Annotated in this window: 51 protein-coding genes, 1 tRNA gene and 1 pseudogene (2 of these 53 only partly in view); 34 read left to right on the top strand and 19 right to left on the bottom strand. The window is 67.8% G+C overall.

What is annotated here, in order from left to right; all coding sequences use genetic code 11:
* Both DBO33_RS35140 and DBO33_RS35145 read left to right on the top strand, forming a co-directional pair.
* Positions 1–516, top strand: partial view of a class I adenylate-forming enzyme family protein gene (locus tag DBO33_RS35140; RefSeq protein ID WP_107658885.1) — the 3' end only. It extends 1,134 nt beyond the left edge of the window; the window shows 516 of its 1,650 coding nt (coding positions 1,135–1,650); its start codon lies off the left edge, out of view; its stop codon occupies positions 514–516.
* Positions 517–620: 104 nt separating this feature from the next.
* Positions 621–1,478 (top strand): alpha/beta fold hydrolase, encoded by an 858-nt coding sequence (locus DBO33_RS35145; RefSeq protein ID WP_107658886.1) that lies wholly within the window; start codon positions 621–623, stop codon positions 1,476–1,478.
* An 8-nt stretch (positions 1,479–1,486) separates the two neighbouring features.
* On the opposite strand, the gene DBO33_RS35150 is transcribed toward DBO33_RS35145, so the two are convergent.
* Complete coding sequence (locus DBO33_RS35150) at positions 1,487–1,771, bottom strand: hypothetical protein (RefSeq protein WP_107658887.1); 285 nt, start codon at positions 1,769–1,771, stop codon at positions 1,487–1,489.
* A gap of 200 nt (positions 1,772–1,971) precedes the next feature.
* Here DBO33_RS35150 and DBO33_RS35155 point away from each other — a divergent pair, with 200 nt between their 5' ends.
* Positions 1,972–3,036: a DoxX family protein gene (locus DBO33_RS35155; protein WP_107658888.1), complete on the top strand. Its 1,065-nt coding sequence runs from the start codon at positions 1,972–1,974 to the stop codon at positions 3,034–3,036.
* Positions 3,037–3,072: 36 nt separating this feature from the next.
* Here DBO33_RS35155 and DBO33_RS35160 read toward each other — a convergent pair whose 3' ends face one another.
* Entirely contained in the window at positions 3,073–3,504 is a 432-nt protein-coding gene (locus DBO33_RS35160) for an STAS domain-containing protein (RefSeq protein WP_107658889.1), read from the bottom strand.
* Between the two features lie 95 nt (positions 3,505–3,599).
* On the opposite strand from DBO33_RS35160, the gene DBO33_RS35165 reads away from it, so the two are divergent.
* The 9 genes from DBO33_RS35165 to DBO33_RS35205 all read left to right on the top strand — a co-directional run bounded on the left by DBO33_RS35165 (position 3,600) and on the right by DBO33_RS35205 (position 14,816).
* The gene (locus DBO33_RS35165) at positions 3,600–4,187 is read left to right on the top strand and encodes a TetR/AcrR family transcriptional regulator (RefSeq protein ID WP_107658890.1); all 588 of its coding nucleotides are present in this window, start codon (positions 3,600–3,602) and stop codon (positions 4,185–4,187) included.
* A gap of 124 nt (positions 4,188–4,311) precedes the next feature.
* A complete protein-coding gene (scoE, locus tag DBO33_RS35170; protein WP_107658891.1) occupies positions 4,312–5,172 on the top strand; it encodes a (3R)-3-[(carboxymethyl)amino]fatty acid oxygenase/decarboxylase in 861 nt (286 codons plus the stop codon).
* Positions 5,169–5,771 carry an FcoT family thioesterase gene (locus DBO33_RS35175; protein ID WP_107658892.1) on the top strand — a complete coding sequence of 201 codons (603 nt, stop codon included), beginning with the start codon at positions 5,169–5,171 and terminating at the stop codon, positions 5,769–5,771. The genes scoE and DBO33_RS35175 overlap by 4 nt, the downstream gene beginning before the upstream one ends.
* Positions 5,768–7,306: a long-chain-fatty-acid--CoA ligase gene (locus DBO33_RS35180; RefSeq protein WP_107658893.1), complete on the top strand. Its 1,539-nt coding sequence runs from the start codon at positions 5,768–5,770 to the stop codon at positions 7,304–7,306. The genes DBO33_RS35175 and DBO33_RS35180 overlap by 4 nt, the downstream gene beginning before the upstream one ends.
* Positions 7,307–7,311: 5 nt before the next feature.
* Positions 7,312–7,548, top strand: a complete 237-nt coding sequence (locus DBO33_RS35185) for a phosphopantetheine-binding protein (RefSeq protein ID WP_107658894.1) — start codon at positions 7,312–7,314, stop codon at positions 7,546–7,548.
* A 62-nt stretch (positions 7,549–7,610) separates the two neighbouring features.
* On the top strand, positions 7,611–11,942 hold the full coding sequence (locus tag DBO33_RS35190) for a non-ribosomal peptide synthetase (protein WP_159080683.1): 4,332 nt from the start codon (positions 7,611–7,613) through the stop codon (positions 11,940–11,942).
* Entirely contained in the window at positions 11,936–12,988 is a 1,053-nt protein-coding gene (locus DBO33_RS35195) for an ABC transporter substrate-binding protein (protein WP_107658896.1), read from the top strand. The genes DBO33_RS35190 and DBO33_RS35195 overlap by 7 nt, the downstream gene beginning before the upstream one ends.
* Positions 12,985–14,031: a FecCD family ABC transporter permease gene (locus DBO33_RS35200; protein ID WP_107658897.1), complete on the top strand. Its 1,047-nt coding sequence runs from the start codon at positions 12,985–12,987 to the stop codon at positions 14,029–14,031. The genes DBO33_RS35195 and DBO33_RS35200 overlap by 4 nt, the downstream gene beginning before the upstream one ends.
* 29 nt (positions 14,032–14,060) lie before the next feature.
* Positions 14,061–14,816 (top strand): ABC transporter ATP-binding protein, encoded by a 756-nt coding sequence (locus tag DBO33_RS35205; protein WP_234391220.1) that lies wholly within the window; start codon positions 14,061–14,063, stop codon positions 14,814–14,816.
* Between the two features lie 5 nt (positions 14,817–14,821).
* On the opposite strand, the gene sigC is transcribed toward DBO33_RS35205, so the two are convergent.
* On the bottom strand, positions 14,822–15,388 hold the full coding sequence (gene sigC, locus DBO33_RS35210; RefSeq protein ID WP_107658899.1) for an RNA polymerase sigma factor SigC: 567 nt from the start codon (positions 15,386–15,388) through the stop codon (positions 14,822–14,824).
* 142 nt (positions 15,389–15,530) lie between these two features.
* Here sigC and DBO33_RS35215 point away from each other — a divergent pair, with 142 nt between their 5' ends.
* Together DBO33_RS35215 and DBO33_RS35220 are read left to right on the top strand one after the other, a co-directional pair.
* Positions 15,531–16,274, top strand: coding sequence for a zf-HC2 domain-containing protein (locus tag DBO33_RS35215; protein ID WP_159080684.1), 744 nt, complete (start codon positions 15,531–15,533; stop codon positions 16,272–16,274).
* A 13-nt stretch (positions 16,275–16,287) separates the two neighbouring features.
* Complete coding sequence (locus DBO33_RS35220) at positions 16,288–18,561, top strand: heavy metal translocating P-type ATPase (RefSeq protein ID WP_107658901.1); 2,274 nt, start codon at positions 16,288–16,290, stop codon at positions 18,559–18,561.
* A 7-nt stretch (positions 18,562–18,568) separates the two neighbouring features.
* Here the strand turns inward: DBO33_RS35220 and DBO33_RS35225 are convergent, their stop codons facing one another.
* Together DBO33_RS35225 and DBO33_RS35230 are read right to left on the bottom strand one after the other, a co-directional pair.
* Positions 18,569–20,521: a cytochrome c oxidase assembly protein gene (locus DBO33_RS35225; RefSeq protein ID WP_234391221.1), complete on the bottom strand. Its 1,953-nt coding sequence runs from the start codon at positions 20,519–20,521 to the stop codon at positions 18,569–18,571.
* A 144-nt stretch (positions 20,522–20,665) separates the two neighbouring features.
* Entirely contained in the window at positions 20,666–21,496 is an 831-nt protein-coding gene (locus DBO33_RS35230) for a mycofactocin-coupled SDR family oxidoreductase (RefSeq protein WP_107658903.1), read from the bottom strand.
* A gap of 231 nt (positions 21,497–21,727) precedes the next feature.
* On the opposite strand from DBO33_RS35230, the gene DBO33_RS35235 reads away from it, so the two are divergent.
* Positions 21,728–21,952, top strand: a complete 225-nt coding sequence (locus DBO33_RS35235) for a hypothetical protein (RefSeq protein ID WP_147129817.1) — start codon at positions 21,728–21,730, stop codon at positions 21,950–21,952.
* Positions 21,953–21,958: 6 nt separating this feature from the next.
* Here the strand turns inward: DBO33_RS35235 and DBO33_RS35240 are convergent, their stop codons facing one another.
* Positions 21,959–23,254 (bottom strand): cytochrome P450, encoded by a 1,296-nt coding sequence (locus DBO33_RS35240; protein WP_107658905.1) that lies wholly within the window; start codon positions 23,252–23,254, stop codon positions 21,959–21,961.
* A gap of 199 nt (positions 23,255–23,453) precedes the next feature.
* On the opposite strand from DBO33_RS35240, the gene ctaD reads away from it, so the two are divergent.
* Together ctaD and DBO33_RS35250 are read left to right on the top strand one after the other, a co-directional pair.
* The gene (ctaD, locus tag DBO33_RS35245; RefSeq protein WP_107658906.1) at positions 23,454–25,235 is read left to right on the top strand and encodes an aa3-type cytochrome oxidase subunit I; all 1,782 of its coding nucleotides are present in this window, start codon (positions 23,454–23,456) and stop codon (positions 25,233–25,235) included.
* A 93-nt stretch (positions 25,236–25,328) separates the two neighbouring features.
* The gene (locus DBO33_RS35250) at positions 25,329–25,961 is read left to right on the top strand and encodes a class I SAM-dependent methyltransferase (protein ID WP_325050807.1); all 633 of its coding nucleotides are present in this window, start codon (positions 25,329–25,331) and stop codon (positions 25,959–25,961) included.
* Between the two features lies 1 nt (position 25,962).
* Here DBO33_RS35250 and DBO33_RS35255 read toward each other — a convergent pair whose 3' ends face one another.
* Entirely contained in the window at positions 25,963–26,496 is a 534-nt protein-coding gene (locus DBO33_RS35255) for an AAA family ATPase (protein WP_107658908.1), read from the bottom strand.
* A 459-nt stretch (positions 26,497–26,955) separates the two neighbouring features.
* On the opposite strand from DBO33_RS35255, the gene DBO33_RS35260 reads away from it, so the two are divergent.
* Positions 26,956–28,470, top strand: coding sequence for a sensor histidine kinase (locus tag DBO33_RS35260; protein WP_107660861.1), 1,515 nt, complete (start codon positions 26,956–26,958; stop codon positions 28,468–28,470).
* An 8-nt stretch (positions 28,471–28,478) separates the two neighbouring features.
* Here the strand turns inward: DBO33_RS35260 and DBO33_RS35265 are convergent, their stop codons facing one another.
* Together DBO33_RS35265 and DBO33_RS35270 are read right to left on the bottom strand one after the other, a co-directional pair.
* The gene (locus tag DBO33_RS35265; protein ID WP_107658909.1) at positions 28,479–29,804 is read right to left on the bottom strand and encodes a cryptochrome/photolyase family protein; all 1,326 of its coding nucleotides are present in this window, start codon (positions 29,802–29,804) and stop codon (positions 28,479–28,481) included.
* A 126-nt stretch (positions 29,805–29,930) separates the two neighbouring features.
* Positions 29,931–30,467, bottom strand: a complete 537-nt coding sequence (locus DBO33_RS35270) for a lipocalin family protein (protein ID WP_234391442.1) — start codon at positions 30,465–30,467, stop codon at positions 29,931–29,933.
* A gap of 257 nt (positions 30,468–30,724) precedes the next feature.
* Here DBO33_RS35270 and DBO33_RS35275 point away from each other — a divergent pair, with 257 nt between their 5' ends.
* Together DBO33_RS35275 and DBO33_RS35280 are read left to right on the top strand one after the other, a co-directional pair.
* Positions 30,725–31,570, top strand: a complete 846-nt coding sequence (locus DBO33_RS35275) for a MerR family transcriptional regulator (protein WP_107660862.1) — start codon at positions 30,725–30,727, stop codon at positions 31,568–31,570.
* 407 nt (positions 31,571–31,977) lie between these two features.
* Complete coding sequence (locus DBO33_RS35280; RefSeq protein ID WP_107658911.1) at positions 31,978–33,246, top strand: SAM-dependent methyltransferase; 1,269 nt, start codon at positions 31,978–31,980, stop codon at positions 33,244–33,246.
* 9 nt (positions 33,247–33,255) lie between these two features.
* Here the strand turns inward: DBO33_RS35280 and DBO33_RS35285 are convergent, their stop codons facing one another.
* Entirely contained in the window at positions 33,256–34,602 is a 1,347-nt protein-coding gene (locus DBO33_RS35285) for a TIGR01777 family oxidoreductase (RefSeq protein ID WP_107658912.1), read from the bottom strand.
* Positions 34,603–34,755: 153 nt separating this feature from the next.
* On the opposite strand from DBO33_RS35285, the gene DBO33_RS35290 reads away from it, so the two are divergent.
* The gene (locus DBO33_RS35290) at positions 34,756–35,562 is read left to right on the top strand and encodes a nuclear transport factor 2 family protein (RefSeq protein ID WP_107658913.1); all 807 of its coding nucleotides are present in this window, start codon (positions 34,756–34,758) and stop codon (positions 35,560–35,562) included.
* Positions 35,563–35,579: 17 nt separating this feature from the next.
* On the opposite strand, the pseudogene DBO33_RS35295 reads toward DBO33_RS35290, so the two are convergent.
* Positions 35,580–36,380: pseudogene (locus DBO33_RS35295) on the bottom strand (sterol desaturase family protein); the annotation flags it as partial.
* A 265-nt stretch (positions 36,381–36,645) separates the two neighbouring features.
* Here DBO33_RS35295 and DBO33_RS35300 point away from each other — a divergent pair.
* Genes DBO33_RS35300 through DBO33_RS35310 form a run of 3 tightly spaced genes read left to right on the top strand, consistent with a single transcriptional unit; the run spans position 36,646 to position 38,968 of the window.
* Positions 36,646–37,809: a sensor histidine kinase gene (locus DBO33_RS35300; RefSeq protein ID WP_234391222.1), complete on the top strand. Its 1,164-nt coding sequence runs from the start codon at positions 36,646–36,648 to the stop codon at positions 37,807–37,809.
* Positions 37,806–38,477 carry a response regulator gene (locus tag DBO33_RS35305; protein ID WP_107658915.1) on the top strand — a complete coding sequence of 224 codons (672 nt, stop codon included), beginning with the start codon at positions 37,806–37,808 and terminating at the stop codon, positions 38,475–38,477. The genes DBO33_RS35300 and DBO33_RS35305 overlap by 4 nt, the downstream gene beginning before the upstream one ends.
* 29 nt (positions 38,478–38,506) lie before the next feature.
* A complete protein-coding gene (locus DBO33_RS35310) occupies positions 38,507–38,968 on the top strand; it encodes a CinA family protein (protein ID WP_107660863.1) in 462 nt (153 codons plus the stop codon).
* Here the strand turns inward: DBO33_RS35310 and DBO33_RS35315 are convergent, their stop codons facing one another.
* A complete protein-coding gene (locus DBO33_RS35315; protein WP_107658916.1) occupies positions 38,969–39,775 on the bottom strand; it encodes a VOC family protein in 807 nt (268 codons plus the stop codon).
* A 203-nt stretch (positions 39,776–39,978) separates the two neighbouring features.
* On the opposite strand from DBO33_RS35315, the gene DBO33_RS35320 reads away from it, so the two are divergent.
* From DBO33_RS35320 to DBO33_RS35330, 3 genes are all read left to right on the top strand, one after another.
* A complete protein-coding gene (locus DBO33_RS35320; RefSeq protein ID WP_107658917.1) occupies positions 39,979–41,241 on the top strand; it encodes an MFS transporter in 1,263 nt (420 codons plus the stop codon).
* An 80-nt stretch (positions 41,242–41,321) separates the two neighbouring features.
* Positions 41,322–43,001: an ABC-F family ATP-binding cassette domain-containing protein gene (locus DBO33_RS35325; protein ID WP_107658918.1), complete on the top strand. Its 1,680-nt coding sequence runs from the start codon at positions 41,322–41,324 to the stop codon at positions 42,999–43,001.
* Positions 43,002–43,058: 57 nt separating this feature from the next.
* A complete protein-coding gene (locus DBO33_RS35330) occupies positions 43,059–43,649 on the top strand; it encodes a TetR/AcrR family transcriptional regulator (protein WP_107658919.1) in 591 nt (196 codons plus the stop codon).
* 127 nt (positions 43,650–43,776) lie between these two features.
* On the opposite strand, the gene DBO33_RS35335 is transcribed toward DBO33_RS35330, so the two are convergent.
* Complete coding sequence (locus DBO33_RS35335; protein ID WP_159080685.1) at positions 43,777–44,136, bottom strand: hypothetical protein; 360 nt, start codon at positions 44,134–44,136, stop codon at positions 43,777–43,779.
* A 443-nt stretch (positions 44,137–44,579) separates the two neighbouring features.
* A tRNA-Met gene (locus DBO33_RS35340) sits at positions 44,580–44,653 on the bottom strand.
* A gap of 553 nt (positions 44,654–45,206) precedes the next feature.
* On the opposite strand from DBO33_RS35340, the gene DBO33_RS35345 reads away from it, so the two are divergent.
* A complete protein-coding gene (locus DBO33_RS35345; protein WP_107658921.1) occupies positions 45,207–45,764 on the top strand; it encodes a transglycosylase family protein in 558 nt (185 codons plus the stop codon).
* A 199-nt stretch (positions 45,765–45,963) separates the two neighbouring features.
* Here DBO33_RS35345 and DBO33_RS35350 read toward each other — a convergent pair whose 3' ends face one another.
* Positions 45,964–49,005, bottom strand: a complete 3,042-nt coding sequence (locus DBO33_RS35350; RefSeq protein ID WP_199856851.1) for a UPF0182 family protein — start codon at positions 49,003–49,005, stop codon at positions 45,964–45,966.
* Positions 49,006–49,236: 231 nt separating this feature from the next.
* On the opposite strand from DBO33_RS35350, the gene DBO33_RS35355 reads away from it, so the two are divergent.
* Positions 49,237–49,842, top strand: coding sequence for a PPA1309 family protein (locus tag DBO33_RS35355; RefSeq protein ID WP_107658922.1), 606 nt, complete (start codon positions 49,237–49,239; stop codon positions 49,840–49,842).
* A 5-nt stretch (positions 49,843–49,847) separates the two neighbouring features.
* Here the strand turns inward: DBO33_RS35355 and DBO33_RS35360 are convergent, their stop codons facing one another.
* Positions 49,848–50,873, bottom strand: coding sequence for a YlbL family protein (locus tag DBO33_RS35360; protein ID WP_199856852.1), 1,026 nt, complete (start codon positions 50,871–50,873; stop codon positions 49,848–49,850).
* 126 nt (positions 50,874–50,999) lie between these two features.
* On the opposite strand from DBO33_RS35360, the gene DBO33_RS35365 reads away from it, so the two are divergent.
* The 5 genes from DBO33_RS35365 (at position 51,000) to DBO33_RS35385 (ending at position 56,086) form a co-directional block, all read left to right on the top strand.
* Positions 51,000–52,418 carry a zinc-dependent metalloprotease gene (locus tag DBO33_RS35365; RefSeq protein ID WP_107658924.1) on the top strand — a complete coding sequence of 473 codons (1,419 nt, stop codon included), beginning with the start codon at positions 51,000–51,002 and terminating at the stop codon, positions 52,416–52,418.
* A gap of 86 nt (positions 52,419–52,504) precedes the next feature.
* Positions 52,505–53,410: a hypothetical protein gene (locus tag DBO33_RS35370; protein WP_107658925.1), complete on the top strand. Its 906-nt coding sequence runs from the start codon at positions 52,505–52,507 to the stop codon at positions 53,408–53,410.
* A gap of 78 nt (positions 53,411–53,488) precedes the next feature.
* Positions 53,489–54,832 (top strand): ABC1 kinase family protein, encoded by a 1,344-nt coding sequence (locus DBO33_RS35375; protein WP_107658926.1) that lies wholly within the window; start codon positions 53,489–53,491, stop codon positions 54,830–54,832.
* Positions 54,833–54,934: 102 nt separating this feature from the next.
* Positions 54,935–55,351: an SSI family serine proteinase inhibitor gene (locus DBO33_RS35380; protein ID WP_159080686.1), complete on the top strand. Its 417-nt coding sequence runs from the start codon at positions 54,935–54,937 to the stop codon at positions 55,349–55,351.
* A gap of 111 nt (positions 55,352–55,462) precedes the next feature.
* Positions 55,463–56,086: a helix-turn-helix domain-containing protein gene (locus tag DBO33_RS35385; RefSeq protein WP_234391224.1), complete on the top strand. Its 624-nt coding sequence runs from the start codon at positions 55,463–55,465 to the stop codon at positions 56,084–56,086.
* A 130-nt stretch (positions 56,087–56,216) separates the two neighbouring features.
* Here DBO33_RS35385 and DBO33_RS35390 read toward each other — a convergent pair whose 3' ends face one another.
* The 3 genes from DBO33_RS35390 to DBO33_RS35400 form a co-directional block, all read right to left on the bottom strand.
* Positions 56,217–56,486: a WhiB family transcriptional regulator gene (locus DBO33_RS35390; RefSeq protein WP_107658928.1), complete on the bottom strand. Its 270-nt coding sequence runs from the start codon at positions 56,484–56,486 to the stop codon at positions 56,217–56,219.
* A gap of 192 nt (positions 56,487–56,678) precedes the next feature.
* Positions 56,679–57,020: a hypothetical protein gene (locus DBO33_RS35395; protein WP_159080687.1), complete on the bottom strand. Its 342-nt coding sequence runs from the start codon at positions 57,018–57,020 to the stop codon at positions 56,679–56,681.
* 110 nt (positions 57,021–57,130) lie between these two features.
* A protein-coding gene (locus tag DBO33_RS35400) for an ATP-dependent DNA helicase UvrD2 (protein ID WP_234391443.1) crosses the window boundary here: on the bottom strand, positions 57,131–57,671 show its 3' portion. Its footprint extends 1,631 nt past the window's final position; only the last 541 of its 2,172 coding nucleotides appear in the window; its start codon lies off the right edge, out of view; the stop codon is at positions 57,131–57,133.

Genomic DNA, 57,671 nt, shown 5'->3' on the forward strand with positions numbered 1-57,671 from the left:
CCCGTCATCGGGGCCACCGTGCAGGTCCGCGACAGCGCGGGCAACCCCGTCCCGGACGGCACCGAAGGCGAGATCTGCCTGCGCAGCCCGTACGTGATGCTGGGCTACTGGGACGACGAGGCCGCGACCGCGGCCGCCATCACCGAGGACCGCTGGCTGCGCACCGGCGATATCGGCGTGCTCACCGAGGGCAGGCTGCGATTGTCCGGCCGGCGTTCGGATCTCATCCTGCGCGGCGGCGAGAACGTCTACCCCACCGAGATCGAGCAGTGCCTCGAGGAGCACCCGGCCGTGCGCGAATGCGCGGTCATCGGGGTGCCCGACGCCGATCTCGGCCAGACGGTCGCGGCCTTGATTGTTCTCGAAAGCCCCTCGGCGGCAACCGAAGAGGAGTTGCGCGCCTTCGCCGCGGAACGGATCGCCTACTACAAAGTGCCTGCCCGATGGCGGCTGACCACAACGGAACTACCGCGCAATGCGACGGGGAAGGTCGTTCGCACCGGCATCGAGGTATAACGCGACAGGCAACAACCACCGAAGCCCCAGCTGAGCTGTGCACGACAACGTAAAGTCGTCTACGGATCGGGCATTGATCGCCCGGCCGCTCGCGAGGAGTCGACGTGGACGTTTTCGAGCATCTGGGCAGGGCTGTCGCCTTCGATCGGGCCGGTACCGGCACGCCGGTGGTCTTCCTGCACAACGCGGGCACCCAGCGCCGTATCTGGGACGATCAGGTGACGGTGCTGCGGCGCGACCACCAGGTATTCGCGCTCGATCTCCCCGGCTACGGCGAGTCCGACCAGCCCGCGGACGGCTACCGCCTCGCCGACTACGTGCACATGCTCGGCGCCTTCCTCGACGCCCACCGCCTCACCGACGTGGCGCTCGTCGGCAACTGCCTCGGCAGCGCCACCGCGCTCAGCTACACGATGGGGCACCCGGAGCGGGTACGGGCGCTCGTTCTGATCAACCCGCTGACCTGGGACACGGTCAGCTCCGGGCAGTCGGCGGCGCTCGCCTGGGCGGATGCCCGGCTGCCGCTGGGACCGCTGGCCCGCAGGCTCGCGCTGCCCGGCCGCGCCGTGTCGATGATCGTGGCCAATCAGCTCGGCACCCGGGGCAAGCGGCAACGGCTGCAGGATTCGCCGCGACTGCGCGCGCACTGGTCCGATCGGGGCCGTTTGTTCGCCCTGCACGGCTTGGTCCAGGACTTTCCTGCCTATGCCGCCTTCGACCGGTTCGACCCGCCGGCGGACTTCCCGCCCATCTGCACGCTCTGGGGGAAGCAGAACCGCATCCTCTCGGCGCGCGCGGGCGCCCGCCTCAATCGCAGGCTGCACGTCCACACGGCGGTCGAGCTGCCCGACTGCGGGCACCTGCCGATGATGGAGGACCCGGAGCGGGTCACCGCGGTCATCACCGAGTTCCTGGCGTCGACCGGCCGGGCCACGGTCCCGAAGGCCGTCGGCGGGTCCTGAACGCTGCCCTACAGCGGCCCTGCGGTCGGATACAGCTCGGTGAAGCTGTCCGAGCGCACACCGCAACCGGCGCACTCGAATTCGACGCCGAGGGTGAGCAGCCAGTGGACGCGGGTGTGACATGTATCGCACATGAAGTCGACACCCTCGACGTGGCAGCAGCCGCGTTTGCGAATGAACCATTCGGCGCGATGTCGGCAGGGCACGGTATCGAAGCGGAAGGTGCAACCGGGCGCGGCGGGCAGCGGGGCCACGATGGCCTCGAAAGTCGTTGGGGCCGTGGCGGAGTTCATCGGCGGTACCTTCCGGCGGGCAGCTGAGCGACGACACGCGGATCTCTCGGATCCACACACTGCTGATCGTTAGCCAAATTATTGCTGTTACGCGGTGTAGATTCGACGTCCGATACGCCCGTTACTCCCCGTCCACCGGGTTTGATGCGACACCTTCCGGGAACCCGGTCGAATAGAGCCGTCGAGGAAAGGGATCCGTCATGTTGTTACGCCGACTTGCCCGCCCGCTTTTGGCCACTGTCTTTGTCGTGGAGGGTGTCGATACGTTGCGACGCCCGGAATCACGAGTCAAGGCGGCGACCGAGCTGGTGCAGCGAGGCCAGCGTCAGCTGCCCGAGCAATACGCCGCGAAGCTGCCGAGCGATCCGGGAACCGTCGTACGGATCAATGCGGGCGCACAGGTAGCCGGTGGTGTGCTGCTGGCCCTCGGCAAGGCGCCACGCCTGGCCGCGTTGGTACTGGCGGCCACCGTCGTCCCGGCCACGGTCACCGAGCAGGACTTCTGGAACGAGCCGGACCCGGCGCAGAAGGCGACCAAACGCAAGGCCTTCCTCAAGGATCTCGGGTTGCTCGGCGGGCTGATGATCGCGGCCGCCGATACCGAGGGCAAACCCTCGCTCGGCTGGCGTGGCAAGCGGGCCGCCCGTGATGCGGCGGCGACGGTCACCGCGGCCCTGCCGTTCACCGGATCCTCCGACGGCGCGACCAGCGAGCTGCTGAAGCGCCGTGCCCAGGAGGTCGCCGCCGCGGCAGGCAGTCTCGGCAGCGCCGCGGCCGCCAAGGGTTCCGAGCTCGCGGAGACCGTGCAGCAGCACGGCCCCGAATGGGCTTCCGCGGCAAAGGAACACGCGGCTCCGCTGGCCGAGACGGCCAAGGAGCGCGGTGCGGAACTGGCCGATGTCGCCAAGCACCGCGGCGCCGAACTCGCCGACGTGGCCAAGCATCGCGGCGCCGAATGGGCCGAACTCGCCAAGGAACGCGGACCGAAGTGGGCCGAGTTCGCTCGCGAACGCGGCGCCGAACTGGCCGAGCTCGCCAGGGAGCGCGGCGCGGAGCTGGCCGACGTGGCCAAGCATCGCGGTGCGGAATGGGCGGAGCTGGCCAGGGAGCGCGGGGTGGAGTACGCGGACGTCGCCAAGGAGCGCGCCGCCGAGCTCGCGGACACCGCGCGCGACCGTGGCCCGGAGCTTGCCGACACCGCTCGCAAGCGCGGCGGCCGGTTTGCCGAGACCGCTCGGCATCGGGTCGAGAAGAGGCTGAACTAGGCAGCATCAGGCGCTGAGGTAGCACCAGGCCGAAAGTTAGGCCGTCTCTTCGTATCCCACGGAGCTGTCGGCCAGCGCGGCGTCCAGCGACCGCACCCGATGGAAGCTGGGCGCCAGGCCGGTCACCTCCAGTGCGCGATCGACACAGCGCGCCTCGGTGATCAACACCATTCGGCGCCTGGTCTTTTCGGCCTGGGTCTGCGCGTCCACCAGCACCCGCAGGCCGGCCGCGCCGAGGAAGGTGACCGGCGAGAGGTCGAGCACGACCATGGCGGCTCCGTCACCGAACAGTCGACGGAGCTGATCACGAAAACTGGGCGCGGTGCCCAGATCGATCTCGCCGACCACCAGCATCACGGCGATGTCGCGGCGGGGACGGCACACCGAAAAACGAAGAACTTCAGTAACTTCCAGCACCGAACGGTCCGGGGGCGGGCCGGAGAACCGCTCGTGGTTATTGAGGGACATTTGCCGACTCCTCGGGCTGTCACCACACGGGACAGACCTGTCTTCCTAGTGAAGCATGGCCCGACAGGTCTGTACAGCGTTATGGTTATACCGTGATGGCAAGCGACGACGTGGTTGTCGGTGCCCGCGAACGGATCCTGTCCGCCGCCTACGAACTGTTCACTCGGCGTGGCATCCGAGACGTCGGCGTGGATGAGGTGATCGCCAGGGCCGGCATCGCGAAAGCGACGCTGTACCGGCATTTTCGGACCAAGGACGAGCTGGTCCTCGCGGTGCTGGCGCGGCGCGAACTGCTGTGGACCTTCGGTCTGATCGAGCAACGGTCTCGCGGACTCGGCAGCACCGCGGAGGAACGACTGCTCGCCATCTTCGATGTGCTCGACGACTGGTTCGGCACCGACGGCTTCGAGGCGTGCACGTTCATCAATGTGTTGCTCGAGATGGGTCCGCAGCACCCCGCCGGTCGGGCGAGCATCGACCACCTGGACAACATTCGCGGCGTCGTCCGGTCCCGTGCCGAAGAGGCCGGACTGCGCGACCCCGACGACTTCGCCAGGTCCTGGCACATCTTGATGAAGGGTTCGATCGTGTCCGCCACCGAGGGTGACCGGCACGCGGCCCGACGTGCCCAAGCCATGGCGCGGAACCTCATCGACAGCTACCGCGTCGAGCCTGCGGCCTGACCCACTGAGCTCGGCATCGGTCCGGCAACCGGTCACACCGGGTGTCGGCTAGCTCACAGCCGACGGGGTGGCCGGGAACTACCGGGCGTAGTTGGCCGACTACGTGGTTATGCAGCGAACAGCCATGCGGATCAGCCCGCAGGGAGATTTCGGTGTGGTGGTCGAGGACTTCGACCCCACTTCGCCCGACGATGTCCGTGCGGTCAAGCGCGCCGTGTACCGGGAGCGGATCGCGGTGCTCAAGGGCATCGAGCTCGACCCGCACCAATTCGTCGCGCTGGCACGGGGTTTCGGCGATCCGGTGCGCTACTACGAGCCGATCTACCACCACCCGGAAGTGCCCGAGGTGTTCGTATCGTCCAATGTCGACACCGGCCGGCCGCGGGTGGGCGTGCCCAAGACCGGGAAGTTCTGGCATTCGGACTATCAGTTCATGGCGCGTCCGTTCGACCTGACGTTCACCCATACCCAGGTGGTGCCCACGCACAGCCGGGGGACCTACTTCATCGATCTGGCCCGCGCCTACCGTGACCTCAGCGCCGACCTGCGGCGATCCGTCGCCGACACGGTCGCGACGCACAGCGTGCGCCGCTACTTCAAGATCCGGCCCAGCGATGTCTACCGGCCTATCTCGGAGTTGCTCGCCGAGATCGAGCGGAAGACGCCGCCGGTGACGCTGCCGACGGTGCACGCGCACCCGCACACCGGGGAGCCCGTCGTGTACGTCAGCGAGGGGCTCACCGAATCGATCACCGGGCCCGACGGCACCGACCGGCCCGACCTGCTGCACGAATTGCTCTCCGCCACCGGACAACTCGATGATACCTTCGAGCATCCGGCGATCCGGCTACAGACCTTCGAACGCGGCGACCTGCTCATCTGGGACAACCGCAGCCTGGTGCACCGGGCGCTGCACAACACCACCTGTGAGCCCGCGGTGTCGCATCGGGTCACCGCGTACGACGACGAAGGTATCCCGGCGTGACCGGGGAGGTGTTCGCGAACGATCCGTCGCTGCTGTCGGAGGTACTGCGCTGCTACCAGCCGCACTGCCGTTATCTGCGCGAGCTGACGGTCGAGGCGCGTGGCGAACAAGCAACGGCCACCGGCACTTTCGAGATCGCCGAGTCCTGCTACATCGACGCGACCGGTCACCTCAACTCGGTCGAGGTGAACATCTGTTACAACCAGATGCTCTACCAGACCATCGCGGTGCTGGTGCGTCATCGCGTCGGTCCGCTGTTCGGCGGCTGGACCATGGACGACTACTGGCGGCGCCAACTGCCCGGCATCCTGATCACCAGGCTCGACAGCGAGTACCGGCGGCCGATCGAGCCGCGGCGGTTCTACGGGGAGTTCGTCCTCGCCGGGAGCCAGGAACGCGTCAGCTCGATCGATGGTGCGCCGTTCACCTCGTTGGACACGTCGTTTCGATGCTGGGACGACGCCGGGGGGCGCTGCGCGGGCACGGTTCGGTTGGCCATCGTCGATGTGGAACAAACGCTCGACGCGGCGCAATCCGCAGTGGGCGCGGTGCAATCGTCGCCGGGAACGGCGCAACCGTCGGTGGGAGCGGTGCGATGAGCGCACCAACGGTGTCTTCGATCCTCGCCGAGCACGCGCGCGATCGCCCGGACACCCTTGCGATCGCCTGCGCTGGAGCAGGACTCGACTACGCACGGCTGCGTGCCGACAGCATCCGGCTGGCGCGTGCGCTGCGTGCCGCGGACATCGGTAAGGGCAGCCGGGTGGCATATCTCGGCAAGGAGTCCGTCTACTACTACGCCCTGTTCTTCGCCTGCGCGCGGCTCGGCGCGGTGCTGGTGCCGATCAACTTCCGGCTGACCGCGCCGGAGGTCGAACACATCATGCGGGACTCGGGCAGCGCGCTGGTGCTGGTCGACGCCGTTACCGACGACATCGCGAGATCCGCCGCGCCGCAGGTGCGCTCGGTCCGCATGGACGGCGACGAGTTCGCCGGATGGCTGGCCGATGTCGCCGACCCGGATCCCGGCGAACGTGCATCGGGTCGCGAGGACGCGGTGATCCAGCTGTACACCAGCGGCACCACGGGATTACCCAAAGGTGTTGTGCTGGCGCAACGTAGCTTCTTCGCCATCGCGGACGCGCTCGAGCAGGCCGGGCTGGACTGGATCGACTTCCAAGACGGAGACCGCAACCTCATCGGCATTCCGGGCTTCCACGTCGGTGGCATCTGGTGGGCCATGCAGGGTTTCGCGGCGGGTATCACCAATTTGGCGATGCCCCGGTTCGACAGCACCACCGCGGTAGCGATCATCGAGGAAGCCCGGATCACCACCATGTGTGTCGTCCCGTCCATGTTGCGGCTGATCCTCGGCGAACCGCGGGTGACGCCGGAGGCCGTCGGGTCGGTGCGCAAGGTCGTCTACGGCGGATCGCCGATTTCGGAGACGCTGCTGCGGGAAGCGTTGCAGTTGTTCGGCGCCGAGTTCGCGCAGATCTATGGGCTCACCGAAACCGGGAACACCGCGATCTGCCTGCCGCCCGCGGAGCATGTGGCAGGCAATCCGCGGTTGGCGGCCGCGGGCCGGCCGTATCCCGGTGTGTCCGTCAAGATCATCGACACGTCCGGTGCACAGCGGCCAGCCGGTGAGGTGGGGGAAATCTGCCTGCGTTCGCCCGCCGCCATGCTGGGCTACTGGAACCTGCCGGAGGCCACCGCGGAAACCCTGATCGACGGCTGGATCCATACCGGTGACGCTGGATACGTCGACGCCGACGGCTACCTGTACATCCGAGATCGCCTGAAGGACATGATCATTGTGGGCGGCGAGAACATCTATCCCGCCGAGATCGAGAACGCCCTGGCCCGGCATCCCGCCGTGGCCGACTCGGCGGTGATCGGTGTGCCGGACGACATCCTCGGTGAATCGGTGCACGCGTTCGTCGCGTGCCGGCCCGGTGCACAGGTTCGGGTGCGCGAGCTGATGACGTGCTGCCGGGAGCAGCTGGCGTGGTTCAAGATTCCGGTGCGCTTCGAGTTCGTCGACCGCATTCCGCGCAATCCCAGCGGCAAGATCCTGCGCTGGCAGCTGCGCGACCGGTTCTGGGCCGACCGGGACAGACAGGTCAACTGAGCGCGATGGAACCACTCACCTACGACAGCGTGCGCGCGGACATCGCCGATCTGCTCTATCTCGAACCGCACGAATTGGGCGACACCGACGATCTGTTCGCCGCCGGACTCGACTCGGTGCGGCTGATCGGCTTGATCGAGCGGTGGAAGTCCCGTGGCGCCGCACCAGCTTTCGTGGACCTGGCAGAGAACCCCACCCTCGCCGCCTGGTGGCAGCTGCTCGCCGCACGGTCCGCGCCGTGAGCCCGAGTGCCCGAGCGTTCGACGGAACCAGGCGCCGACGAGATTCGGTTACCGCACGACCGTTGACGGCGGCGCAGCTCGGCGTCTGGCTCGGTCAACAGCTCGATCCGGCGTCGGCGGTCTTCAATATCGCCGAGTACGTCGACATTTCGGGACCCGTGATGGTCGAGGAGCTGGTTGCCGCGATTCACGCGGCGGTCGACGAGGCTGCGGCGCTGCACATTCGGTTCGTCGAGGACGGCCCTCGGCAGATCGCGGCATCACCCGACTGGGCTGTTCAGGTGGTAGATGTTTCGGGCGAGCCGGATCCGCTACGCGCAGCACTCGCGCTGATGGATCGGGATGTCGCGCAGCCGGTGCACCTGACCGCCGATGTGCTCTTCGCGCACATCGTGTTCCGGCTCGATGCGCGGCGGACGCTCTGGTATCACCGGGTGCACCACATCCTGCTCGATGGCTACGGCATGGCGCTGATCGCGCGTCGGGTGGCCGAGTTGTACACCGCGTCGGTGACCGGAACACCGCCACCGCCTTACCCATTCGGGGATTGGGATGCGGTGCTGGCGGCCGATCTCGCGTACGCGGATTCTGCCGAGCTCGCCCGCGATCGCACATTCTGGCTCGACTATCTCCGCGATCGTCCGGCCCCGGTGACCTTGTCCGGTGCCGCACCGCGTACGACATCCGATGCGGGCCGGACACTTCGAGAGTTCACCACGCTCGATTCCGAGATCGTCGCGCTGCTGCGGAGCGTCGCGCAAGCCGCACGCGCCAATTGGACCGACGTGTTCACCGCCGCGGTCGCCGCTTACCTGCACCGGATGACCGGTGCCGCGCAGGTGTGTCTCGCGCTTCCGGTGATGCTGCGTACCGGAACGCCTGCATTACGGGTGCCGTGCATGACACTCAATGGTGTCGCGCTGTGGGCCGAGTTCGCGGGTGATCCGACGCTGACCGAGCTGACCGGCCGGGTCGCGCGCCAGCTGGTCCGTAGCCGCCGTCATCAGCGCTACCGCAGCGAGCAGGTGCGCCGCGACCTCGGCCTGGTCGGCAGCGACCGCAGCATGTACGGCCCGTCCGTCAACATCATGCTGTTCGACTACGACCTGCGCTTCGGTGCGTGCACCAGCACGGTCCGCAATGTCACTGCGGGCATGATCGACGACCTGGTCTTCAACCTCTACGACAGGATGGATGGCGCAAGGCCGACGCTATATCTGGACGGCCATCCGAGCTCGTATACGCCGGCGGAGCTGGCGACGCATCTGCAGCGCTTCACGAAGTTTCTCCGCCGAATCCTGACGGAGCCCGATCGACCCCTCGCTGCGGCCGATCCGTTCTTACCGGGGGAACGAGATTGGTTGCGTACCAACAGCAGCGGTCCCGAACGTGCTCTGCACGACAGCACCGTGCACGACTTGCTGACCGACCAGGTCGCCCGCACCCCGACGGCTACGGCGCTCGTCGCCACCGATGCCGATGGCGCACGGCAGACGCTCACCTATGCCGAACTCGACAGCCGGACCAGACTATTGAGCGCCGCGCTGGCCGCAGTGGGTACTCGCCCTGGCCATGCCGTGGCGGTGCTGCTTCCCCGCACCGGCGACGCGATTGCCGCGCTGTTCGCCGTACTCGCTTGCGGTGCAACCTATGTCCCGCTCGATCCCGGACAGCCCGTCGCACGACTAGCACTGCTGATGGAGGGCCTGGTCGAGGGAATCGAGCTCAGTGCAATCGTGACCACGACCGCGCTGGCCCCGAAGATCCCTGCCGCACTACGCGACCGAGCCGTCGTGCTGGATGACGGTGGCCTACCGGCAGTTCCGCACGCCCATCCCCCGATCCGCCTGCATCCCGAGCACCCGGCCTGGGTGATCCACACCTCGGGCACCACCGGAACTCCCAAGGCCGTGGTGATTTCACACGGCTCAGTGGTGAACCTGTACCACCACCATCGCGAGCACTTCGTCGAGCCCGTGGTGGCGGCGCGAGGTGGGCGACGGATGCGGGCGGCGCTCACCGCATCGATGACCTTCGACACCGCGTGGGAAGGGTTGCTCTGGCTGCTCGCGGGACACGAGCTGCATCTCATCGATGACGACCTACGCCGCGACCCCGGCCGCCTGGTGCACTACATCAGAATGCAGCGCATCGACTTCCTCGATGTCACCCCGACTTTCGCGCGCGAGCTGCTGGCTGCCGGGCTCTACGCCGGAGCGCATCGTCCGGAGGTGCTGGCGCTGGGTGGCGAAGCGGCCGATCCGGCCTTGTGGACGGCGCTACGCGCAGAGTTGGGCATCTCGGTCTACAACCTGTACGGCCCAACGGAATGCACTGTCGATGCCACCTGGACCACCCTCGCCGCACATGCCGCGCCATCGATCGGGTCTCCCGTCACCAACGGCCGCTGCCACGTCCTGGATGGACACCTGCGGCCGGTGCCGCCCGGGGTCGTCGGGGAGCTGTACGTCGGCGGAACACCGGTCGGGCAGCGGTATCTCGGCGCGCCTGGCGCTACCGCCACACGATTCGTAGCCGACCCGTTCGACGCGAACGGCAGCCGTCTCTACCGCACCGGCGATCTGGTGCGGTGGCACACCGACGGTCATCTGGAGTATCTGGGCCGCGGCGACACCCAGATGTCGTTGCGCGGCTACCGCATCGAGGTCGGCGAGGTGGAGGCCGCGCTCAACGCGCACCCGCAGGTCGGTGCGGCCGCGGTGCGTATCCACGGTGAAGTCCTTGTCGCTTATGTGGTCCCCGCGCCCGGTGCGGGTGCGCCCAACGCGCAGCACCTCCGTACACACCTGGCCGGCCGACTACCCGACTACATGGTGCCGTCGGTGTACGTCTCGCTGGATCGCCTGCCGCAGACCACGAACGGAAAGCTGGATCGAGCCGCGCTGCCCGCACCGCCGGACGCCGAACCGACCGGCCGAACCCCGCGCACGCCCACCGAACGCGCGCTGGCGCGATTGTTCGCCGAGGCACTCGAGGTCGAGTCGGTGGGCATCGATGACGATTTCTTCGCACGCGGCGGGCATTCGTTGCGGGCGGCCAGGGTGCTCAACGGTGTCCGGCAGGCCTTCGGCGTGCGGTGGGACCTGCGCGCCATGTTCGACACACCCACCGTGGCCGGGCTCGCCGAACGCCTCGAATCCGGCCAGGACCACGGGCCGACCTGGACGGCAGCGGATCTCGAAGCAGACACCCAGCTCGACGACGCGATCCGGGCGACCGCCGAACCACGGACCCAGCCACACAGGGTGTTGCTGACCGGCGCGACCGGATTTCTGGGCGCGTTCTTGCTCGCCGCCCTGCTCGAGCGGACCGACTTTCAGGTCTACTGCCTGGTTCGCGCAGACGACGATGCCGCGGCACTGCGCCGCATCGAATCGATTTGCCTGCGTTACGGTCTGGACGCCCCATCAGGAAGCCGGGTCACCACCATCGCGGGGGACCTCGCCCACCCCCGGCTCGGTCTGTCGCCGCCGCACTACCAACAGCTGGCCGACACCATCGATGTCATCGTCCACAATGGCGCCCGAGTCCACCACTTCGAGCCGTACTCCCGACTCCGACCGGCGAATGTCGAAGGCACCGAACGCATTCTGCGCCTCGCGACCACCGGCACTACCAAACCGGTCCACTTCGTGTCCTCGGTCGACACCGCGTTCGCCGTGGACGGCAACCCACCGATCCTCCGCGAAGACCGACGGGTGGCCGCAATGTCGTTGCCGCACAACGGTTACGTCGCCAGTAAGTGGGCAGCGGAGGGTCTGGTGTTCGCCGCCGCCGACCGGGGCGTACCGGCCACGGTGTACCGGCCCGGCCGCATCGGCGGCCACTCGGTAACCGGCGTTTCCGGCCAGGACGACGCGTTCTGGAGCCTGATCCGCGCGATGGTCGTGCTCGCGGCCGTCCCGGACGAGAGCTACGACGCAGGCACCGTCGACCTGGTACCGGTGGACTGGGTCGCCGCCGCCATCACCCACCTTGTCGCCCACGCGCCTACGACACAGACCTACCACCTGACCAGCCGTCGTCCGCTGACATTCGCCACTGTCGTCGACGCACTACGTGACCGCGGCTACCCGATCGCCACAATCCCCGGTCCGATCTGGCACGCCCGGTTGACCGCTATGGCGGATCAGGCGTCCGCGCAGGACGACCACGCGTTGACCATCGCCCGCGCGCACGCCACGCACCTGGCTTCCCCCGGCACCGCCGTCAGCTACGGGCATGACAACTCCGCCGCCGCACTCGATCCACTACTCCTGCAACCGGATCCGGCCGCCGCGCTGATAGCCGGGATCGACTACCTGATCGACACCCGTTTCCTTCCGCCGCCACCGGCTGTGGCGGCGCAACGATCGAAGAGGCACCCATGCTGATGAAACGCGCGCTGCTGCTGGCACTCGCGGCAAGCACCCTCACCGTCACCGGCTGCACGACCACGGTCACCGATGCGGCGGACCACCGGCCATCCGCGGCGGCCACCGAGGGCGTCACGAAATACCCGGTGTCCCTGGACAATTGCGGCAAGACCTACACCTACACCGAGGCACCGAAACGCGTCGTCGTGATGAACGGTGGTTCCGTCGGCGAGGTGGCCGCGCTGCTCGCGCTGGGTGTCGCCGACCGGGTGGTGGCCAACGCCCAGTCCTACGGCGCCTCCGACGTACCGGGCCGGGCCGCCGCGATCGAGGCGTTGCCGACCGGGCAGATCACGCCGAACAGCCTCCAGGACATACCGCGCGAGGCGATGCTGAACCAGCACCCCGACCTGGTGATCTCCACCGGCGGCGGTGGTTTCGCCGCCGACCAGGGTTTCGCGACCCGTGCCGAGCTGGCCGCCGCGGGCGCCAATACCTATGTGCCCCGCGCGAACTGCGGCGTTACCGGTGCCGTCACCGGCACACCGACGATCGAGGACAGCTACGCGCTGCTGCGCGATCTCGGCACCATCTTCGACGTGCCCGGCCGGGCCGAACGGCTGATCGCCGACTCGCAGCGTGCGATCGCCGAAACGGCGGGCCTGGTTGCCGGACAACCGAAGAAGAACGTGCTGCTCGTCTTCCCCGGCATGGGTATGGGCGATTCCTCGGACTTCTCCGCCATCGCGGAGGGCGGTATCTGGAACGACGTGATCGGCAAGGCAGGCGGGGTGAACCCGTTCGATCGTGACGACGGCACCACGTTCGTGACGATCAGCAAAGAGCAACTCGCGGTGACGCCGATCGACGGGCTCGTCGTGGTCAACTACCGCAGCCCCGATATCGACGCGGTCGCCGAACGCATACTCGCGCAGTTTCCGCAGTGGGCGGCCGCGCGGTCTAAAAACTATGCGGTGCTGTCGGACTCGATCTACCTCGGTCCGAGCAACGACGTCGCGGTGCGGCGCATTGCGGCACTGGTGCACCCCGAGCAGTTCCGATGACCCGCACCCCCACCCGTGCGCCGTTGGCGACGACGCCGCTGCCGATCGTGCTCGCGATCTCGGCCGCGGTGCTGCTCGCCGTGATGCTGCTGTCGATCGCCGCGGGGTCGGTCACCGTCTCGGTCGCCGACACCGGCCGGGTGATCCTGGCCCATTTGTCCGGGAAGACACCAGATGTCGGCTTCACCGTCGATCAGATCGTCTGGCAGTACCGACTGCCCCGGGTGATCCTGGCCGCGCTGTGCGGCTGTGGTCTCGCGGTGGCGGGCGTGATTCTGCAAGCGCTGGTGAACAATCCGCTGGCCGACCCGTATGTGCTCGGGTTGTCTTCGGGCGCTTCACTCGGCGCGGTGACCGTCATCGTCACGGCTGGTGGCGTACTCGGCGGGGTCGGGGTGAGCGCCGCGGCCTTCTGCGGCGCGGTCGCGACCATCGCGGTGGTATTCCTGCTCGGCCAGCAACGCGGCACCCTGGTGCCGACCCGGCTGGTGCTGGCCGGTGTCGCGGTCGGCTACCTCCTGCTCGCCGCCACCAACTACCTGCAATTACGCGCCACACCGAACGAGCTACGGGCGGTGATGTTCTGGACGATGGGCAGTGTCGCCGGAGCGAGCTGGGATCGGCTCGGACCGGTCACCGTGGTGGTGCTGGTGACCGTGGGCGTCGTGCTCGCCTTCGGCCGCAGGCTCAATGTGCTGGGCACCGGGGACGAGCAGGCCACCGCGCTCGGTGTCGATGTGCGCACGCTCCGGATCGTCCTGCTGGTGCTGGCCTCGCTGCTGACGGGCGTGCTGATCGCGGTGGCCGGCGGTATCGGCTTCGTCGGCTTGATGATTCCGCATCTGGTCCGGCTCGGCTTCGGTCTGGACCACCGACGGGTACTGCCGCTGTCCGCAGTGATCGGTGCCGCGTATCTGGTTGCGGTAGACCTACTTTCGCGCACCGTCGACGCGCCCAACGAGTTGCCGCTCGGTATCTTCACCGCCGCGTTCGGCGCACCGTTCTTCCTCTGGCTGCTGCGCCGCAACGGCGGACCGGCATGAGCGCCTCGGCCGAATTGTCGGTTGCCGGCGTGAGTGTCACGTTCGGCGACGCCGCGGTCCTCGACAAGGTGACCCTGCACGCCCCGCCCGGCACGGTCGTTGGCCTGGTCGGCCCCAATGGCAGTGGCAAGACCACGCTGCTGCGCACCGTCTATCGATCACTGCAACCAGCCACCGGCATCATCGCGATCGATGGTGCCGACATCACCGGTATGTCGATACGCACGGCGGCACAGACAACTGCGGCGGTACTCCAGAACGGTTCCGGCGCACCGGAATCGACCGTCGCCGAAGTGGTCGGCCTCGGCCGCAATCCACATCACGCCCTGTTCAGCCGGGACACCGCGGCCGACCAGCGGGCCGTCACCGATGCCATGGCGCGCACCGGCGTCACCGCCTACGCCGACCGCACCGTCGGCTCGCTGTCCGGCGGCGAACGTCAGCGTGTCCTGCTCGCCCGGGCCCTCGCGCAACAGCCACGCCTGCTGGTGCTCGACGAACTGACCAACCACCTCGACGTCCGGGCCCGCTTCGAGCTGCTCGACCTGATCCGGTCCACCGGCATCACCACCCTCGCAGTGCTGCACGAACTCGACCTCGCCGTGCGCTGTTGCGACCGGCTGGTCGTGCTCGACCACGGCGGCGTCGTCGCGGCGGGCGAGGTGCTCGAGGTGATGACGCCGGAACTACTGCGCACGGTGTTCGGCGTGCACGCCACGGCAACGAGGCACGCGGACGGAATCATCCGATTGCAGTACGCCGCACAACCTTTGGCAGAGCTATGACGGCCTCAGCCGTGCGCGCGTCGCCTGCCGCCGAATCGTGTTGCGGCGACCAGATCTTCGCGGCCCCGCGCCACCCGGGAGCGCACCGTGCCCACCGGGCAGCCGCACACCGCCGCCGCCTCGGCGTAGGACAGGCCGAGCACCTGGGTGAGCACCAGCGCCTCGCGCCGCTCCGGCGCCAGGTCGTCGAGCAGCAGATTGAGTTCGACGATCTCGGTCAGCCCGTCCCGGCGCGGCACCTGCCGGTCGGCCGCCGCGGCCCAGTCGACGCCGTGCGCGATCTTCGGTCGGGCCACCGCCATCCGCACCTGATCGACCACGACGCGGCGCGCGATGGACAGCAGCCAGGTGCGCGCGCTGGCGCGGCCCTCGAAGCGCTTGATGCTGCCGAGAGCCCGCAGGTAGGTCTCCTGGGTCAGGTCGTCGGCCCGTCCCACCTCGGTCAGATGGGCGAGCAGTCGCCACACGTCTTTCTGGGTGGCCCGGATGAACGCTTCCAGTGCCCGCCGGTCGCCGCGCGCCGCCGCCAGGGCCAGGCGGGTCGTCTCGTCATCCTCGGCGGGCGTCGGCATGGTGTCGACAATAACCGGCGGTTACCGCGCCGATGGAGGGGCCCGGCGGCCGTAATCCGCGTCACCACGGCGGGCGTGGTGACCGTGGCCACCGAAGACAACCTGCGGGAACTTCGGTGTCCGGATAGACGACAATCTGGACGTGGAGTGCAAAGTGTGCCGGACGGCGCTGTCGGCCCGGATCGACGGCGAGCGCGAAACCGTTCCCGCGGCCAGGGTGGACGAGCACCTGGAGCAGTGCGCCGAGTGCTGCTCCTGGTACGTCGCCGCGGTGGAGACCTCGAAGCGGTTGCGCGGCGGCTCGTCGTACGCGCCGGACCTGACCGACGCGATCTTCGCCGCCGCCGAGTTGGAGCGGCCGCAGCCGTCGCGGCTGTCCAGGTTGCGCGCCGCAGTGCCGACCTCGCGCGACGTGTCGGCCCGCCTACTGCTCGGCCTGCTCGGTGTCTTGCAGTGCGCGTTGGCGCTGGCCCAACTGGCGGGGATCGACTTCGGCATGAGCCACCACCACGCCGCCGAGATGACCCGGCACCTGCTCAACGAGAGCACCGCGTGGAGCCTGGCCATCGGCGTCGGGTTCCTCTACTGCGCGCTGCGACCGCATGCCGCCTCGGGCGTGCTGCCGGTGCTCGGTGTGCTGGTCGCCGCGTTGAGCGCGTTCGTAGTGTCCGACCTGTACTCCGGTGTGGTGCCGATCTCCCGGGTGCTCTCGCACGGCCTGCTGGTGATCGCGCTGGTGCTGGTCGTGGTCGTGCACCGGACCCGACGCCCGGACACCTCGCCGCCAACCAGCGACCGGGTCCCCACCGATCTGGTGCTGCCGCCGGGCGCCCAGCTCGGCAGGCGCACCCGTCACCTTCGTTCGACCCAGGATCCCGCCGCGTGATGAACGGACTGTCATGACCCTCGAGCTCGACCCGATCACTCGACCCGACTCGACCGACTCGCCGAACCGCATCTCCCTCGCCGTCACCGGTATGAGCTGCGCGGCCTGCTCTACCAGGGTGGAACGCAAGCTCAACAAGATCGACGGGGTCACCGCGTCGGTGAACTACGCCACCGGCATCGCGACGATCGACGCGGTCGGCGACCTGACCGCAGAGCAGTTGTGCACCGAGGTCGAGGCCACCGGTTTCGGGGCGTCGCCGGTCACCGACCGCGCCGAGACGATCCGCTCGACGCCGGAGGACGCGCAGGTCAGCGATCTGCTGCGGCGGCTGGTCGTCGCGCTGATGGCGTTCTTCCCGCTGGCCGACCTCTCGGTGATGTTCGCCACCATCCCGTCCACCCGGATCACCGGCTGGCAACTGATCCTCACCGTGCTCGCGCTGCCCGTCGTGGTCTGGTCGGCGGCGCCGTTCCACCGCAAGGCTTTCGCCAATGCCAAGGCCGGTGCGGCAAGCATGGACACCCTGGTCTCGGTCGGCGTGCTCACCGCGACGCTGTGGTCGCTGGACACCATGTTCCTGCACCCCAACCGTTCCGGGCCGGCCCCCGACGGGATCTGGGCGGCGATCTGGGCCAGTGACGCGATCTACCTCGAGGTGGCCGCCGGTGTCACCGCATTCGTCTTGGCGGGGCGGTATTTCGAGGCGAAGGCCAAACGTTCGGCGGGCAGCGCGCTGCGTGCGCTCGCCACGCTCGGCGCCCGCGAGGTCACCGTGCTGACCCGCGACGACCGCGAATTACGCGTGCCCATCGGCGAACTCGTGGAAGGGCAGCGCTTCGTGGTGCGCCCGGGTGAGACCATCGCCACGGACGGCCTTGTCGTAGCGGGTGAATCGAGCGTCGACGCCAGCGCGATGACCGGTGAATCCCTTCCGGTCGACGTAACGGCGGGCATGGCGGTGATCGGCGGCACCACCGCGCTCACCGGGCGCCTGATCGTGGAAGCCGCTGCGGTAGGGGCGGATACGAAGCTGTCCGGGATGATCCGGCTGGTCGAACAGGCGCAGACCGGTAAGGCGCGCATGCAGCGCATCGCCGATCGGGTGTCGGCGGTGTTCGTTCCGTTCGTCTTCCTCCTGACGGCCGTGACTTTCGTGACCTGGTTGCTCACCGGCGCCGGTGCGGATCGGGCCGCGGCCGCCGCGCTGGCGGTGCTGGTGGTGGCGTGCCCGTGCGCGCTGGGTTTGGCTATCCCGACCGCGCTGATGGTGGCCTCGGGACACGGTGCGCAACTGGGCATCTTCATCAAGGGACATCAGGCGCTGGAGGCCACCCGCGACGTCGACACCGTCGTGCTGGACAAGACCGGCACCGTCACCAACGGCGCGATGAGCGTGGTCGCGGTGACCGAACGCGAACCGTTCAGCACGGCGGAGGTGCTGCGCCTGGCCGGTGCGGTGGAGGCGGCGTCCGAACACGCGGTGGCCGCGGCGATCACCCGCCACACCCGCGACACGGTCGAGGACTTGCCTGCCGTCGAATCCTTCGAGGCACTACCGGGATTGGGCGCCCGCGGCACGGTGGATGGCCGCCGCGTGCTGGTGGGCCGAGCGCGGCTGTTCGACGATCAAGGTATCGGCATCCCACAGGATCTGAATCGCGCTGTCCGGCAACAGGAACGCTGCGGGCGCACCGTGGTACTGGTCGCCGTGGACGGTGCGGTCGTCGCGGTGATCGCGGTGGCCGACACCGTCAAGGACACCGCGGCCGCCGCGATCGCCCGGCTGCACCGGCTCGGGCTGCGGGTCATGATGTTCACCGGCGACAACGCCTACGCGGCGCAGTCGGTGGCCGACGAGATCGGCATCGATGAGGTTGTCGCCGAACTGCTTCCGGAGGGCAAGGTCGACCTGATCGCCCGCATGCAGGAGCAGGGCCGGCGCGTGGTGATGGTCGGCAACGGCATCAACGACGGTGCGGCGCTGGCCACCGCCGACCTCGGCATGGCGATCGGCGCGGGCACCGACGTCGCGATCGCCGCCGCCGACGTCATCCTGGTGCGCGAGGACCTCGGCGCCGTGGCCGACGCCATCGAGCTGGCGCATGCCACGTTGCGCACCATCAAGGGAAACCTGGTGTGGGCCTTCGGCTACAACGTGATCGCCATCCCGGTGGCCGCGCTCGGCTTCCTCAATCCGCTGATCGCCGGGGCGGCCATGGCGTTCTCGTCGTTCTTCGTGGTCTCGAACAGCTTGCGGCTGCGGCGAGTTCGCTTCGATCGCTAGCCGCGCCTCAGCGGCGGGTCTGGGCCAACTGGTCCAGCATGGCGTTGTATGCGGCAAGATCGGAGTCGCCGTAGTCGTCGTCCTTGCGGTCGGTGCGCACCGCGGTGCGGCGGTCCTGGGCCACCCACTGGGTGAGCAGCGCGCCGACCACGAGCAGGATCGGGATCTCGCCGGAGACCCAGGCGATGCCGCCGCCGACGCGCTGATCGGCGAGCAGGTCGATCCGCCACGGCAGTTGCAGGTTGGTGTAGAAACGCGACCCGATGACGGTGTTCATCGACATCACCGCGACACCGAAGAAAGCGTGAAAAGGCATGACCGCGAACAACATGCCGAGCCTGCCCAGATGCGGCAGCCGCCGCGGGCCCGGGTCGATGCCGATGATGCCCCAGTAGTACAGGTAGCCGACGATCAGGAAGTGCACGTTCATCAGCACGTGTCCCCAGTGGTAGCGGATCAGGCTCTCGAACAGTGGCGTGAAATACAGGCCGTAGAGCGAGATCACGAACAACGACAGCGCGGTCGCGGGGTGGGCGATCACCGCGGTCGGTCGCGAATGCAGCAGCGCGAGCACCCATTCGCGCACACCGTGCACCTCGCCACGCTTGGCTGCCGGGACCGCGCGCAACAGCAGGGTCACCGGCGCGCCGAGCACCAGCAGCACCGGCACGAACATGTTCAAGGCCATGTGCGTGATCATGTGCATGCTGAACATCGCGAAGCCGTAGGTGCCGATGCCCGAGGAGGTCGCGATCAGCAGCGCCACACAGCCGCTGATCCAGGAGATGGTGCGCCACTTCGACCATTCGTCGCCGCGCCGCCACAACCGCAGCACGCCGAGCGCGTACAGCACGATCGCGGCCACCGCGGCGGTGCCGAGCACGATGTCGAAGCGCCACAACGTCATCAGCCGCAGCAGGTTCGGCCGGTCGAACAGGTCGAAGCCGAGGAAGACCTGCTGCGCGGTGAACGACCGGTCGGCGAAGGCCGGGGCGGGCTGTACCGCCATGGCCACCGTCGCGCCGAGCGCTATCGCGGAAAGCGCTCCGCCGGAAGCGATCAGGAAGGCGGTGCGGGGGCCGGGATCCCGGTGGCGCAGCACCACGCGCATCGTCAGCGCGAGGTCGACGCCTACCGCGACCACCACCAATGCCAGCCGCCCGTACCCGGTGCCGAGCACATCCGACCAGGGCAGCAGGATCAGCCAGAGTACGAGGCCGCTGAGCGTCGCCGCCGCCAGGCACAGCAGGGCGATCACCGCGCCGCGCCGTAACGCGGTCCGCGCGTGTGACCCGTTGCGCCGCAGATGTTCCGCGACGCACCACAGCAGGCCTGGCAGCACCGACACCGCGAGCTGGAAGATGATCATCGCGCCGGTGCCGTAGTCGTGATTCGGCCCCTCCCCCGCGTTGCCTACCATCGCGGGCGGCAGCACGCCGAGGCCGGCTACCAGCATCAGCACCGCTGCCCCGTTCCAGGACAACAGGATTCGAGCACCGAGCGTCACCACTGCGGCAAGCAGGGCGACCACAATCCAGGCCTTCGGCTTTTCGCTGGCGTCGATCAGCGGGCCGAGCGCGCCGAGCCGGAAAAGGTTGGAGAAGGTCAATCCGCCCACATTCGCGGCGGTCACCGGGATCAGTGCCAGCGCCGACACCAGCCACACCGCACCGGCCCGCTCGGCCAAGCGCAGGCCGGAGTAGCCGTCGACATCGAGGCGGCCGCGGCCGGTGACCGCGGTACAGCACACCGCGTAGACCAGGGCGCCGAGCGCGGTCGCGCCCGCCAGCGCGGCGACAACGCGCAGCACCACGTACGCGAGCACGTCGGCGAATCCCGGATAGGCGGTTCCGGCGGCCCGGTACGGCGTCGCACCCGCTTCCACCACCGAGCCGATGACGAGGGCGAGCAGAACGGCCGCCGCGACCAGCCAGACGAGGTGGACTGTCGAGCGTTTCACCTGCACGTTGCCGTCCACCATCCTCGAGTACGAACGTTGCGCCTGAACCAGGCCTCGCTGACCGGTCGGCCGCGGCGCCGGGAAAGTTCCGACGCCGGCCCGACTGCGATGCAGGTCACATTTCGTGGGTGGTGGACTCCCGGCTCAGACGGTGTTCGCGCTGATTCCGCCGGAGATCGTCAAGGCCTCGCCGTTGAAGTGCCGACCGTGCTCGGACACCAGCAGCAAGACCGCGTCGGCGACCTCGTCCGGCGCGATCAGATCGCCGTTCGGCGGACCGGAGGCGAACATCTCCATCACGTCTTCCCTGGTGGGATTCTCCTTGTCCGGCAGCATCAGTCGATACATCGCCGGATTCTGGATCATGTCGGTGTCCACGCCGCCGGGCAGCACCGCGTTGACGGTGATCCCGTACTCCACCACCTCCAGCGACACCGACTTGACCAGACCGACCACACCCCATTTCGCGGCCGCATAGTGTCCGGCGTTGCGCACGCCCATCCGGGCCACGATGGAGGAGGTGGCCACGATGCGGCCCCAGCGGCGTTCGATCATGTGCGGCAGCACCGCGCGGATGCTGTGGAAGACACCGTTGAGATTGGTGTCGATCATGTCCTGCCACATCTCGTCGCCCATCTCGGCGATCGGCGCGTTGGACGCGATGCCGGCATTGGCGATCAGGATGTCGATGTGACCGAAGTCATCGATGGCGCGCTGGGCGACCGCGTTCATCTCCGTCTGACTGCGCACATCGGCCTTGAGCGGCACGCAGCGGCGTCCGGTCTCCTCGACCAGCTTGGCCGTCTCGGCCAGATCGTCCTCGGCGCTCATCGAATACGGCACGCTCGCGATCTGCGCGGCGATATCGCAGACCACGACGTCCGCACCCGCCGCAGCCAGCGCGACCGCATGAGCACGACCCTGCCCGCGGGCGCCGCCGGTGATCACCGCTACCTTGTCATCGAGATTCCCCATATCGGGCCCCTCACCAGATCGGCATGTGTTCGGCCGAAGCCATCGTTTCATGCCGGATCGGTGTGCGGTTGCCGTTTACGTTCGTATTGTCCAGCCCAGTGCACGAAACGTTCCGGGTCGGCGCAGCGACGAAGTGGATGCGGTGTGTGTCGCAGCATCCAGCAGGACTCGTCTGCGCCACAACACCCAGGCGCGCGGCCCAGCGCGCCCACAATGGTCCCAGGGGGCCAGATGACCGATTGTGAGTACCGCGCCGTGGATCTCGACCAGCTCGTCCGACCTATCGACACCGACTACGACGTGACAGTGGTGCGCGCGCTGGACAGCCCGCGGCTGCGCAGGCTGATGTACACCGTGGTCGGGCTCTCGCACGACTCCATCGATCTACTGTCGACCATGAGCGACCGGCTGCGCGCGGTCGAGGGCATGCTGGTGCGCGACCCGCTCGACTGCTGAGCGGGATCAGACGGTACTACTGGCCGCGGGCAGTCCCGGCGCGGCCGGTATCCGTTGATAGCCACGGAGATTGACCAGTCCGCGGCGCTCGGGTGGGCCGGTGAGCCGCAGCCCGGGGAAGCGCTCGTACAACGCGGACAGGGCGATCACGCCCTCGGTCCTGGCCAGGCTGGCGCCGAGGCAGGCGTGCACGCCGCTGCTGAACGACAGGTGGTCCTTCGCATTGGGTCTGGTCACGTCGAATCGGGCGGGGTCGTCGAAGACGGCCGGGTCGCGGTTGGCGGCACCGAGCAGCAGCGAGACCATCTCGCCGCGCGCGATCGTGTGACCGGCTATCTCCCTGTCGCACAACGCCGTTCGGGCGGTCATCTGCACGGGGCTGTCGTAGCGCAGGATCTCCTCCACGGCGCCGGGCCACCGGTGCGGCTCGGCGCGCAGCAGGTCGAGTTGATCGGGGTGCTCGTGCAATGCCACGATGCCGTTGCCGAGCAGGTTGACGGTGGTTTCGAAGCCTGCCCCGGTGACCAGCGTGGCGGTAGCCATCAATTCCGGCTTGGTCAGCATGCCGCCGACGGTCAGTTGGCTGAGGATGTTGTCGCCGGGATCGGCGCGCAATTGCTCGATGTGCCCTTCGAGGTAGTCCTGACTGTCGCGCAGGGCGGCCATCGCGCGGCGGAAGGTGCGCCACGAGATGCCGACATCCAGCAGTGGCGCGCCCGCGTGGCCGAGTTCCAGTAGCTCGGCCTCCTTCTCCTTCGGCACACCGAGGATTTCGCAGATGATCGCCACCGGCAGTAGCCGCGCGAAGTCCTGGATCAGGTCCGCGGCAGGACGAGTCGCCAGGTCGGCCAGCAGTTCGTCGGTCACCTCGGCGATGCGATCGCGCAGGCGGGCGATGGCGCGCGGGGTGAATTCCTGCGCGACGAGCTTGCGGTACCGGGTGTGCTCCGGCGGGTCGACCATCAGCATCGACGGCGGCTCCACCGGGTTCGCCAGCTTCGGATCGGTGGCCCGCAGCAGGCGCAGCACCGGGCCGGGCAGGTTCATCGTCTCCGGCGGGGTGACGCCGAAGTTTTTGTCGCGCAGAATGTTCCGGCAGACTTCATGGTCGGCGGTGGCCCAGGAGAACGGCGTCCGGACCAGCCGTCCCTGCGCGCGGATGCGGTCACCGAATGGGTAGGGGTTCGGTCCGGCGCGTCGGCCCGCGAGGATCTCGGACACGGGATCACCACGGCGGGCCCGCATTCGCACATACGCGCCCGGACCGCCGTGCAGTATCGCCCACCTGATCCAACTCTTCATCGTGGCCCCCGCCTGTGCTGTCGAATTCCCTCACGGTACGCACCGGCGGCGCGGCCCGCATCGGCCCACGGTCGCAGACCAGGCGAACCTTCGGCAAAGTCGATCAATCCATGACATGAGACGGCGGTCACATGGTTTGGTGGAGACAGGCCGGTCGCGCCGGCCATAGCTGGACGGCGGTTCGGAGGTGGCGACGGCCATGAGTGTGACGCAGACCGAACAACTTCAGGCGGTTCGACCCTATCCGCGGCGGATGGGGCCGAAGGGTTCCTACATCTGGAAGATGATCACGACCACCGATCCGAAGGTGCTCGGGGTCATGTATCTGGTCTCGGCGATGTCGTTCTTCTTCATCGGCGGACTGATGGCGTTGCTGATGCGCGGCGAACTGGCCCGGCCCGGCATGCAGTTCCTGTCGCCGGAGCAGTACAACCAGCTGTTCACCATGCACGGCACCCTGATGCTGCTGTTCTACGCCACCCCGATCGTCTTCGGTTTCGCGAATGCCGTGCTGCCCTTGCAGATCGGCGCGCCGGACGTCGCGTTCCCGCGGCTCAACGCGTTCAGCTATTGGCTGTATCTGTTCGGCGCCACCATCGCGACCGCGGGCTTCATCACCCCCGGCGGGGCCGCCGACTTCGGCTGGACCGGGTACACGCCGCTGAGCAACTTCCAGCACGCGCCCGGCGTGGGCGGCGATCTCTGGATCATGGGCTTGATCCTGTCCGGCCTCGGCACCATCCTCGGCGGCGTCAACATGATCACCACGATCATCTGCCTGCGCGCGCCCGGCATGATCATGTTCCGGATGCCGATCTTCACCTGGAACATCCTGATCACCAGCATCCTTGTGCTGCTTGCCTTTCCGATCCTGACGGCCGCACTGTTCGCGCTGGCGATCGACCGCCATCTCGGCGCGCACATCTACGACCCGGCCAACGGTGGCGTGATCCTGTGGCAGCACCTGTTCTGGTTCTTCGGCCATCCCGAGGTGTACATCGTGGCGCTGCCGTTCTTCGGCATAGTCACCGAGATCTTCCCGGTGTTCAGCCGCAAGCCGCTGTTCGGTTACACCGCACTGGTGTACGCGACGATCTCGATCGGCGCGCTGTCGGTGGCGGTCTGGGCCCATCACATGTATGCGACGGGATCTGTTCTGCTGCCCTTCTTTTCGCTGATGACCTTCTTGATCGCGGTGCCCACCGGGGTGAAGTTCTTCAACTGGATCTTCACGATGTGGCGCGGGCAGTTGACCTTCGAGACGCCGATGCTGTGGTCACTGGGCTTCCTGGTCACCTTCCTCTTCGGCGGCCTGTCGGGCATCATCCTGGCCAGCCCGCCGCTCGACTTCCACGTCACCGACTCGTATTTCGTGGTGGCGCACTTCCATTACGTGCTGTTCGGGACCATCGTGTTCGCGACGTTCGCGGGTATCTACTTCTGGTTCCCGAAGATGACCGGGCGGCTGATGGACGAGCGCCTCGGCAAGTTGCATTTCTGGACGACCTTCGTCGGTTTCCACACCACGTTCCTGGTGCAGCACTGGGTGGGTTCGGAAGGGATGCCGCGCCGCTACGCCGACTATCTGCCCAGCGACGGATTCACGGTGCTGAACACCGTCTCCTCCATCGGCGCGTTCGTGCTCGGGGCGTCGATGCTGCCGTTCATCTGGAACGTCTTCAAGAGCTATCGGTACGGCGAAGTGGTCACCGTGGACGATCCGTGGGGTTACGGGAACTCGCTGGAATGGGCGACCACCTGCCCGCCGCCGCGGCACAACTTCTACGAGCTGCCGCGGATCCGGTCCGAGCGACCGGCCTTCGAGTTGCACTATCCGCACATGGTGGAGCGGATGCGGACCGAGGCGTACGCGGGCTGGGGCGCCGAGCAGCGGGCGGCCATGCTCGTCCAGGATCGTGCGATCGATGAGAACAGGCCCTCGCTGGAGAAAAAGCCGGGTATCGAGAGCACGCCAGAATAGCTATTGCTGAATCAGCAAAGAAGTTTGCCAGAACAGCCTCGCGCGTGGATCGTGGTGCTCATGACCGAGACACACAACCACGGCAGCAGCCAGATGACCCCCTACGACGGCGACGATACGGTCGGTTACTGGGAGCACTTCTACCAGGAGCGGGAACGCGTCTGGTCCGGGTTGCCCAATGTCTTCCTCGTCCGCGAGATCGAGTCGGTGCCACCGGGTTCCGCTCTTGACCTCGGGTGCGCGGAAGGCGCCGACGCCGTCTGGCTCGCCCAGCGCGGTTGGCGCGTCACCGCCATCGACGTCTCCGAGACCGCGCTGGGCCGTGCTCGCGCCCACGCCGCCGACGAAGGCATCACCGACATCGACTGGCAGCAACACGATCTCGCGAACTCCTTCCCCGAAGGACAATTCGACCTCGTCAACGCCCAATACCTGCACTCCCCCGTCGCCCAGGCCGACGAACGCGAAAAGATCCTGCGCCGCGCCGCCGAAGCCGTCGCCCCCGGCGGCCAGCTCCTCATCGTCGGCCACGCCGGCTGGCCCACCTGGGTCCAAGACCCGCCCAACATCCACCTCCCCACCACCGCCGAAGTCCTCGCAGGCCTCCACCTCACCCCCACCGAATGGACCGTCGAAGTCGACGAGGTCGTCGACCGCGAACACGCCGGCCCCGAAGGCGAACCCGGAACCCGCCAGGACAACATCCTCCGCATCCGCCGCCACTGATTCAGCGCGTCCGCCGACCAGCTACCCGCTCGACCTCCACCGCCACCTCGGCACCACAAACCGGCCGCGCCGTATCCACCCGAACCGTCGGCGCGAGGTCGAGCGGCGCGGCCTGCGCCGCCCACACCGCCCAGTCACTGACAAGGCGCTGCTCGTCCCGATGTATCGCGGCCCGGCGCCTACCCGCATAACGAGCTTTCGCCAATTCGGCGGGGATGTCGCACCACACCTCCACGACCCGATTAGCCCCGGACTCGCCGATTCCCGTTGCGGCAAAAGACAAGTCCCGCGGCTTGAACCACCACGAGTCGATGACAACAGTCCCCGGCGTCGCCCGCGCCAACGCCCACACCGCGTCCATCGCGATGCCACCCAGCTCGGGGATGGCATCGGCGTCGGCAACACAGTCCGCCAGAGCCTCCTTGACCGTGTCCTTCGACAAGAACTCCGCCCCCAACGCCGCCGCCAGCGATCGCCCGAGCGTCGTCTTACCGGACCCCGGCAATCCGTTGACCAGCACCAGGAATTCGGCCATCAGCTCCCCTCAGCGTTCGGTGGTGTCCAGGTGGAACACCCGGCGGGCGTTGCCGGCGAGGCTCCCCACGGATATCGCATTTGGTCAACGCCGCTTACGGTAACCAGGGTCCCGGTGCCGCTCAGGCGGATCGGCGAATCCAGGCACACGATCGAAATCCGCTCTGGCGTCGAAGCGCCATGGGACGGCGTGCGGAAAATTCGTGGGGTGATCCGCCCACCGAATGGGTATTAGGTCTTTACGCCGTATCGCCGACGATCGGTAGCTGAGCCAACCGGCCCGGGTGTCCGCATCGCAACGGCGCGGCGCGGGCACCCCTCCGCTGGGGGCTCACAGGGAATCCCCAGCTCGCTCGCAGGGCGGGCAGCGGTTGCCGGGTGACTATGGGCGCATGATGGGTACCGATCTCGCATGGTTCGGCGCTGGTCGGCGGCCGTGCGTGGCACCGGCGAGCCGGGCATGAGCGCGCGGGCTCGATTGGCGCGGCGCGTGGCGTCGGTTCCGTTGCGGATCGGGTTGGTGATCGCGGTGCTGCTGCTGACCGCGGCGGCCCTGCTCGCCTCGGGGGTGGCGGTGACCTCGGCATTGAGCCAATCGCTGACCCAACGCACCGACGAGCAGCTCTACGATGCGGCGCGCTCGTGGGCCCAGCCCCGGCCGATGAAGCAGGTGCGCACGAGTGACGGTGCCGTGCAATGGGTTCCGGCGGACGCGCCCGGCCCGCTGCCGCGGTGGCCCGGCGACCAACCGCGCCGGTTCTTCGAACTGCACAAGAGCGCGGGCGGGCAGGTGTTCTTCGAGGTCGCGGGTGGCGGCAATGCTTCGGGCATACCGGATCTCGCGAAGCAGTCCGGGGACGCTCCGGCGACGGTCGACTCGGCCGACGGCTCGTCCGTGCACTGGCGGGTATTGACCACCAAGAACCAGTACGGCTCGACCACCATCGGCCTGCCGCTGACCGACAACCAGGAGACGGTCTCGCATTTGATCTTCATCGAGATCGCCACGGGCACAGCAGCGTTGATTGCGCTCGGCGTGGTCGGTTACCTGGTGATCCAGCGGAGCCTGCGGCCGCTGCGCGAGGTGGAGGACACCGCGGCGGCCATCGCGGGCGGCGATCTGCACCGGCGGGTCCCGGTCCGCGACGTGGATACCGAGGTCGATCATCTGGCTCGCTCGTTGAACGAGATGCTCGCCCGGATCCAATACGGCGTCGCGGCGACGGAGGCGTCCGAGGAGGCCGCCCGCCGTTCCGAGGCCACGATGCGCCGGTTCGTCGCCGACGCCAGCCACGAGTTACGGACCCCGCTGACCACCATTCGCGGTTTCGCCGAGCTGTATCGGCAGGGCGCGAGCACCGATGCCGCCATGGTGATCGGCCGCATCGAGTCCGAGTCCGAACGGATGAGCCTGCTCGTCGAGGATCTGCTGCTGCTGGCGCGGCTGGACGAAAAGCGCCCGCTGGAGCGCGAACCGGTGGATCTGCTGGCCCTGGCCGGTGATGCCGTGCACAACGCCCGAGCCGTGGCCGCACGCCAAAAGCCAACGCCGGCAACACCGGAGCGGCGCATCGGCGTGGTGGTCGACCGAGGCGAGGGCACGATGGAGGTGATCGGCGACGAACCACGACTGCGCCAGATCCTGGCCAACCTGCTCGGCAACGCCCTCGCGCACACGCCGTCGCAGGCGGCGATCATCGTGCGGCTCACCCCGTTTCGCGACGAGGTGCGCCTCGACGTGATCGACTCCGGCCCCGGACTCGCACCCGAGGCCGCCGCCCGCGTCTTCGAGCGCTTCTACCGCACCGACAGCTCCCGCACCCGGGCGAGCGGCGGCGCAGGCCTCGGCCTCTCGATCGTGCACGCGCTGGTGGCGGCGCACGGCGGCCGAGTCACGGTGCACAGCAAGCCCGGTGAGGGAGCCACCTTCACGGTCACGCTGCCGCGCGAGCAAACCGCCTGTGCGACAACCTGACCCGGTCGCTACATCCCGACGCACTCGATGATCGGCGCCGGATAGACGCCCGGATCGACGTTTTCGCGCCACGGCGTGTGCACGGCGGCGCCCGGGATGTGCGCCAGTTCGGGCAGCCAGCAGCGCACATACTCGCCGTCCGGGTCGTAACGCTTGGCTTGGCGCAGCGGATTCAGCACCCGATTCGGCCGGGTGTCGGTGCCGGTGCCGGCCACCCACTGCCAGTTGAGTTGATTGTTCGCCAGATCGGCGTCGACCAACCAGTGCAGGAAGTGCGCGGCCCCGATGCGCCAGTCCACGCGCAGCGATTTCGCCAGAAAGCTCGCGGAGATCAATCGGGCGCGCCCCGGCATCCACCCTTCGGCCTGCAACTGCCGCATGGCTGCGTCGATGACCGGGTAACCGGTGCGTCCGTCCTGCCAGGCGCTGACGGCTTGGGGATCATCGCGCCAAGTGACCGACCGGGGCCGATAGTCCGACCACGCGGCGTCCGGCCTGGCGGCGAGCAGCTGATGATGGAAGTCGCGCCATGCCAGCTGCCTGGCGAAGGCATGCCCGCCCGGCGTCGCCATGTCCACCCGGTGCACCAGTTCCACCGGCGACACGCACCCGAAGTGCAGATACGGCGAGAGGTGCGAGGTGGCGTCAGCGGCGAGATCGTCGTTGTTGTCCTCGTAACCTGCGATCGGCCCGGACAGCCAGTCGCGCAGTATCTTTCGCCCGGTCGTCTCACCACCCACGGCGAGCTGCGGCGACGTCGGACCCGCGCAGAGTTGCTCGGCTTCGGGCAGCGGATCGCTCGCCACCGGCGGCATGGTGAGCTCGCGCGGCTTGCCGAACGGCTTACGCTGATGCGCCTCGGCCCAGCGGCGGAAGTACGGCGTGAAGACGGCGAAATGGTCGCGCCCGGTGGACGGGACGAGCACCTCGGGATCGGCGGCGGTGATCGTCGCGGCATGGCTGTGCAGCAGGCAACCGCGCTCTTCGAGGCGTTCTCGCAGGGCCTGTTCGCGCCTGCGGCTGTACCCGCTCACGTCGGCGGCGATGTGCACGCTGTCGGCGTGCACCTGCGCCGCCACCTCGGCGACCGCGTCGACGACATTGCCGCGCCGCACCACCAGTCGGCCACCGATGGCCCGCAATTCGGCGTCCAGCTCGCCCAGTGCGGCGGCGAGGAAACGCGCCCGATTCGGCGCGGCGAAACGCCCGGCCGCGATGGCGTCGTCGACGACGAACAGTGGAACCACCGCCGCGCCCTCGCGATGGGCGGCGGTGAGCACCGGATTGTCGTGCACCCGCAGGTCACGGGTGAACACTGCGATGGTGACGGTCATCTGCTCCTCTTCGCACAGTGCGGGGACAAATCCACTCCGGCAACCACAAGGGTGGCGCCACGGTGCCACGGGCGGCTCAATGCTGGACCCCGTCGACGCGACCCTGGCGGGTGCCGGAGAAGTTGATCAGAGCGTGCAGAGCGGGACGATATCCGTCCGGCCGCCGCTGCTGGGCGAGGTCAGGTACAGGCACGGGTCCTGGCCTGCCGCAACGATTTCCGCGCGCACCCGCGACCACGCGGCCGCATCCAGCATCGGTGCGCGGGCCAGCACGAAGCCCGATGTCCGCTCCGGGTTGGTCACCAGCGCCCACGAGTAATCCGGGCCCAGGGCGGTCACGATGTAGTTGGTCGGCCCGGCGAGCCGGTCCTGGGTGGGTACCCCGGGAAAGCTGACGTGCAACTGCGCACCGGTGGCCCGGTCGTTGACCGTCGCGGTGCCCATGATCTCGTTGTTCGTATTCGTCCAGGTGGTGCAGGTGTTGCGCACCGAGATGTTGCCTTGCGGGTCGAGCGCGTAGTTCGCCTGAGTATCGCGCGCACAGACGAGGTTGAAGTACTGCGGGACCGCCGCGAGCTGGTTCCAGGTACCGAGGTACCGGTTCAGGTCCAGCGACGGGACCGGTGCCGGTGCGGCGACGGGGGCAGCTTGCGCACCACCCACGGCCAAGAATGCGCCGGCCACACCGGCCAGGGCAACGAGCAGGCGAACGGGATACCGCTTCGTTCGTGATGTCACGCGAACTCCTCGGGAATCGACGACACCGACCATGGTAGCCGATAACGATGCACAAGTGATTCAATGTGTCGAGAATTGCGGAACGGGCCATCACCCGGAACCGATTGCCTCGCACGCCTCGCGCGATGCGCGGCCGCCCGGGCGTGGTGAAGCGGGCGAACCGGAACAGGCAGAATAGGGCGATGTCCGCCGGTTCCGCTCCCGTTTCCGACGCGGCCGGGTACACGGTCCGCGCGGTCGCCGAGCGCCTCGGCATCCCCACGGCGACGCTGCGGAGCTGGAACCGCCGCTACAACATCGGCCCGCCACAGCACCGTCCCGGCAAACACCGCCTCTATACCGAGGCCGACATCGCGCTGCTCGGGCGGATGCTGACCCTCATCCAGGACGGCGCCAGCCCGGCGGGCGCGGCAGCGGCGGTGCGCGGCCCGGCGCCGCAGCTCGGTGACCGATTCCCGTTGCTCGCCGCGGCCTTCACGCTGGAGACACGCGCGGTGTCCAACTATCTGGAGGCACACTTCCGCGCCTATGGCGTAGTGGACACGTGGGATCAGTTGTGCCGCCCCGCATTCGCCGACATCGTCGCGCGCCAGGGTGCGGGCGAAGGCTGCATCGACGTGGAGCATCTGCTGTCGTGGTGCATCACCTCGGTGCTGCATCGCACCAATCCGCCGCCCGACGCGCCGGCGCCGCAACCGGTGGTGCTCGCCTGCACCAGCGGCGAGACGCACGCGCTGCCGCTCGAAGTACTGCGCGCGGCGCTCGCCGAGTGCGAAGTCGGCGCGCACATGCTCGGCGCGGACGTCCCGACCAGCGCACTGACCGACAGTCTCGCGCGCCATGATCAGCCGGCCTCGGTGGTGCTGTGGTCGCAGCAGGAATCGACGGCGCTGACCTCCGCGGTGCGCGCGTGCCAGGAAGCGGGCGCGCGAGTGTTCGTCGGCGGGCCGGGCTGGGATTCGGTGATCCTGCCCGAGTCGACCGAACGGGTGACGAGCCTGACGGACGCCGTCGAACATCTGAGCTGAGCCACTCGGCAAACGATGCAATAACGAGGCAGTCAGCAACCGGCCTGTTTGCCGGATAAGCGTCGGGTTATCCGCTGCCGTATGTGCGGTGGCAACCGACCAGTCACCTCCCTGCCGCGGGTGACCGGCGGCCGGCGGGGACACCTCGACCATCCCGCAGAGCCGAGGCCACCCGTCGATCGAATGCGGGCCACCTACACCGCCGGAGTCGGCCAGCCGATTTTCGCCGCCTCGATGACCGGGCGTTGCTCTTCGGCCACCGTCCGTACCACCCTGCGCGCGACAGTGGCGGTACCCCTTGCCCCACTTGTGGTCTCGGCGCCCCTGCGCAGGCCCGGCGTGCCTCTCCGAGCACGCGGTTTGCCACTCGTCCCCGGACCGCCCCAACACTTCGAGGAGTCTTCGCGGTGAGCATCCAATCGCACGTCACGGCCCGACCCTCGACGTCGACTTCCTGGCCCGATGTCGAACGCGTGCCCACCGGCACCCGCGCCACCATCGCCGCCGCGCTGGCGGACCGGCTGTTCCGGCGCGCCGTGCGCACCTTGCCGATCCGGGTCGAGTACCCGGACGGGACGGTGCTCGGCCGCGGCGGGGCGGACGCACCGCGGCTGATCCTGCACCGCCCGGCGAACTTCACCGCGCGGCTCGGGGTAGGCGGCCTGATCGGCTTCGGCGAGTCGTACATGGCCGGCGACTGGTCGTCGCCCGATCCGGCGGCGACACTCACGGTGTTCGCCGCGCGCATCGACCGGCTCGTCCCTGCCCCGCTGCGGGCGCTACGCCGCCTATACGTGTCGAAACACCCCGCCACCGAGCACAACAGCGAGTCGAACAGCCGCAGCAATATCGCCAGGCATTACGACCTGTCGAACAACTTGTTCGAGCTGTTTCTCGACGAGACGCTGACCTACTCCAGCGCACTGTTCCCCGCGACCGCGCCGCCGCCGCGGTGGGCCGACCTCGCCGCCGCGCAGCAGGCGAAGATCGATCGGATCCTCGACCGCGCAGGCGTCGGGCCGGGCACCCGGTTGCTCGAAATCGGTACCGGCTGGGGCGAATTGGTGCTGCGCGCGGCCGCTCGCGGCGCGTCGGTTCGGTCGGTGACGCTGTCCACGGAGCAGCGCGCACTGGCGCTCGACCGGATCGCCGCCGCGGGCCTGTCCGAGCGCGTCACCATCGATCTGCTCGACTACCGCAGGGTGACCGGCGAATTCGACGCGGTGGTCTCGGTCGAGATGATCGAGGCCGTCGGTTACGAATACCTGGACACCTTCTTCGAGACCATCGACCGGGTGCTCGCGCCGGGCGGCCGCGCGGTGATCCAGGCGATCACCATGCCGCACCAGCGCATGCGCGCCACCCGCGACACCTACACCTGGGTGCAGAAATACATCTTCCCCGGCGGCTTCCTGCCGTCCACCCGGTTGCTCGCCGACGTGGCTGCTCGGCGCACCGAACTCGTTGTCCGCGAACAACTGTCGATGGGTGAGCACTACGCGCACACCCTGCGCCTGTGGCAGCAGCGGTTCAACGCGCGGGCCGATCGCGTCGCGGAACTGGGTTTCGATCCGATCTTCCGCCGGATGTGGCGGTTGTACCTGGCGCACGCCGAGGCCGGATTCCGCTGCGGCTACCTCGATGTCCACCAGATCCTGCTCACCCGCGACGCGTGAGCGGGTGATTCAGCGGGTGCGACCGAGCAGATGTTTCAGCGCGGACGCGAGATCTGGTGTGCGGAAACGATGCCCGGCTTTATCGAGCACAGCGGGTACCACCCGCTGACTCGCGGCGGCCAGTTCCCGTGCGCCCTGCCCGCCGAGTAGCAGGGCCGGACCGAACTCGGGCACCGGAAGCAGCGCGGGCCTGCGCAGCACGCCGGCCAGCACATGGGTGTACTCACTGTTGCGAACAGGTTGCGGGGCAACGGCATTCACCGGTCCGGACACGGAGTTGTCCCACAGCGCCCGATAGTAGATATCCACCAGATCATCGATGCCGATCCAGGACAGCCACTGCTCGCCGTCACCGATCCGCCCGCCGAGCCCGGTAGCGAACAGCGGCCGCAGCAGGCGCAGGGTGCCGCCGCGCGGCGACTGCACAATGCCGGTACGCACCTTGACCACCCGGACCCCGCCGTCGGCGGCGGCGCTGGTGGCCGCCTCCCACGCGTCGACCACGTCGGCGAGGAAACCGTCACCGCGCGAGGCGTCTTCGGGTAGTCGGTCGTCGCCGCGGTCGTAGCCGTAGTAGCCGATGGCGGACGCGCTGACGAAGGCCGGGACACCCGCGCGGGCGGCGAGGGCGGCGAGCTGCTCGGTCGGGCCGATCCGGCTGTCCACAATGGCCTGCTTGTGTTCGTCGGTGAATCGGCCCGCGATCGAGGCACCCGCCAGGTGCACCACCGCGTCGACCCCGTCGAGCAGGTCCGGCGCGGGATCGTCCGGGTTCCATTGCCGTTCACCGGCTTGCGGCGCATGGCGGACCAGGCGGAGCACGGTGTGGCCGCCGGTCGACAGGAAGGCGGTCAAGGCCGAGCCGACCAGCCCCGACGCGCCGGTCACCGCGATCGTCTTGGCGGCGAAGCCCGCGCGGGCCGCGTCGGCGTGCGCGGCCAGGTCGTCGGCCAGCTGCCGGTATCGGTAGTCGAACATCGGGCGCAGGGTGAACGCGGGCACCGGCGACTCGACCCGATCCACCACCCTGGTGTGCGTGTCGTCGACGATCTCGAAATCGTGCGTGTGCCGCCAGCGCAGCAGCAGACCCGCGGGCAGCGAGCCGAGACCGTCCACGGCGATGCGGTCGACGAACCGTTGCGGCGGGTCATAACCGGCTGGATCGTGTTTCGCCACCCACCGCAGCCCACCGGGCAGGCCGAGCACGGCCCGGCCGTCGGCCAGCGAATCGGCCTCCGCGAGCACCGACGCCGGCTGCCACGGCGGCGCGAGCCGCGCGAACGCGCCTGGTCGGGCGTGCCACTCGAAGACCTCGGACCGGGGTGCCGCGACGACGCTCGAACACTCGATGCCCATCACTCGACTCTAGCGAGGTAGCGACGCTTTGCAACGTTCATGCATCGTTATTCCGAAAATCGCCCCGGATCGGCCGCCCCTCCCACGCGATACCGTGCAATTGAAACTTGTTCTACCATATGACGAGTCATCGTCGACATCGGAGGATTTGTCATGCCGCTGGAACCCTCGGCCGCGGAGCTCTTGACCGCCGTCCAGGCGTCGCCGACCGCGGTCGCCGCGCACGACAAGTCCGCGTGGGTCGACTTATTCGCCGTCGACGCCGAGGTGAACGATCCGGTCGGCGCCCGCCCGCATGTCGGGCGCGCCGCCATCGAGCGCTTCTACGACACCTTCATCGGCCCGAACGAGATCTCGTTCCGGGTGGAACGCGACATCGTGCACCCGCCGACGGTGGTGCGCGACCTCACCATCGAGACCACCATGTCGACCGGCGCCAGGGTCTCGGTCCCGATGCACCTGCGCTACCAGCTCACCGAGGACACCGACGGCTGGAAGATCACCCAGCTGGCCGCACACTGGGAACTGGCACCGATGATCGTGCAGCTGCTACGCACCGGGCCCAGCGGGTTCGGCGCCGCGCTACAGCTCGGACCGCAACTGATTCGCCATCAGGGTGTCAGCGGCGCGCTGGGCATGCTGCGTGCGCTCGGTGGGGTGGGGCGGACGGGCAAGCGCGTGTCCTCCCGGCTGTTTGCCGCGGCGGGCAGCACGGACATCGTTCGTGTCCGCGGGCTCCTCGGACACTATGCCGTGGTCGAATTTCCCGCGGGCACACCGGTTTCGGCGGAGGAGTTCACCAATCGGGCACGAAACATGCGGTGGGGCAAGCTGATCGCCGCCGGTCGCACGGTGAGCGCGAGCGTTCGGTTCGGGGATACTCGCGGGGTGGCGTTCGTCGAATTCGCTGCCGGCGCGCCGAGCATCGCGAGCCTTCGTTTCTTCCTTGATCGCGCCTGAGATCGGTTGTGGGATAGCGGCACGCCACCCTCGGTCCAGCCGGGCGGACCGAAGATATAACCGAGGCGGCCACGCCAGGTGTGTGCGCCGCGCACATCCCGAACGAGCCCGGCCAGCTCGTGATAATTGACCTTCACCGGATTGTGCGTATCGATGTTCTTGGTGAGCCCGTACCGGATCGGCTCGGATTCGGCGGCGAAGCTGCCGAACATCCGGTCCCAGATGATGAAGATGCCGCCGTAGTTCCTGTCGAGGTAGGGCTGGTTCGACCCGTGGTGAACGCGATGGTGGGCGGGAGTATTGAACAGGAACTCGATCGGACGCGGCAGCGTGCCGACGCGCTGCGTATGGATCGGGAACTGGTACAGCAGCCCGATGCTTTGCAGCAGGAAGATCATCCACACCGGCAGACCCAGCAAAGCCGCTGGCACCCAAGCCATTCCGCGCAGCACGTTGGTCACCGGATGCACCCAGGGCAACCGGATGGCGGTGGACAGATTGAAGTGCTCGCTGGAGTGATGCACGCTGTGCGAGGTCCACAGCAGACGAACGCGATGGTCGGCCCGATGCGCCCAGTAGTAGCAGAAATCGGTCACTACCAGGCCGAGCACCCAGACCCACCACGCCTGCGCGGACAGGTGCAGCGGAGTGATCGCGGCGGCCCCGACCACCGCCGAGAACGGAATCAGGTACTGCGTCAGCGGTTTGGTGAGCCGGCCGAGCGTGAAGGTGGCCACGTTGGTGGCGGTGTCGCGGCCGGATCCGGCGTTGCTCGGGCGATCGGGATCGCGGCGATAGGCGAACCACTCCACGAGCATGAACAACACGAAAGCGGGGACGGCATAGCTCAACAGCTCCACTCTGCCCACGAGATCTCCTTGACTGTCCGGCGGTGATCCCGACGCTACGGGCGATGGCCTGCGCAAACATCGCGCCGCCGAGGGATTCGGTGTCCCTCGCGCGGGGGACGCGGCGACACCCGCCGACGGGCAGAGTTGTCGCAGGCAGCGCCCGGCCCGGACGCGCCGAGCTGGCTAGGATCGAGAGCTCCGACGACGCGAAGGCGGTGGCGAACCAGTGGACGTGAGCCGGTCGCTCGCCCGCCAGTCGCTGCTGGTCGCGGTGGTGGCGGCGCTGATCGACGCGGTGGTGCTCGGCCTGAGCGGGGTGTTCACGGTCGCGCCGTGGCAGACCGTCGCCGCGGTGGCGGGCTTCGTCGCCGTCGATCTGGCCTTGGCCGCGCCGCCCCGCACGGCCGGGGTGGTCGCGGTGGCCCACGTCGTTGTCCGGCTGCTCGGCGCGTGGCTGCTGCACTGGCACGGCTTCGGCGGGCGCTTCGCCGACGTCGGCTTTCTGGTGGCCGGCTATCGGGCGGGCGCGTGGCTGGCCGGACCGACCTCGGTGCTGACCATGCTGGTGATGTGCGGCGGTGTCGCGACGGGGCATCTGCTGACCGCGAGTTACGCCACCCGCGACTGGCGAATACTGGTCACCTCGACGGTGGCCGCGGGCTGCGTGCCATGGCTGGTCGGGCGGTACACCGCGGCGCGCGGCGCCTACATCGCGGACCTGGAGCAGCGCGAACGCCTGCGGCGCCGGGATCATCAGGTGGCGCTGGAGCGGGCGGTGACCGAAGAACGCGCCGCCATCGCGCGGGACCTGCACGATGTGATCTCCCACCATGTCAGCGCCATCGGCATCCACGCGGGCGCGGCGCGAATAGCTTTGGCGGACAGCACGAATGGCGCGGCGACCCGCTCCCTCACGGCGGTCGAGTCGAGTAGCAGGGCCGCGATGGTGGACCTGCGGCGGCAACTCGATCTGCTGCACGGCCGCGACGACGAGGGGCAGCGCCAACCCGGTCTCGTCGATATCGACGGCCTGGTCGAGCATGTGCGGGCCGCTGGGCTGGCCGTCGAGGTCGTCGTGCGCGGCGCGGTGGTCGATCTGCCGGAGTCGTTGGACGTCACGGTGTATCGCATCGTGCAGGAGATGCTGACCAACGCATTGCGCCACGGTGACGGCGAGCATGCGCGATTGACGGTGGAGTACCTTCCCCATCGCGTCGTCCTCCGCGCTACCAATGCGATGCCACCCACGCCGACCGCCACCGATACCGCGGCACCGCGCGGTCTCTGCGGGATTCGCCGCCGCACCGAGCTTTTCGACGGCACCCTCGACTACGGTCTCGACCTTGCCGGAACCTCCTGGCACACCACGGTTTCCGTACCGATCGGTGGCGTATGACCGCACCGATCCGGGTACTGATCGCCGACGACCACAGTATGTTCCGCTCCGGGTTACGCGCGGTCCTCGACAGCCAGGCCGACCTCGACTGCGTCGCCGAGGTCAGCGACGGCCGCACCGCCATCGCCGAAACCGCCCGGCTGCGACCGGATGTCGCGATTCTCGACGTGCGCATGCCCAAACTGGATGGGCTCGCCGCCACCGAGGCCATCGTCGCCGCGGGTGGTACCCACGTGCTGGTGCTCACCACCTACGACAGCGACGCCAACCTCTACCGAGCGCTGCGCGCGGGGGCGAGCGGATTCCTGCTGAAGAGCCTGCCGCCGGAGGAACTCGTCGCCGCGATCCGGATCGCCGCCCGCGGCGACGCGCTGATCGATCCGTCGATGACCCGCCGTCTGGCCGCCCGCTTCGCCGCCACCCTGGCCCCACCGACCGACCCACCCGAGATCCGGCAGCTCACCGCCCGCGAACTCGAAGTGCTGCTACTGCTCGCCGACGCTCGCAGCAATGCCGAGATCGCCGGCCTGCTCGGTGTCGGCGAGGAAACCGTGAAGACGCACGTCTCCCGCGTCCTGGCCAAACTCGGTGTGCGCGACCGCATTCACGCGGTCGTCTACGCCCACCAGCACGGCCTTGTCCCCCGCACCCCACCCGGCCAGCGGTGACCGATGCGGGAGTGCGCATCATGGATGGCATGAATGATCACGCCATTGCCGAAGAGCTTGCCGAGGTCGTCCGGCGTCGCGGTCTGACGGTGGCGGTCGCGGAGTCGTTGACCGCCGGTCAGATCGCGACCGCCCTGGGCGCCGCACCCGAGTCCGCCGAGTGGTTCCGCGGCGGCATCGTCGCCTACTCGGCAGAGGTCAAGCACAAAGTGCTCGGGGTGCCCCAGGTGCCGGTGGTGTCGGAGACGGCGGCCAAGGCGATGGCCGAGGGGGTCAACTCCCTCCTGGGCGCGACGCTGTCGGTCGCTGTCACCGGCGTCGGCGGACCGGGCCCGCAGGATGGCGAACCCGCCGGGTCGGTGTGGTTCGCCCTCGCCGATGACAGCGTGACGGCCTCGCATCGCCAGTTCGACGGCGATCCGGAGCAGGTGCTCGAGCAGACCGTGCAGCGCGCCCTCGAACTGCTATTGGAGGCGGCGCGGCGGCACTGATCATGTACCCGTCGGCGGCTCACCCACTGTCGTCGACGGGTCGACCAGGCCGAACGCCTCGCCCTGCAGGCCCTGCACGACGCCCATCCGGCCGAACGCGCTGTCGAACACGTCCATCAGGACTGTCGCGCCCAGCTCGGTGGCCTTGGCGACGGCCGCGTCGGTGTTGTCGACCTGGAACCAGACCAGCCAGAACGACGGCGAGTCGCCGGGCGTCTTGGATGCGTCGTTGATACCGCCGACCGGGTCGCCGTCCTGGGTGAGGCCGAAGGTGGAGTAGACGAAGTTCTGGTCGTCCCCGATTTCGGTGTAGTGCCAGCCGAAGACGGCCGCGTAGAACTCCTGCGCCTGCTTGTACCGATCGGTGTGCAGCTCGTTCCAGCAGTACGCGCCGTGCTCGTTGTGGATCCCGGCACCGGTGTGCGCCTTGGCTTCCCACACACCGAAGGCCGCACCGGCCGGGTCGGTCGCAACGAACATCCGGCCCACATCGAGCACGTCGAAGGGCGCCATCAGCACCGAACCGCCTGCCGCCGTGACTTTCTCGGCGATCGCGTCGGCGCTGTCGGCGGCGAAGTAGGTGGTCCATACCGACGGCATCGCCATCCCGTCGGGTTTGGGTCCGATGCCCGCGGCGGGCCTGCCGTGCCGTAGCGCCATCAGATAGCCGCCGGCACCCGGCGGGCCGTCCATGATTTCCCAGCCGAACAATTCGCCGTAGAACTCGCGGGCCCGCGCGGTGTCGTCGACCTGACTGTCGACCCAGCTCGGTGTTCCGTGCGGCCATTTTCCGTCGTGCGTGGGCATATCCGTGGCCTCCTGACCTCGGTGCGCTGACGTGCGGCCGGTTGCGGCCGGCACGGCGCCAAGTCAACCACCGCGGCACTCGCGAATCAGCGAATCGACAATTCCGGCACGGCACCTCGAATCCATCATCGGAGAAGCTTCGCGAACCGGACACACCGTACTGATTTGTTGCCGTGACAAGGGTTGATCAGGAGTATGGCGGGATGATCACAACATCCGACGTCGGGCGCGAACGTCTGCGGCTGGACGAACTTCCGGTTCGTCCCATTCATCGCAAATTGATGCTACTCGTCGGCGCCGGATTGTTTTTCGATCTGTATGAATTGTTTCTCGCCGGGACCATTACCGGGGTGCTGAAACAAGAGATGCACTTGTCAACATTTCAGCTCAGCGGGATTGTAGGATCGGCCTTCGCCGGGCAGTTCCTCGGCGCGCTGGTGATCGGCCGGTTGTCGGATGTATTCGGCCGGCGCCGCATGTTCATGATCAATATCGCGTTATATTCCGGCTTCACGCTGCTGGGCGCGTTCAGCCCGAACATCACCTTCCTGATGGCGACGCGGTTCCTGGCCGGACTCGGGATCGGCGCCGAGATGACGGTGTCGGACACCTACCTGTCGGAAGTTGTTCCGCCGCAAGTGCGTGGCCGCATGATCGCCATGGCGTACACGATCGGTTTCTGTGCGGTGCCGACCGTGGGGTTTCTCGCCAAGTGGCTGGTTCCGTTGCAGCCCTTCGGTATCGAGGGCTGGCGCTGGCTGTTCGTGATCGGTGGCCTCGGCGCCGCCGTGGTGGTGTTCGCGCGGCGTGACATGCCGGAGTCGCCGCACTGGATCGCCCGGCAGCAGAACAAGACCGCCCTCACGCCGTTCAGCGCGATCGTCCGGCCGCCCTATCGGGCGAAGACCACGCTGTTCTCCGCCGTGATGATTCTGCAGGTCTTCGGCTACTACGGGTTCGGCACCTTGGCGGTACTCGTGCTGGACCGCAAGGGATTCGAGGTGGTGACCTCCCTGAGCTACTTGGCCGTCACCTATCTCGGCTATCCGCTGGGTTCCCTGCTGGCGATCCCGCTGATGGAGCGGATCGAGCGCAAACACCTGGTCATGGGCACCGCCACGCTGATGGCGATCTTCGGCCTCACCTTCGGCTTCGCCACCAGCGTGCCGCTGATCCTGTTGTCGGGCGGCCTGTTCACCGTCGCGAGCAACGTCTTCTCCGACGCCATCCACGCCTACCTACCCGAGTCGTTCCCCACCGCGGTGCGCGGAACCGCCTCCGGCGCAACCTATTCGCTGTCGAAGGTCAGCACCGCACTCCTGCCGTTCCTGCTACTTCCGCTACTGGACCGCCCGAACGGGCCGGGCCTGGTGTTCTCGGTGATCACCGTCGCGCTGCTCACCATGGTTGCCTTGGTCGGCATCTGGGGGCCGCTCACCGGCAGGCGGGCACTGGACGCGGAGTAAGCATCCGCCGCTGAAACCTCGCGCTGTACGGCCACCGAAAATGGCTCGTCTATTTATCACGCCCGTGATATTTTCGCCGCATGGGGCACATCGACATCAACGGGATCGGGTACACGCTTCCCGACGGTCGCGTTCTGCTGGACGAGATTTCGTTCCGGGTCGGCGAAGGGTCGAAGGTCGCCCTGATCGGCGCGAACGGTTCCGGGAAGACCTCGTTGCTGCGCATCGTCGCCGGTGATCTGACGACCGGCACCGGCGCGGTGACGCGCAGCGGCAGCCTCGGCGTCATGCGGCAGTTCATCGCCCGCGAAGACGACGACGTACGCGACCTGCTGCTGTCGGTGGCAGCACCGCGACTACGCCTGGCCGCGGCGACGGTTGCCGCGGCAGAGGCGAAGATGTTGGCGCGCAACGACATCGACGCACAGATGGCGTACGCGTCCGCGCTGGCCGAATGGGGCGACGCGGGCGGATACGACGCCGAGGTGCTGTGGGATGTGTGCACCATCGAAGCGCTCGGCGTGCCGTTCGACCGATGCCTGCGGCGGGCGGTGCGGACGCTGTCCGGTGGCGAGCAGAAGCGACTCGTACTGGAGGCTTTGCTGCGCGGCACGGACGAGGTACTGCTGCTGGACGAGCCGGACAACTTCCTCGACGTGCCCGGCAAACGCTGGCTGGAGAGTCGGCTGAACGAGACGCCGAAGAGTGTGCTGTACGTCAGCCACGACCGCGAACTGCTCGCCCGCACGGCGCAGCGCATCGTCACCGTCGAGCTCGGCGCGGCCGGGAACACCGCGTGGGTGCATCCGGCCGGGTTCGAGACGTATCAGGCGGCACGCGCCGACCGGTTCGCGCGACTCGACGAGTTGCGACGGCGATGGGACGACGAGCACCTCAAGCTCAAAGAGCTGGTGCAGATGTATAAGCAGAAGGCCGCCTACAACTCGGATATGACGTCGCGATACCGCGCGGCGCAGTCCCGGCTTGCCCGGTTCGAGGAGGCCGGGCCACCCGAGGCGCAGCCACGACAGCAGCACGTGGCGATGCGGTTGCGCGGCGGACGAACCGGTAAGCGCGCCGTGGTCTGCGAGAGAATGGAGCTCACCGGCTTGATGCAGCCGTTCGACGTGGAGGTCTGGTACGGCGATCGGGTTGCCGTGCTCGGCGCCAACGGCTCCGGCAAGTCGCACTTCCTGCGACTGCTCGCCGCCGGTGGCACCGACCCGGATGCCGAGCATCGACCGGTCGGCGACCTGACCGTCGAACCCGTGTCGCACACCGGGCGGGCGCGACTCGGTGCGCGAGTGCGTCCAGGATGGTTCGCCCAAACACACGGCCGCCCCGACCTGGCCGGCCGGACGCTGCTGTCGATCCTGCACCACGGTGACGAGCACCGGGCCGGGTTGCCGCGCGAGGAGGCCTCCCGGGTGCTGGCCCGCTACGAACTGGCAGGCGCGGCGGAGCAGACGTTCGACTCGCTCTCCGGCGGGCAACAGGCGCGAATGCAGATCCTGCTGCTGGAACTCGGCGGCGCGACACTACTGCTGCTGGACGAGCCGACCGACAACCTAGATCTCGTCTCCGCCGAAGCTTTACAGCAGGCGTTGAACAGCTTCGACGGAACGGTGCTCACGGTTACCCATGACCGATGGTTCGCCAGAGACTTCGATCGCTTCCTCGTCTTCGGCGCCGATGGTGGCGTCTACGAATCGGCCGAGCCGGTATGGGACGAACGACGCGTCACCCGGCACCGGGCCTGATCCGCAACCGACGGCGTTGCGCCCCAACGTTTATCACAGCCGCGATACATTGGCCCGATGCCAGCTCGAATCGACGCCGAACAGCGCCGCAGGCACGTCGTAGAGGCGGCCTTCCGCCTCGTGGTCGCCGAAGGCCTCGACGGCCTGTCGCTCCGAAAGGTCGCCGTCGAATCGGGATTGAACATCGGATCGGTACGGCACTACTTCGACGACCACCAGGACCTCCTCGCCGCCGCCGCCACCGAGGTCGGCGACCGCATGGCCCAACGACTTTCCCGCCATCCCATCGCGGCCCTGCGCGGATTGACCGGCCGCCGCGCCGTCGACGCCCTCCAGTCACTGCTCGAAGAACTGCTGCCGATCGACGAGGAACGCCGAACCGAGTCGATCGTGCTGCTGGAGTTCATCGTCGCCGCCCGGACAAAGCCGGTGTTCCGCCCCGTCACCGAACAGATGGCCGCCGACCTACGCCAGGTGGTCACCGACGCCCTGCGCACCCTCGCCGTCCCCGAGCCGCGAGAGCAGGCCGAACTGCTCACCGCGATCATGGAGGGGCTGAGCTTGGATGCGGTGACGCCACACGGTTCGCTGACCGTCGAGCGCCTACGCAAGACGCTTCGGGCGCATCTACGTTCGCTACTGGACTAGCGGATCCGACGCACCGACACGCTTGTCAGCACTTGACCTCGCTGCCCTCCTGCTAGGCAGCCGGCCCGGTCGTGGACATACGAAGAGCTGATGACGAGCTGTCGTCGATCTCCTGACCATGTCTCGGTCAGTTGATGTGGGCCTTGAGGCTCGCGCACGCTTGGAGGCGCTGAGGTGTGGCTGAGCGCAGCTCGATCCGGATCGGCACAGTTTCGCCACTCAGAACGTCGTTCGGGATGATCGTGAACCGAGCGGTAGTCAGGGCACCCGCAGTCGAGGAACCGACAGCGGCGCTGTCGAGGAGCGTGATCGGAGACCCCATGTATTCCGCCTCGACCGTCACCGACGTCAGCGAGCTGTCCTTCGGAACGAAGTCGACCTCGAAGTCGTAAGGCTGCCCCGGCGTCATGTTTACGACAGAGCCTTCGGCCTTGTCGACCCTGACCTCGCTGGTTTTCCCCACGCCGCCACAGCTGGTGTGGTTCACGACATCAGCATTGGCTGGGGCAGTGGACACTACGCTTGCCGCGCCGAGCGCCATGAGGACAGCGGCTGAACGAACACCGCGGGTTGTGTGGGAGAGCATTTCAGAGCTCCTATCCATCGCTGGGAACAACCGACCACAGGCACCATCCACCGAGCCCTTGTCCACCCTGGGTGCACATGCGCCGCGACTTACAAGCACAGCTAGCGCACGCCCGTATCCGAAGCCTCGGCGAATGGGCGCGGGCAGCGCGACCCTTATTCGTTGCCGAGACCGAGCTGGATGGGTGTGCCGGATCGTCGGCAAGCGTGCTGCCACTCGAGCCCAGTTACCGCGCCGACAACAAGGCGGCCGTCGCCGAGTCGGTGCCTACCGGACGGCTACGCCCGACACCCGGACAATAAGAAAAGAGGCTCCCGGAGTGATCCGGGAGCCTCTTCCATTTGTAGCGGGGACAGGATTTGAACCTGCGACCTCTGGGTTATGAGCCCAGCGAGCTACCGAGCTGCTCCACCCCGCGTCGGTAAACACAACATTACACACGGGTTCACGTTGATGCCAAATCGCCTGGTCGGCGGGCGTATTTGCGGTGGCTGAGCGCTGGTCGCGGGGGGCGTTCCGGCGGCCGGGAAACGAGCTGGAGACCAGGGCCACACACGGCGGAAGCCGGCGAGCTGTGCCCGAAGCACCCGGTTTCGCTATGCCTATGGGCCTATCACTGCCGACGGCAACCGCTTAAACGTGATCTGGGTCACTATATCGTAGTGATCTCGAACACATAACGTTGCTATAACAGACCGTCCAGAATGCGTGTCGATGATATTTCCGACCTGCGCAAAGGATGATATTCGGGTTATTCGCATCATGCAATGCGAGCGTTATCAAGACGTGATCTGCCGAGATTTCTTCGTTACCGTGCGTTCACGGCCCGGATCATCCGTGAAGGGCTCGAACTCGAACCGTTCGTATACCGGCGACCCTGTCCCGCGGTTCGAGGATCCCCGACAACCTGGGGGCAGGGGCCCGGCAGCTGCATCGCCGAGGCTGGTAGGCGCAGGGAGGGAAATGCACTTATGACTGAGAACCGGAAGTTCAACGCCCGCGCCCTCGGCTTTGCCGCTGTTACCGGCGCCCTTGTTGCCGTCCCGTTCGCATTCTCCACCGCGACCGCATCCGCCGCGCCCGCCCACGACTGGGACGGCGTCGCTCAGTGCGAGAGCGGCGGCAACTGGGGCATCGCCACCGGCAACGGCTACTACGGCGGCCTGCAGTTCTCGCCGAGCACCTGGGCGGCCAACGGCGGCCAGGGCTCGGCGCACACCGCAAGCAAGGAAGAGCAGATCCGCGTCGCGGAGAACGTGCTCGCCACCCAGGGTGTCGGCGCGTGGCCGTCCGGCGGCAAGTACCTGCGCCCGGGCACCTCCGCACCGGAGCCCGAGGCCGTCGTGGAGCCGGAACCGGCCCCCGAGCCCGCCGCGCCCGCCCTGCCGCTGCCGGGCAGCTCCAAGGCGCTGGTCGACCAGGCCAAGGCCGTGGGCAGCGACCTGGCCAAGCAGCACGGCCTGGAAGGCCAGTACCTGCAGATCCTGGAGCAGAACGGCTCGCTGATCGAGGCGATCGCCGGCCGCTAAGCGCCTGCTGCACAACGAAAGCGGCGCTGCCGTCCCTCGGGACAGCAGCGCCGCTTCGTGTTTCGGTTCCGACCTACCTCAGCGACCGGCGTCCTGGTATGCCTTCGCTGCGGCGTCCAGCTCGTCCAGCGCCTTGCCCAATTCCTGGAAGTTGCCTGAGCGCATGGCATTTCGCAAGGCGTCGATCTTCCGGTTCAGCTCAGCGGCTGCGGCGTCCTTGGCGGGCGACGAGCCGGGTGGCGGGGTGACACTGCCNCACCGCGGCATTCCCGCAGCGGCTGCGCTGGCTGGTGAGGTCGCGGGATGACGGGGGAAGCGTAAAGGTCGGTTCTGCCTCGCCGTTGGCTGAGGCGTTGAACCAGGTGCTGCCCGGCAGCGGTGCGCTGGCAGCTCCGTTCGGTGGCGATGCCGGTGCGCGGCCGCGCCCCGGTACCGGGCCACCGGTGTTCGGCGGCGGCGTGGTGCCTTCCGCGGGCGGCGGCACGGTACCGGGGCGCGGCCGCGTACCGGAATCGCCACCGAACGGAGTTGCCAGCGCACCGCTGCCGGGCAGCACCTGGTTCAACGCCTCAGCCAAAGTCGAGGCATAACCGACCTTTACGCTTCCCGCGTCATCCCGGTAACTCACCAGGACGCGCAGCAGCTGCGGGAAGGTCGCGGTGTTCGCTCCGGTGTTGCGTTCGTTGTAAAACGGCTCCACATAAAGGATTCCGCCGTCGGCGATCGGCAGGGTCAGCAGGTTGCCATATTTGATCTTGTTCGAGTTCGACAGCAACGTCTTCTCCCGAGAGACCTCCGGCGCCGTCGTCATTCGGTTCTGGGTCTGCTGCGGACCCAGCGTCTGCGTATCGGTCGGCAATCGCAAGATCGTGAACTTGCCGTAGTCGTCGGGATCCGACCGCACCGAGATATACGCCGACAGGAACTGCCGGTTGTAGCCGACCATCGCACTGGTCAGATTGAAGACCGGCTTGTTCCCGCCCTTCGGGTCACCCAGCAGCACGTAGTAGGGCGGCTGGTTGGCCGGTGCCCCACCCTCGATCGTCGGATCGGCCGCCACCGACCAGAAGGCGTTGTTGGTGAAGAACTCTCGCGGATCGTCGACGTGGTACTTCGTCAACATCTCGCGCTGCACCTTGAACAGATCTTCCGGATACCGGAAGTGCGCGCGCAACTCCGGAGTGATCTCGCTTTCCGGCTTGACCGCCCCGGGGAACACCCCGCGCCAGGCCTTCAGCACGGGATCCTTCGAGTCCACCTCGTACAGGTTCACCGTGCCGTCGTAGGCGTCGACGGTGGCCTTCACCGAGTTACGGATGTAGCTGACTTCCTTGCGCGGAATCAGCCTGCCGGTCTTCTTGTCGATGCTGTCCTCGATACCGTCCAGCGAGGTCTTCTGCGCGTACGGGTAGTTGTCGAGAGTGGTGTACGCATCGACGATCCACTGGATCCGGCCGTCGACGACCGCCGGGTAGGCATTGCCGTCGGTGGTCAGCCACGGTGCCACCTTCTGCACCCGGTCGCGCGGGTCGCGATTGAAGATGATCTTGGAGTTGTCGCCGATGGCCGAGGAGAACAGAATGTTGCGCTCGGCGTACTTGGCGGCGAAGGCGAGCCGGTTGAACCAGTTGCCGATCGGCACGCCACCCTTACCGTCGTAGGTGAACTGCGCGGTGTCGGAGTCGTATTCGCGGGGTCGCTGGCCTTCCGTGGTGCCGACGATCGAGTAGTCGGGAGTGGCCTGCGAAATCACCTCGCCGAAATAGATGCGCGGCTGGTCTACCTTGATCCGCTGCCTGTCCTTCGGCGTGAACAGGTCGCTGACCATGAAGATCGGGTAACCGCTGTCGCTGCTGCCGCCTGCCGCGTTCGGATCATCGGACTGCGGCTTGTTGACCCGGTTCGCCGGCGCGGCGACGAAACCATTGCCGTGGGTGTAGACGGTGTGCTGGTTGATCCAGTCCTTCTGGTTACCGCTCAACGCGGCGGGCGAGAGCTCGCGCGCGGCGACGATGTAGTCCTGCACATCGCCGTCGAGGTTGTAGCGGTCGATGTCCAGCGACTCGGGGAAGCCGTAGAAGTTCTTCAGCTGGCGCAGCTGAGTGAAGGTGGGCGACAAGATGTTCGGATCGAGCAGCCGGGCATTGCCGATGGTCGCGGCGTCGACCGGCACGTCCAGCGGGTTCTTCTTGCTCTCGCCCTTGTAATCCTGATAGTTGATCTTGTCGTCGGTGATCCCGAACGCCTGCCTGGTCGCGGCGATATTGCGTTGGATGTACTCGCTTTCCTTGTCCGCGGCGTTCGGACGCACCGAGAACTGCTCGACCACCAGCGGCCACACCGCGCCGACCAGGATCGAGGACAGCACGAGCAGCGCGGCCGCCATGGCGGGCACCCGCAGATCGCGCAGCACGATGCCTGCGAAGAAGGCGAGCGCGCAGATCACCGCGATGGAGAGCAGGATCAGCTTGGCGGGCAGCACCGCGTTGATGTCGGTGAAGGAACCACCGGTGAAGGTGGGCTCCTTACGACTGCTCATCAACAGCTCATAACGATCGAACCAGTACGCAATCGCCTTGAGCAGCACGAAAAGCCCGGCCAGCACGGCCAATTGGATACGCGCGGCGCGGGTCAGCGTGCCCTCGCGACCGCTCAGCCGCAGACCGCCGAAGATGTAGTGCGTCACCAGGCTGGCAAAGAACGCGATGACCACCGCGACGAACAGCCAGTTCAGCACCATGCGATACAGCGGCAACTCGAAGGCGTAGAAACTGACGTCGAGATGGAACTGCGGGTCCTCCTGGCCGAACGCACTGCTGTTCAGGAACAGCTGCACGGTGACCCAATTCGACTGCGCCACCAGGCCGGACAGCAGTCCGAGCAGCACCGGAATGCCGACGCCGAACAACCGCAGCCTGCTCATCACGGTGGTGCGGTAGCGCGCGATCGGATCGTTCGGCCCGGCCACCGGCACGAACACCGGCCGGGAGCGATAGGCCATCAGCAACGCCAGCCAGACGATCACGCCGACGAAGATCGCCACGCCGACGAACAACAGGATCCGGGTCACCAAGACCGTGAGATACACCTCGCGGAAACCGACTTCGCCGAACCACAACCAATTGGTATAGGTGTCGGTCAGCCGTGGACCGAGTAGCAGCAACGCCGCTAAGGCAATGGCCGCCAGCAGCAGCACGCGGCTGCGTCGGGAAAGCGAAGGTAAGCCGGTGGGGGGCCGCATGCCCACGATGCCACTCTCCAAGGTCCGGCGGCACTCGCGCCGATCCAGCAGGCCGAGACGCCGCAGTCCGATAGTGCGGGGTGGTCCTTACGGACCGTCGGGGCCCACTCTACGGAATCGGACACTGATCACATGCTCTGCCCGCGATTCGACGCTCGAAAACTCGCTCACGGCGCAAAATTGAGCGCCGAACTCGGGTTTGTGAATAGCCTGTCCAGTCGATTTGATTGGATGTCCCCCGTGACTCCCGCAGATCTGCACGCCGAATTGGTCCTCGCCCGCGCCGTCCGGGAGGTGGCCGATTTCGTCGACGCCGAAGGGTGGGGAAGACCGCCGCAGATGTTCGCGCTGGTACCCACCGCCGACCTGATCGCGGCGCAGCCGGAGCTGCTCGAGGAGGTCGACGAGGCGGCCGAGCTCACTCCTGTTGCGCAGGAGTCGTATCCGGACGAGGTGACCGGCGGCTCGGTGGCATTGGACGAGTACCTCGCGACCACCAGCTGGCCGCCCGCCGTCCAGGGCTGCGTGCTGGTGCAGGAGATCGTGGTGCTGCCGCCGGATGCCGAGTCCTCCCTGGACGAGGCGCTGGTGCCGCTGCTCGCCGACCACGAGGCGGCCGACGCCGCCGCCCGGGCCGCGGCCGAGTCGCATCCGGAGCGGCGCGAGGCCCGCCTGTTCGCCGCGGTGCTGCGCGAGGGCGCGTCGCTGAGCCTGCTGCAGTTGCGACCCGAGGAGGACGCCGACGACTTCGGCGATCTGGACCTGCGCACCTACCCGAACCTGGCGCCCAACCTCATCGACGCGCTGCACGCCACCCTGGAGTGGGCCGGCGACTGACCGGCTCAGCCGCAGCCGACGGTTTCCTTGCCCGCGTTGATGTCGTTGAGCGATTGCACGGCGCCGGTGAGGTTTTCGACCTTGACCAGGCGCAGCCCCTCGGGGGTCCGCTGTTTGGCCTCGTTGCAGTTGGCGGCGGGCACCATGAAGGTCTCCGCGCCCGCGTCGCGCGCGGCCATCATCTTGTACTGGATGCCGCCGATCGGGCCGACCTTGCCCTCCTGATCGATGGTGCCGGTGCCCGCGACGAACTTGCCGCCGTCGAGCTCGCCGGGGGTGAGCTTGTCGATCAGCGCGAGGCTGAACATCAGCCCGGCCGACGGTCCGCCGATGTCGGCGAGGTTGAAGAACACCTGCAACGGCGGGCGCGCGCCCTCTCCCGGCGTCACGCCGAGGTAGCCCTTGTCCTTGTCGTCGGGTCGCGCGCCGAGGGTCACCTGCAGGGTCTGCTCGGCGTTCTCGCGGCGCACCTGCACCGTCAGCTGTGCGCCCGGCGGCTGCGCCGACACCGCCGACACCACGTCCTTCGGCTCGGCGATCGGCGCGCCGTTGATGCTGATGATCTCGTCACCGGCTTTCAGCACGTCCTTGGCCGGGCCGTCCTCGGCCACCTTGCGCAGCAGCACCACGGTCGGCATGTTCAGGTAGTGCAGCGCCGCGACCTCGGCATTGCCCTCGGAATCCTTGAAGTCCTGCTGGTTGGACTTGTCGATCTCGTCCCGCGACACCCCGGGCGGATACACCTCGGCGCGCGGCACCAGCCCGTGTTTGCCGCTCACCCAGAAGCCGAACGCCTCGAAGATGCTCAACCCGTCACGCACCGACACGGTGGTCATATTGAGGTGCCCCGTCGTCGGGTCCACCTCGGTGCCGCGAACGTCCACTACCTCTTTGCCCTCGACCTTGCCGAGGGTGTTGAAGGTGGGGCCGGGGCCGAGTGCGACGAACGGCACAGTGAGCACGCTGCCGAGGGCGCCGAGCACGAGCACCGGGATCAGGGCGGCCACCAGGGTGAGGATCCGACGATTCACCTGGACCACAGTAGTGATGGCCGCCGTCGAAGGACGCCGGAGGCGGACATTCGATGCTCCCGCGCGTCCCCGGTTTCGCGCCGCGCGAACATCAAGTGCCTGCACTACACGCGTAATGTTGGCCGTATGAGTGACGTCCCCTTCGGATTTTCGGACCGCGACGACGACGACCGCAAGCGCGGTGACGAGCCGGGCGGTCCCGAGTCGAATAATCCGTTCGGAGTGGGTGGACCCGGCGGCGGTTTCGATCCGTCACAGCTCGGCCAGATGTTGACCTCGCTCGGCCAGATGCTCAGCGGCATGGGTCAGCCCGGTTCCGCGCAGGCCGGTCCGGTGAACTACGACGTCGCCAAGCGACTCGCCCGGCAGCAGCTCGGGTCGAGTGTGACCCCGGTGTCGGCGAGCACCGCGAGTGCCATCGCCGATGCCGCGCACCTCGCCGAGCTCTGGCTCGACGGCGCGACCACCCTGCCCGCCGGCGCGACCAAGACCGTCGCCTGGACCGCCAACGACTGGATCGAGGAGACGCTGTCCACCTGGCAGCGGCTGTGCGACCCGGTGGCGCAGCAGATCTCGGGCATGTGGACCGCGTCCCTGCCCGAGGAAGCCAAGGAGTTCGCGGCGCCGATGGTGGGCATGCTCGGCCAGATGGGCGGCCTCGCCTTCGGTTCGCAGCTCGGTCAGGCGCTCGGTCAGCTCGCCAAGGAGGTGCTGACCTCCACCGACATCGGCCTGCCGCTCGGCCCCACCGGCACGGCAGCGCTGCTGCCCGCCGCGATCTCGGACTTCAGCGCGGGCTTGGAACAGCCGGAGAGCGAGATCATGGTGTTTCTCGCCGCGCGGGAAGCCGCGCACCAGCGGCTGTTCGGTCACGTGCCGTGGCTGCGCCAGCAGGTGCTCGCCGCGGTGGAGGACTACGCGCGCGGCATCCGGATGGACTTCTCCGCGCTGGAGGAAGCCGCCCAGGGCATCGACCCGATGGCGCTGACCGACCCCGGCAAGCTCGAGGAAATCCTGTCGCAGGGCGCGTTCGAGCCGCAGACCACGCCGGAGCAGAAGCAGGCGCTGGAGCGGCTGGAGACCCTGCTCGCGTTGATCGAGGGCTGGGTGGAAGTCGTAGTCACCGATGCGGTCGGCGATCGGCTGCCCGGTGCGGGTGCGCTGGCCGAGACCCTGCGTCGGCGTCGCGCCACCGGCGGCCCCGCCGAGCAGACCTTCGCGACCCTGGTGGGGCTGGAACTGCGGCCGCGCAAGCTGCGCGAGGCCGCCGCGCTGTGGCGCAGGCTCACCACCGACGCGAGCGTGGAGAAGCGCGACGGCGTCTGGGCCCATCCGGACCTGCTGCCCGACTCCAACGACCTGGACTCCCCCGCCGGTTTCATCGATGCGGTGATCGGCGGCGGCACCACCGCGTTCGACGATCCGCTGGCGCAGCTGGCGGAGACCGAGGCGCGCGAAAAGGCCGAGCGGGACAAGACCAATCCGGGTGCGGACGACAACGAGCCGGGGCCGGACCTGGGCAAGGACAGCGGCCCGTCCGCCTGAGTGTCCTGTTGATAGCCACGAATCCCTGTGTATAACTACGGGATTCGTGGCTGATCGGCGCCTGCGAGGCCCGCATACTGCCGGGCATGACCTCACTGTGTCGTGGCCCGCTGCTGCCCCCGCAGATCGCCGTGCTGGTGCGTCCGTCCGGCGTCGTACAACTCGGCTGGCATCCCGAGACCGCGCTGCTGCTCGACCCCGCCGGGCTCGACGCCGACACCGTGCTCGCCTTCCTGCGCCTGCTGGACGGAACGCAGACGCGGCCCCAAATCGTCTGGCGCGCCGGAGAATGCGGCATCGAACCGGACCACGCGATGGCGCTGCTCGACGTACTGGACGAGGCCGGACTGCTCGAGCATCCCGAGGACCGCGGCGGGCGGATCCGGTCGGTGCGGGTGCACGGCCTCGGCCCGATGTCCGACGCGATCACCACGGGCCTGCGCAAACTCGGTGTGCGGCCGAGCCGTTCGCGCGACTACCGGCCGCACGTCGCCCCGGTGTCCGGCTGGCAGACCGACCTGGTGGTGCTGGCCGACGTACTGGTCACCGACCCGCGACTCACCGAGGATCTGGTGCAACACCGGATCGCCCATCTGCCGGTCCGGATCCGCGACGGCCGTGGCGTGATCGGCCCGCTGGTGCTGCCCGGCGCGACCAGCTGCCTGCGCTGTGCCGATCTGCTGCGCGCCGACTACGACGCGGACTGGCCGCACCTGGCCGCGCAGTTGCTGGGCCGGGTCGGTCACGCCTCGCCGGCCAAGATCGCGGCCACCGCGGCCCTCGCGGTCAGCGAGGTGGAGGCCGTCCTGGCCCTGTCGACCCGCCGGGCACCGGCCACCTTGGACGCGACACTCGAGGTCGACCTGGACGCGTACCTGCTGAATCGGCGGCAGTGGCCGCGGCACGCGGACTGCGGCTGCCGCCGAATTCCGGCCGGTCTCACCGCGTGTCGAGATCGCCCGCATACCTCGGCCGCCGCGGAGCACGAGTGATCGGGGTCACGGCCATCAGCGGTGTCTATTGCACGATTGCCGTGGCTAAGAAGTACTTCCTTCCGCCATGATGGGTACGTGTCTGAGATCGTGCGCCGTCGCTCGTCCCGTAACGCCAAGTTGGCCAAGATTCCGCTCGGCATCGCCGGGCGGGCCGCCGTGGGGTTCGGTAAGAAGCTGGCCGGTGGCGACAAGTCCGAGATCAACGCGCAGCTGAACCAGAAGGCCGCCGAACAGCTGTTCAACGTGCTCGGTGAGCTCAAGGGCGGTGCGATGAAGTTCGGCCAGGCCCTCAGCGTGATGGAAGCCGCGGTGCCCGAGGAGTTCGGCGAGCACTACCGCGAGGCCCTCACCAAGCTGCAGGCCGCCGCGCCGCCGATGCCCGCCGAGACCGTGCACCGGGTGCTCGATCAGCAGCTGGGCACCCAGTGGCGGCAGCGGTTCCAGGAGTTCGACGACAGCCCCGCCGCGTCGGCCAGCATCGGCCAGGTGCACAAGGCGGTCTGGTCGGACGGACGCACCGTCGCGGTGAAGGTGCAGTACCCCGGCGCCGACGAGGCGTTGCGCGCTGATCTCAAGACGTTGAACCGGATGACCGGACTGCTCGCCTCGGTCATCCCCGGCGCCGACGTGAAGCCGATCCTGGCCGAGATCACCGAGCGCACCGAGGAAGAGCTCGACTACCGCAACGAGGCGGCCAATCAGCGCGCCTTCGCCAAGGGTTTCGACGGGCATCAGGACATCGTGGTGCCCAAGGTGGTGGCCAGCGCGCCGAAGGTGATCGTCACCGAATGGCTGGACGGCACCGCCGTCTCCTCGATCATCCAGGCCGGCGCCGCGGACCCCGAGGGCACCCGTGAGCTGCGTAACCGGGTTGCGACCCTGATGGGCCGGTTCCACTTCTCCTCCCCGGAAACCGTCGGCCTGCTGCACGCCGACCCGCACCCCGGCAACTTCATGATGCTCGCCGACGGCAAACTCGCGGTCATCGACTTCGGCGCCTGCGCACCGCTGCCGAACGGCTTTCCCCCCGTGCTCGGCCAGATGCTCGCGCTCTCGGTCGAGGAGCGCTTCGAGGAACTGACCGAGCTCATGTACGACAACGGCTGGGTCATCCCCGGCCGCACCGTCACGCATCAGGAGATCGCCGACTATCTGCGTCCGTTCACCGATCCGATCAAGTCCGACTCGTTCCACTTCACCCGCAAGTGGATGCAGCGGGTCGCGGGCAAGGCCTCCGACATCTCCAGCCAGGAGATGAAAACCGCACGCGCCCTGCAACTTCCGGCCGAGTACGTGATGATCTTCCGGGTGCTCGGCGGCTCCGTCGGCATCCTCGCCCAGCTCGACGCCGAATTGCCGTTCATGGAACTGGTCCGCACCTGGATGCCGGGCTTCCGCGAGGAGCGCACGGTCAGCTGAACCGGTGACCCGGCCCGCGATGCGAATTGCGGGATGCGGGGTCGCCGGTCGATTAACCTCATCCTCGGCTCGGATCGTCTCCGTCGACGAAGGGTGATGACCATGTCGCGCACCGGTCGCATAGTCGGTGTCTCGATCGGCGCGGCCGCTGCGCTGGGGGTGTCGATGGCGCCGGTCGGTGCCGAACCCGCCGCCGAAGCGCAGTCGGTGGTCTCGCTGTCGGTGGGGCCGGGAGTATCGACCGAGGTGGGTGGCAAACGCGTCGTCAGCCTCATCTGTGCGCCGAAGATCGGCGGCACCCACCCGAAGGCCGAGCAGGCCTGTGCGAATTTGGCGGCGGCCGACGGCAATATCCGGGCACTCGCCGACTTCACCGTGCCGCCACTGTGCTCCCAGGATTTCGTTCCGGTGGTCGCCGCCATCGACGGTGTCTGGCGCGGCGAGCCGATCTCCGACCATGGCTTCTTCTCGAACGAGTGCGTCTTGCACGCCACCACGGTCGCGGTGTTCGACTTCTAGGCCGCACTCGAGCGTCGCTGGCAAGTATTCGGATCAGCGTGATGTAAACACGCGGATTCAGTACCGCACTCCTGCCACTGTGCGAGGGGATCGAGAGAGGTTTTTCGGCAGGTGCGGTACGGAAGCGACGACCAGGCGCGGTGGCCTGGACTCGGCAACGTCGTGCACGACCGCAGGCGTGCGGCTCGGCTGACGCTGGCCCAATTGGCGGCGAAGACCGAATTGTCGCAATCATTTCTGAGTCAATTGGAGAACGGGCGCACCAATACGAGTCTGCGCTCACTGCAACGCATCGCGGATGCGCTCAGTACCACGGCGACGGAACTGCTGGCCGCGGCCGACAGTACGCCCGGTTCGGTGATCGTGCGCGCGGGCGAGGGCAGCCTCGATCAAACCGATTGGGACAACGACGGATCGGTGCGCTCGCTGGTACACGGCGCCAGGGAACTACGGGCGCTCGAGTTCACCGGCGGAACCAGGCGGGGCGAGCGCGAATTCACCCATGGCAACGACGAATTGATCTATGTGGTCTCCGGGACGATCACGGTCGTCGCCCACGGCGAAGAGGTGATCCTGTCCACCGGAGACTCCTATTACTGCCCGTCGGGCGTGCGCCACCGCTGGTGGGCGCACGCCGACGACACCAGAACACTACTGCTCGCCGTTGCCGACGGGCTGACGGTCCGCCGGGCACCCCACGGGCCACGGCGAACCGGACTTCCAAAACCCCGGTAGCACAACGCAAACGAGCCGCCCACCGGGCAACGGTGAGCGGATCGTCTGCTTTCTCGTTCGTTGGCTCGGCCCGTGTCAGGACCAACCGAATCGAGCACATCGACCGGAGGGAGGGAAGCTACTCCCGGATTCATGCCGGGACCGCGATCTTGCGCGGACGGCCGCGCGGGCGCTTGCGTTCGATGACGACTCCCTGTTCGAAGATTTCGCCACCCCAGACACCCCACGGCTCACGCCGATCCATGGCTGCGGTCAAGCAGCCCTTCCGGATGGGGCAACTGGCGCACAGCGCCTTGGCCTGCTCCAACTGGTTAGGGCTCTCGGCGAACCAGAGATCGGGATCTCCGGCACGGCAAGGCAGCACCTTGTTGACCTCCCTGGCCCGGGTGATGGGGGCCACGGTTCGGCATGTCACGTCAGTAGTGGCCTCTGGCCATTCCTGGGCGGTGAACACGTCGTTCTCCTTCAGCTCGTTGCAGCGGTTCGTTGTGTTGTCCGCGAAACCGGTGCCGGCTGGCTGAAGGGCCGAAAAAGATTGGCCACGGTTTCGCGTCGTGCGATCCGTGGCCAGGAGGTCTGGGAGGGAGATTCCCTACCTAGGTATTCGACATCTCTGCCGAGTCCTGATCACGATCGCTTGGTTTGCGGGGCGGAGGCGTGCTGCCTGCAGATCCGCCGGCTCATAACCGGCCTCTGCTGCGATGACGACAACGTTGTCTGCCGTCGTGGTGACGACAGACGGGTGCCAGCTACCCGCGTTGGGCTTGTCCTGCATGACGGCGCAGCCATGGGCATGCATGGGCGCGAGTTGCGCCTGCGTGCCGAACGCACCGATTTCGGACAGACCGATCCCCTGCAAGGCGAGGATCCCCCGGGAGGCCGACATGGGTGTATTCACCGCAACGTCGCTGCCGCTGAAGTAATTGATGTTCACGTCTGCCTCCCTCCATAACTCGTTGTGTCTGATGACTATGCGCGCCGGGATGACCTCCCGGTGCGTAGAACCCACCATAGGCAAGTTCGCCAAACGGTACAACCTATTTTCTACCTGCGGTTTTGGGGTCTTGCGCGCAGCCGCGAAGCGATGATCGCGAGCACGTCGGCGCCGTACTGTTCGAGCTTCTTCGCGCCGATCCCGGCGATCGCGGCCAGCGCGGCGTCGTCACCTGGCAGTTGTTCGGCGATGGCGGTCAGCGTGGTGTCGGTGAACACCACGAATTCGCGCACCTGCAAGGCCTGCGCCTTCTCCGCGCGCCACTCCTGCAGTGCCACCAGCAGCTCGGCGTCGAGGTCCGCCGGACAACGACGACAGCGGCCGAGCATAGTCGCATAGGTGCCGATGAGTGGCTTCGCACACACTCGGCAGGTGGGGCGAATGCCCTTCGCGGTTTCCGAGACCGGTGCCGCGATCCGGGAAGCCGGGGAATCGTCGGGCACGAGGCCGTTGAGGAACCGGGACCGGCGCCGGGTGCGCCGCTTGCCCTCGCCGCGGGCCAGCGCCCAGGACAGCTGCAGATGTACCCGCGCCCTGGTGACGCCGACATAGAGCAGCCGCCGTTCCTCTTCCAGTTTCGCCTCGTCGCCG

Source organism: Nocardia suismassiliense (genome assembly GCF_900269665.1).
GTDB classification, from domain to species: domain Bacteria; phylum Actinomycetota; class Actinomycetes; order Mycobacteriales; family Mycobacteriaceae; genus Nocardia; species Nocardia suismassiliense.

Bases quoted from the DNA above. Each gene is read 5' to 3' on its own strand.
- DBO33_RS35240 (WP_107658905.1), bottom strand. From the start codon at position 23,254: ATGAAGAGTTGGATCAGGTGGGCGATACTGCACGGCGGTCCGGGCGCG.
- DBO33_RS35355 (WP_107658922.1), top strand. From the start codon at position 49,237: ATGTCCCCCGTGACTCCCGCAGATCTGCACGCCGAATTGGTCCTCGCC.
- DBO33_RS35160 (WP_107658889.1), bottom strand. From the start codon at position 3,504: ATGTCCCTCAATAACCACGAGCGGTTCTCCGGCCCGCCCCCGGACCGT.
- DBO33_RS35370 (WP_107658925.1), top strand. From the start codon at position 52,505: ATGACCTCACTGTGTCGTGGCCCGCTGCTGCCCCCGCAGATCGCCGTG.
- DBO33_RS35255 (WP_107658908.1), bottom strand. From the start codon at position 26,496: ATGGCCGAATTCCTGGTGCTGGTCAACGGATTGCCGGGGTCCGGTAAG.
- DBO33_RS35310 (WP_107660863.1), top strand. From the start codon at position 38,507: ATGAATGATCACGCCATTGCCGAAGAGCTTGCCGAGGTCGTCCGGCGT.
- DBO33_RS35200 (WP_107658897.1), top strand. From the start codon at position 12,985: ATGACCCGCACCCCCACCCGTGCGCCGTTGGCGACGACGCCGCTGCCG.
- DBO33_RS35365 (WP_107658924.1), top strand. From the start codon at position 51,000: ATGAGTGACGTCCCCTTCGGATTTTCGGACCGCGACGACGACGACCGC.
- sigC (WP_107658899.1), bottom strand. From the start codon at position 15,388: ATGCCGACGCCCGCCGAGGATGACGAGACGACCCGCCTGGCCCTGGCG.
- DBO33_RS35330 (WP_107658919.1), top strand. From the start codon at position 43,059: ATGCCAGCTCGAATCGACGCCGAACAGCGCCGCAGGCACGTCGTAGAG.
- DBO33_RS35150 (WP_107658887.1), bottom strand. From the start codon at position 1,771: ATGAACTCCGCCACGGCCCCAACGACTTTCGAGGCCATCGTGGCCCCG.
- DBO33_RS35315 (WP_107658916.1), bottom strand. From the start codon at position 39,775: ATGCCCACGCACGACGGAAAATGGCCGCACGGAACACCGAGCTGGGTC.
- DBO33_RS35230 (WP_107658903.1), bottom strand. From the start codon at position 21,496: ATGGGGAATCTCGATGACAAGGTAGCGGTGATCACCGGCGGCGCCCGC.
- DBO33_RS35285 (WP_107658912.1), bottom strand. From the start codon at position 34,602: ATGGGCATCGAGTGTTCGAGCGTCGTCGCGGCACCCCGGTCCGAGGTC.
- DBO33_RS35325 (WP_107658918.1), top strand. From the start codon at position 41,322: ATGGGGCACATCGACATCAACGGGATCGGGTACACGCTTCCCGACGGT.
- DBO33_RS35260 (WP_107660861.1), top strand. From the start codon at position 26,956: ATGAGCGCGCGGGCTCGATTGGCGCGGCGCGTGGCGTCGGTTCCGTTG.
- DBO33_RS35320 (WP_107658917.1), top strand. From the start codon at position 39,979: ATGATCACAACATCCGACGTCGGGCGCGAACGTCTGCGGCTGGACGAA.
- DBO33_RS35345 (WP_107658921.1), top strand. From the start codon at position 45,207: ATGACTGAGAACCGGAAGTTCAACGCCCGCGCCCTCGGCTTTGCCGCT.
- DBO33_RS35380 (WP_159080686.1), top strand. From the start codon at position 54,935: ATGTCGCGCACCGGTCGCATAGTCGGTGTCTCGATCGGCGCGGCCGCT.
- DBO33_RS35185 (WP_107658894.1), top strand. From the start codon at position 7,312: ATGGAACCACTCACCTACGACAGCGTGCGCGCGGACATCGCCGATCTG.
- DBO33_RS35305 (WP_107658915.1), top strand. From the start codon at position 37,806: ATGACCGCACCGATCCGGGTACTGATCGCCGACGACCACAGTATGTTC.
- DBO33_RS35155 (WP_107658888.1), top strand. From the start codon at position 1,972: ATGTTGTTACGCCGACTTGCCCGCCCGCTTTTGGCCACTGTCTTTGTC.
- ctaD (WP_107658906.1), top strand. From the start codon at position 23,454: ATGAGTGTGACGCAGACCGAACAACTTCAGGCGGTTCGACCCTATCCG.
- DBO33_RS35250 (WP_325050807.1), top strand. From the start codon at position 25,329: ATGACCCCCTACGACGGCGACGATACGGTCGGTTACTGGGAGCACTTC.
- DBO33_RS35165 (WP_107658890.1), top strand. From the start codon at position 3,600: ATGGCAAGCGACGACGTGGTTGTCGGTGCCCGCGAACGGATCCTGTCC.
- DBO33_RS35235 (WP_147129817.1), top strand. From the start codon at position 21,728: ATGACCGATTGTGAGTACCGCGCCGTGGATCTCGACCAGCTCGTCCGA.
- DBO33_RS35265 (WP_107658909.1), bottom strand. From the start codon at position 29,804: ATGACCGTCACCATCGCAGTGTTCACCCGTGACCTGCGGGTGCACGAC.
- DBO33_RS35180 (WP_107658893.1), top strand. From the start codon at position 5,768: ATGAGCGCACCAACGGTGTCTTCGATCCTCGCCGAGCACGCGCGCGAT.
- DBO33_RS35220 (WP_107658901.1), top strand. From the start codon at position 16,288: ATGACCCTCGAGCTCGACCCGATCACTCGACCCGACTCGACCGACTCG.
- DBO33_RS35290 (WP_107658913.1), top strand. From the start codon at position 34,756: ATGCCGCTGGAACCCTCGGCCGCGGAGCTCTTGACCGCCGTCCAGGCG.
- DBO33_RS35195 (WP_107658896.1), top strand. From the start codon at position 11,936: ATGCTGATGAAACGCGCGCTGCTGCTGGCACTCGCGGCAAGCACCCTC.
- scoE (WP_107658891.1), top strand. From the start codon at position 4,312: ATGCGGATCAGCCCGCAGGGAGATTTCGGTGTGGTGGTCGAGGACTTC.
- DBO33_RS35275 (WP_107660862.1), top strand. From the start codon at position 30,725: ATGTCCGCCGGTTCCGCTCCCGTTTCCGACGCGGCCGGGTACACGGTC.